The 57,671-nt window shown below is 62.0% G+C and carries 50 protein-coding genes, 1 tRNA gene and 1 pseudogene (2 of these 52 cut by a window edge); 25 read left to right on the top strand and 27 right to left on the bottom strand.

The genetic code is table 11. The annotated features are described in order from the left end of the window. Together QEZ49_RS05035 and QEZ49_RS05030 are read right to left on the bottom strand one after the other, a co-directional pair. On the bottom strand, positions 1–273 hold the 5' portion of the coding sequence (locus QEZ49_RS05035) for an adenylate kinase (protein WP_280384771.1). The gene continues 252 nt to the left of window position 1, outside the view; 273 of the gene's 525 nt are visible here — the first part of the coding sequence; it begins with the start codon at positions 271–273; its stop codon lies off the left edge, out of view. A gap of 21 nt (positions 274–294) precedes the next feature. Next, positions 295–1,050 carry a hypothetical protein gene (locus QEZ49_RS05030; protein ID WP_280384770.1) on the bottom strand — a complete coding sequence of 252 codons (756 nt, stop codon included), beginning with the start codon at positions 1,048–1,050 and terminating at the stop codon, positions 295–297. A gap of 219 nt (positions 1,051–1,269) precedes the next feature. On the opposite strand from QEZ49_RS05030, the gene mazG reads away from it, so the two are divergent. Beyond that, positions 1,270–2,127, top strand: a complete 858-nt coding sequence (gene mazG / locus QEZ49_RS05025; RefSeq protein ID WP_280384769.1) for a nucleoside triphosphate pyrophosphohydrolase — start codon at positions 1,270–1,272, stop codon at positions 2,125–2,127. A 98-nt stretch (positions 2,128–2,225) separates the two neighbouring features. On the opposite strand, the gene QEZ49_RS05020 is transcribed toward mazG, so the two are convergent. Continuing rightward, positions 2,226–3,662, bottom strand: a complete 1,437-nt coding sequence (locus tag QEZ49_RS05020; RefSeq protein WP_280384768.1) for an APC family permease — start codon at positions 3,660–3,662, stop codon at positions 2,226–2,228. Positions 3,663–3,865: 203 nt separating this feature from the next. After that, entirely contained in the window at positions 3,866–5,518 is a 1,653-nt protein-coding gene (locus QEZ49_RS05015) for a DEAD/DEAH box helicase (protein WP_348534791.1), read from the bottom strand. Between the two features lie 455 nt (positions 5,519–5,973). On the opposite strand from QEZ49_RS05015, the gene QEZ49_RS05010 reads away from it, so the two are divergent. Next, positions 5,974–6,570, top strand: coding sequence for a 2-hydroxychromene-2-carboxylate isomerase (locus QEZ49_RS05010; RefSeq protein WP_280384766.1), 597 nt, complete (start codon positions 5,974–5,976; stop codon positions 6,568–6,570). 122 nt (positions 6,571–6,692) lie between these two features. Here the strand turns inward: QEZ49_RS05010 and QEZ49_RS05005 are convergent, their stop codons facing one another. Beyond that, positions 6,693–8,246: a leucyl aminopeptidase gene (locus QEZ49_RS05005; RefSeq protein WP_280384765.1), complete on the bottom strand. Its 1,554-nt coding sequence runs from the start codon at positions 8,244–8,246 to the stop codon at positions 6,693–6,695. Between the two features lie 410 nt (positions 8,247–8,656). On the opposite strand from QEZ49_RS05005, the gene lptF reads away from it, so the two are divergent. From lptF to QEZ49_RS04985, 4 genes are all read left to right on the top strand, one after another. Further along, positions 8,657–9,868 (top strand): LPS export ABC transporter permease LptF, encoded by a 1,212-nt coding sequence (lptF, locus tag QEZ49_RS05000; protein ID WP_280384764.1) that lies wholly within the window; start codon positions 8,657–8,659, stop codon positions 9,866–9,868. Then, positions 9,865–10,968 carry an LPS export ABC transporter permease LptG gene (lptG, locus tag QEZ49_RS04995; RefSeq protein WP_280384763.1) on the top strand — a complete coding sequence of 368 codons (1,104 nt, stop codon included), beginning with the start codon at positions 9,865–9,867 and terminating at the stop codon, positions 10,966–10,968. The genes lptF and lptG overlap by 4 nt, the downstream gene beginning before the upstream one ends. A gap of 3 nt (positions 10,969–10,971) precedes the next feature. Beyond that, complete coding sequence (locus QEZ49_RS04990) at positions 10,972–13,407, top strand: LPS-assembly protein LptD (RefSeq protein ID WP_280384762.1); 2,436 nt, start codon at positions 10,972–10,974, stop codon at positions 13,405–13,407. A gap of 539 nt (positions 13,408–13,946) precedes the next feature. Next, a complete protein-coding gene (locus QEZ49_RS04985; RefSeq protein WP_280384761.1) occupies positions 13,947–14,474 on the top strand; it encodes a YqhA family protein in 528 nt (175 codons plus the stop codon). A gap of 22 nt (positions 14,475–14,496) precedes the next feature. On the opposite strand, the gene rsmA is transcribed toward QEZ49_RS04985, so the two are convergent. The 11 genes from rsmA to fabD form a co-directional block, all read right to left on the bottom strand. Next, positions 14,497–15,360 carry a 16S rRNA (adenine(1518)-N(6)/adenine(1519)-N(6))-dimethyltransferase RsmA gene (gene rsmA / locus QEZ49_RS04980; protein WP_280385086.1) on the bottom strand — a complete coding sequence of 288 codons (864 nt, stop codon included), beginning with the start codon at positions 15,358–15,360 and terminating at the stop codon, positions 14,497–14,499. 106 nt (positions 15,361–15,466) lie between these two features. Then, positions 15,467–16,543 (bottom strand): 4-hydroxythreonine-4-phosphate dehydrogenase PdxA, encoded by a 1,077-nt coding sequence (gene pdxA, locus QEZ49_RS04975; RefSeq protein ID WP_280384760.1) that lies wholly within the window; start codon positions 16,541–16,543, stop codon positions 15,467–15,469. Continuing rightward, positions 16,543–17,649 carry a SurA N-terminal domain-containing protein gene (locus QEZ49_RS04970; RefSeq protein ID WP_280384759.1) on the bottom strand — a complete coding sequence of 369 codons (1,107 nt, stop codon included), beginning with the start codon at positions 17,647–17,649 and terminating at the stop codon, positions 16,543–16,545. Before QEZ49_RS04970 ends, pdxA begins: the two co-directional genes overlap by 1 nt. A gap of 414 nt (positions 17,650–18,063) precedes the next feature. Continuing rightward, entirely contained in the window at positions 18,064–19,269 is a 1,206-nt protein-coding gene (locus tag QEZ49_RS04965; protein WP_280384758.1) for an alpha/beta fold hydrolase, read from the bottom strand. A gap of 223 nt (positions 19,270–19,492) precedes the next feature. Then, positions 19,493–20,134 carry a guanylate kinase gene (gmk, locus tag QEZ49_RS04960; RefSeq protein ID WP_280384756.1) on the bottom strand — a complete coding sequence of 214 codons (642 nt, stop codon included), beginning with the start codon at positions 20,132–20,134 and terminating at the stop codon, positions 19,493–19,495. A gap of 52 nt (positions 20,135–20,186) precedes the next feature. Continuing rightward, entirely contained in the window at positions 20,187–21,074 is an 888-nt protein-coding gene (locus QEZ49_RS04955) for a YicC/YloC family endoribonuclease (protein ID WP_280384754.1), read from the bottom strand. Between the two features lie 523 nt (positions 21,075–21,597). Then, positions 21,598–22,962: an endolytic transglycosylase MltG gene (mltG, locus tag QEZ49_RS04950; protein ID WP_280384752.1), complete on the bottom strand. Its 1,365-nt coding sequence runs from the start codon at positions 22,960–22,962 to the stop codon at positions 21,598–21,600. A gap of 235 nt (positions 22,963–23,197) precedes the next feature. Continuing rightward, on the bottom strand, positions 23,198–24,460 hold the full coding sequence (fabF, locus tag QEZ49_RS04945) for a beta-ketoacyl-ACP synthase II (protein ID WP_280384751.1): 1,263 nt from the start codon (positions 24,458–24,460) through the stop codon (positions 23,198–23,200). 156 nt (positions 24,461–24,616) lie between these two features. Next, on the bottom strand, positions 24,617–24,859 hold the full coding sequence (locus QEZ49_RS04940) for an acyl carrier protein (RefSeq protein WP_068462321.1): 243 nt from the start codon (positions 24,857–24,859) through the stop codon (positions 24,617–24,619). Positions 24,860–25,203: 344 nt separating this feature from the next. Further along, a complete protein-coding gene (gene fabG, locus QEZ49_RS04935) occupies positions 25,204–25,947 on the bottom strand; it encodes a 3-oxoacyl-[acyl-carrier-protein] reductase (RefSeq protein WP_280384749.1) in 744 nt (247 codons plus the stop codon). 11 nt (positions 25,948–25,958) lie between these two features. After that, positions 25,959–26,906 (bottom strand): ACP S-malonyltransferase, encoded by a 948-nt coding sequence (gene fabD / locus QEZ49_RS04930; RefSeq protein WP_280385085.1) that lies wholly within the window; start codon positions 26,904–26,906, stop codon positions 25,959–25,961. Between the two features lie 195 nt (positions 26,907–27,101). On the opposite strand from fabD, the gene QEZ49_RS04925 reads away from it, so the two are divergent. After that, positions 27,102–27,620: a metal-dependent hydrolase gene (locus tag QEZ49_RS04925; RefSeq protein WP_280384747.1), complete on the top strand. Its 519-nt coding sequence runs from the start codon at positions 27,102–27,104 to the stop codon at positions 27,618–27,620. Positions 27,621–27,638: 18 nt separating this feature from the next. Here QEZ49_RS04925 and QEZ49_RS04920 read toward each other — a convergent pair whose 3' ends face one another. Then, positions 27,639–28,148: a hypothetical protein gene (locus QEZ49_RS04920; RefSeq protein WP_280384745.1), complete on the bottom strand. Its 510-nt coding sequence runs from the start codon at positions 28,146–28,148 to the stop codon at positions 27,639–27,641. A gap of 789 nt (positions 28,149–28,937) precedes the next feature. On the opposite strand from QEZ49_RS04920, the gene rpsF reads away from it, so the two are divergent. The 5 genes from rpsF (at position 28,938) to QEZ49_RS04895 (ending at position 33,160) form a co-directional block, all read left to right on the top strand. Further along, entirely contained in the window at positions 28,938–29,495 is a 558-nt protein-coding gene (gene rpsF / locus QEZ49_RS04915) for a 30S ribosomal protein S6 (RefSeq protein ID WP_280384743.1), read from the top strand. A gap of 2 nt (positions 29,496–29,497) precedes the next feature. Next, positions 29,498–29,749, top strand: a complete 252-nt coding sequence (gene rpsR, locus QEZ49_RS04910; RefSeq protein WP_068462330.1) for a 30S ribosomal protein S18 — start codon at positions 29,498–29,500, stop codon at positions 29,747–29,749. Between the two features lie 153 nt (positions 29,750–29,902). Next, a complete protein-coding gene (locus QEZ49_RS04905; RefSeq protein WP_280384740.1) occupies positions 29,903–30,868 on the top strand; it encodes a DUF2232 domain-containing protein in 966 nt (321 codons plus the stop codon). A gap of 75 nt (positions 30,869–30,943) precedes the next feature. Continuing rightward, entirely contained in the window at positions 30,944–31,528 is a 585-nt protein-coding gene (gene rplI, locus QEZ49_RS04900; protein ID WP_280384738.1) for a 50S ribosomal protein L9, read from the top strand. Positions 31,529–31,642: 114 nt separating this feature from the next. After that, positions 31,643–33,160 (top strand): replicative DNA helicase, encoded by a 1,518-nt coding sequence (locus QEZ49_RS04895; RefSeq protein ID WP_280384737.1) that lies wholly within the window; start codon positions 31,643–31,645, stop codon positions 33,158–33,160. Positions 33,161–33,311: 151 nt separating this feature from the next. On the opposite strand, the gene QEZ49_RS04890 is transcribed toward QEZ49_RS04895, so the two are convergent. Further along, positions 33,312–33,860, bottom strand: a complete 549-nt coding sequence (locus QEZ49_RS04890; protein WP_280384735.1) for a hypothetical protein — start codon at positions 33,858–33,860, stop codon at positions 33,312–33,314. 258 nt (positions 33,861–34,118) lie between these two features. Here QEZ49_RS04890 and alr point away from each other — a divergent pair, with 258 nt between their 5' ends. From alr to QEZ49_RS04865, 5 genes and pseudogenes are all read left to right on the top strand, one after another. Continuing rightward, positions 34,119–35,327 carry an alanine racemase gene (gene alr, locus QEZ49_RS04885; RefSeq protein ID WP_280384734.1) on the top strand — a complete coding sequence of 403 codons (1,209 nt, stop codon included), beginning with the start codon at positions 34,119–34,121 and terminating at the stop codon, positions 35,325–35,327. Positions 35,328–35,341: 14 nt separating this feature from the next. Next, positions 35,342–36,724 (top strand): DNA repair protein RadA, encoded by a 1,383-nt coding sequence (radA, locus tag QEZ49_RS04880; protein ID WP_280384732.1) that lies wholly within the window; start codon positions 35,342–35,344, stop codon positions 36,722–36,724. A gap of 61 nt (positions 36,725–36,785) precedes the next feature. Then, positions 36,786–37,448: a CvpA family protein gene (locus QEZ49_RS04875; protein WP_280384730.1), complete on the top strand. Its 663-nt coding sequence runs from the start codon at positions 36,786–36,788 to the stop codon at positions 37,446–37,448. A 71-nt stretch (positions 37,449–37,519) separates the two neighbouring features. Beyond that, positions 37,520–39,076: pseudogene (gene purF, locus QEZ49_RS04870) on the top strand (amidophosphoribosyltransferase). 206 nt (positions 39,077–39,282) lie between these two features. Then, positions 39,283–40,029: an SDR family NAD(P)-dependent oxidoreductase gene (locus tag QEZ49_RS04865; protein ID WP_068462345.1), complete on the top strand. Its 747-nt coding sequence runs from the start codon at positions 39,283–39,285 to the stop codon at positions 40,027–40,029. A gap of 56 nt (positions 40,030–40,085) precedes the next feature. Here QEZ49_RS04865 and QEZ49_RS04860 read toward each other — a convergent pair whose 3' ends face one another. The 8 genes from QEZ49_RS04860 to QEZ49_RS04825 all read right to left on the bottom strand — a co-directional run bounded on the left by QEZ49_RS04860 (position 40,086) and on the right by QEZ49_RS04825 (position 48,763). Beyond that, on the bottom strand, positions 40,086–40,883 hold the full coding sequence (locus QEZ49_RS04860) for an MBL fold metallo-hydrolase (protein ID WP_280384727.1): 798 nt from the start codon (positions 40,881–40,883) through the stop codon (positions 40,086–40,088). Next, the gene (locus QEZ49_RS04855) at positions 40,880–41,692 is read right to left on the bottom strand and encodes a TatD family hydrolase (RefSeq protein WP_280385083.1); all 813 of its coding nucleotides are present in this window, start codon (positions 41,690–41,692) and stop codon (positions 40,880–40,882) included. Before QEZ49_RS04855 ends, QEZ49_RS04860 begins: the two co-directional genes overlap by 4 nt. A 2-nt stretch (positions 41,693–41,694) precedes the next feature. Beyond that, a complete protein-coding gene (metG, locus tag QEZ49_RS04850; protein ID WP_280384725.1) occupies positions 41,695–43,353 on the bottom strand; it encodes a methionine--tRNA ligase in 1,659 nt (552 codons plus the stop codon). 159 nt (positions 43,354–43,512) lie between these two features. Then, on the bottom strand, positions 43,513–44,646 hold the full coding sequence (locus tag QEZ49_RS04845) for a DNA polymerase III subunit delta' (RefSeq protein WP_280384723.1): 1,134 nt from the start codon (positions 44,644–44,646) through the stop codon (positions 43,513–43,515). Continuing rightward, on the bottom strand, positions 44,646–45,302 hold the full coding sequence (gene tmk / locus QEZ49_RS04840) for a dTMP kinase (protein WP_280384721.1): 657 nt from the start codon (positions 45,300–45,302) through the stop codon (positions 44,646–44,648). The genes QEZ49_RS04845 and tmk overlap by 1 nt, the downstream gene beginning before the upstream one ends. Positions 45,303–45,475: 173 nt before the next feature. After that, positions 45,476–46,108, bottom strand: a complete 633-nt coding sequence (locus tag QEZ49_RS04835) for a DUF1629 domain-containing protein (RefSeq protein WP_280384719.1) — start codon at positions 46,106–46,108, stop codon at positions 45,476–45,478. Positions 46,109–46,281: 173 nt separating this feature from the next. After that, complete coding sequence (locus tag QEZ49_RS04830) at positions 46,282–47,493, bottom strand: D-alanyl-D-alanine carboxypeptidase family protein (protein ID WP_280384718.1); 1,212 nt, start codon at positions 47,491–47,493, stop codon at positions 46,282–46,284. 79 nt (positions 47,494–47,572) lie between these two features. Beyond that, positions 47,573–48,763 (bottom strand): septal ring lytic transglycosylase RlpA family protein, encoded by a 1,191-nt coding sequence (locus tag QEZ49_RS04825; protein WP_280384716.1) that lies wholly within the window; start codon positions 48,761–48,763, stop codon positions 47,573–47,575. A 406-nt stretch (positions 48,764–49,169) separates the two neighbouring features. Here QEZ49_RS04825 and QEZ49_RS04820 point away from each other — a divergent pair. The 3 genes from QEZ49_RS04820 (at position 49,170) to QEZ49_RS04810 (ending at position 50,763) form a co-directional block, all read left to right on the top strand. Further along, positions 49,170–49,259, top strand: a tRNA-Ser gene (locus QEZ49_RS04820). 234 nt (positions 49,260–49,493) lie between these two features. After that, positions 49,494–49,997, top strand: coding sequence for a type II toxin-antitoxin system antitoxin SocA domain-containing protein (locus QEZ49_RS04815; protein WP_280384714.1), 504 nt, complete (start codon positions 49,494–49,496; stop codon positions 49,995–49,997). A 70-nt stretch (positions 49,998–50,067) separates the two neighbouring features. Further along, positions 50,068–50,763, top strand: a complete 696-nt coding sequence (locus QEZ49_RS04810) for a hypothetical protein (RefSeq protein ID WP_280384712.1) — start codon at positions 50,068–50,070, stop codon at positions 50,761–50,763. Positions 50,764–50,897: 134 nt separating this feature from the next. Here QEZ49_RS04810 and QEZ49_RS04805 read toward each other — a convergent pair whose 3' ends face one another. Further along, entirely contained in the window at positions 50,898–51,824 is a 927-nt protein-coding gene (locus QEZ49_RS04805; RefSeq protein ID WP_280384710.1) for a LysR family transcriptional regulator, read from the bottom strand. A 103-nt stretch (positions 51,825–51,927) separates the two neighbouring features. On the opposite strand from QEZ49_RS04805, the gene QEZ49_RS04800 reads away from it, so the two are divergent. The 5 genes from QEZ49_RS04800 to QEZ49_RS04780 form a co-directional block, all read left to right on the top strand. After that, a complete protein-coding gene (locus QEZ49_RS04800; protein ID WP_280384708.1) occupies positions 51,928–52,650 on the top strand; it encodes an SDR family oxidoreductase in 723 nt (240 codons plus the stop codon). Between the two features lie 59 nt (positions 52,651–52,709). Further along, positions 52,710–53,174: a DUF1330 domain-containing protein gene (locus QEZ49_RS04795; protein ID WP_280384706.1), complete on the top strand. Its 465-nt coding sequence runs from the start codon at positions 52,710–52,712 to the stop codon at positions 53,172–53,174. A 332-nt stretch (positions 53,175–53,506) separates the two neighbouring features. Then, on the top strand, positions 53,507–54,022 hold the full coding sequence (locus QEZ49_RS04790) for an RNA polymerase sigma factor (protein WP_280384704.1): 516 nt from the start codon (positions 53,507–53,509) through the stop codon (positions 54,020–54,022). A gap of 164 nt (positions 54,023–54,186) precedes the next feature. Further along, on the top strand, positions 54,187–55,137 hold the full coding sequence (locus tag QEZ49_RS04785) for a FecR domain-containing protein (protein WP_280384702.1): 951 nt from the start codon (positions 54,187–54,189) through the stop codon (positions 55,135–55,137). A gap of 120 nt (positions 55,138–55,257) precedes the next feature. Then, positions 55,258–57,671, top strand: partial view of a TonB-dependent receptor gene (locus tag QEZ49_RS04780; protein WP_280384700.1) — the 5' portion only. It continues 850 nt past the right edge of the window; the window shows 2,414 of its 3,264 coding nt (coding positions 1–2,414); the start codon lies at positions 55,258–55,260; its stop codon lies off the right edge, out of view.

Here is a 57,671-nt window from a genome sequence, read left to right as displayed (position 1 = left end):
GAGCGCCGTCGAAAAATCGAGGTGGAGCACCGTATCGGCCGACGCCAGCCGCAGGTCGAGGGTGCCGGTGTAGTTGCCGTCGATGATCCAGCGCGGCGCGGCGACAAGCTGGCGGACCTTGTCGCGCCACAGCTCCGGCGACGTCGGCTCCCAGCCAGCCTGCCAGTAATGACGGTCGAGATGCACCAGCGGCAGATCAAGCGCTTTGGCCATGCGTCGCGACGCGGTGGACTTCCCTGCTCCCGGACAGCCGATGACAAGTATGCGTTGCATGGCTGGCCGCCATAGCTCCCATCAAAGGAGGGTGTCTTCGGCCTTGCGCACCGCCGTGGCGATGAGCGCCGCGTAAAGCGCGCTGACGAATCCGGACAGCATGTTGACGCTGATGACGATGGCGACAACCCGCGCCCAGTCCACCGACATCACCTGACTGAGGCCGTGCAGTACGAACTGATCGAATGTTGCCTTGATCTGGAACAGCAACTCGCTGATCTGCGCCACGCTGGGGCGTTCCGGCGTCTCCACCAGGATCTGCCAGCCGAGTTTTGAGGCATCAACGTGCGGCAGCAATCCGAGCACGCTGGCCGCCGTCACACCCATCGAGAACAACAGCCCGAGGACCGTTGCCAAGCGAAAATAGCCCCACCGCAGCGTGTTGCCATCGGCCTTGATGGATATGAGCCGCAGCACGCTGGCGCCGACGTAGATGCAGGCGCCGAAAACCACCGCGACCCAGAACAGGCGCCCGCTATCTGTGCCCGAAAACGTCAGCAGGCAGGCAACGCCCGTCAGCAGCGCCTTGAACGCTGCCTCGATGAAGCCAACGCCGGCCGTGAGGAATGCGCTGCGTGGCACTGTGGAGCCGAAATAGAAGCCATATTCATAGCGCAGCCGCGCAACTTCCAGCCACATGCCGAACAGCAGGCTGATGGCGGCGGTGACGCCAGCGAAAATGAACGGATACCGGATCGCGAACGCGGCGATGCCGACAACGGCGGCCGCCTCGGCGACCATGATGACGGCGTTGGTGAGAATGCGCAGAATGACCATTCACGAACTGTCCGACGTTCTCGCCCGGCCGACAGACAGGCCCGACTGGCTTCAATCCGAATGCTAGATGGCTTCAACGAAACTGGAAACCCGATTTGCGCGTGGGCGCTGCTCGCTGTTCGCCGTCATACCGTGTGTGGCGCCTCTATTTGACATGCGCGCAGCGATGCGGTCGTTCTATGAAGAATTCCAGCCAGCATCATCAGATCAGCAAACGCCATGAAGCCATCCAGAGACATCACACGCCTGATTGAGATCATGGCGGCCTTGCGCGATCCGGTCACCGGCTGCCCCTGGGATCAGGAGCAGACATTCGAGACCATCGCGCCCTACACCATCGAGGAAGGCTATGAGGTGGCCGATGCCATCGCGCGCGCTGACCTCAACGACCTCAAGGATGAGCTTGGCGACCTGCTGTTTCAGGTTGTCTATCATTCTCGCATGGCGGAGGAGCAAGGCGCATTTTCGTTCGGCGATGTGGTGCAAGCCAGCACCGAGAAGATGATCCGCCGCCACCCGCATGTGTTCGGCTCCGAGGCGGAGCGCGCGGCGGGTGCGCAGTCGGGCTTCTGGGAACAGATGAAGGCGAAGGAGAAAGGTTCAGCGCCCAAGCGCACGCTCGACAACGTGCCGCTGGGTCTGCCTGCCCTCACCCGCGCCATCAAGCTGCAGAACAAGGCCGCGCGCGTAGGCTTCGACTGGCCGTCGCTGGAGCCGGTGTTCGCCAAGGTGCACGAGGAGATCGCGGAGCTTGAAGCGGCGATGGCTGCGGCGTCATGCGATGGCGAAGCCGATCCGCGCCGGGATGACTGCAAGACCGCCGATGCGCACGTTGAAGAGGAATTCGGCGACCTGATGTTTGTGATGGCGAACGTCGCGCGCCACCTGAAGATCGATCCGGAAACCGCATTGCGCGCCGCCAACGAGAAGTTCACGCGGCGCTTCCGTTTCATCGAGGACGAGTTGGCCAAGCGCGGCTCCGAGCCTGCGGATCTGACGCTCGCTGAGATGGATGAGCTTTGGAACGAAGCGAAGGCTGCGGAAAAGGTGTCATCAGCATTAGCCTCGGGCGATTAAGGCTGCTGCGATCCCGCCAGCATTACGCCGCCACTGTTGGCAGCGCTTGTGTGCATCAACGGCCGTCGCGAGTTGTATGGTGCCACATAGGGGGCGGTTCAACTGTCCGAACGGGTTTCCTCACCATTGAGGTCAGGCCCCTGCACATGCTCGCCCGTTACGCGATTGATGAGCATCGTCACCACCCACAGTGCCGCGCCGATCGCCAGCAACACCGCCGCAATCACGTATTGTTGCGGATCGCGCCCGGTCCACGGCCCGACCAGAAAACCGCAGCTCAGGACGCCCAACACAGCAACGAAGGTGGGCGTGCGAAAATGCTTGTGCTCGACGGTATCGGAACGCAACACCAGCACAGCAACGTTCACAATGGCGAACACAGCCAGCAGCAGTAGCGCTGTAGTGCCGCCGAGTGCAGGCACTTCGCCGACAAACGTGATCAGCCCGCACGCCAGCAGCGTGGTGAATAGAATTGCGATGTAGGGCGTGCGGCGACCGGCGTGCACGCGTCCGAACAACGGCGGCAGCACATGTTCGCGGCTCATGCCGTAGATCAGCCGGCTCGCCATCAGCATGTTGATCAGCGCGCTGTTCGCGACGGCAAACATGGTGATGAAGCCGAAAATGCCGACCGGAAATCCGGGTGCGCCGCGCTCCACCACTTTCAGCAATGGCGTTTCGCCCTCACCCAGTTCGTTGGGGGGCACGATGGCGACGGCGGATATGGAAACGAGCACGTAAATCACGCCGGTGATTAACAGTCCGGCCAGCAGCACCTTCGGGAAGATGCGACTGGGATCCTTGGTTTCTTCGGCCATGTTGACGGAATCTTCGAAGCCCACCATCGCGAAGAACGCCAGCGTCGTGCCGCCGATCACCGCCCACATGATGCCGCCGTCAACGTCAGTCTTGAACGTGAATGCGCGTGAGATGTCGCCGGTGCCGCCCGCTATCGCCCAGAACCCGATAGTGATGATGATCAGCAGGCCGGTGAGTTCGATGCACGTCAGCAGCACATTCAGCTTCACGCTTTCGCCAACACCGCGAAAGTTCACGATTGCGATCAGCGTCATGAAAGCAAGGCCGATCAGCGTGATGCCTGCGCCGTCGCTGAAGCTTAGCCCTACTGAATCGACAAGGTTGGCCGCAAACGCGCGCGACGCTGTGGCTGCCGACGTGATGCCGGAACTCATGACCGCAAACGTGACGATGAAGGTGAGGAAGTGCACGCCGAATGCACGGTGCACATAGAGCGCAGCGCCTGCAGCGCGCGGATATTTGGTGACGAGTTCGAGATAGCTGAATGCCGTCAGCAGCGCGACGACGAAGGCGGTCAGGAACGGCAGCCACACTGCGCCGCCGACATGGTTCGCAACCTTGCCGGTGAGCGCATAGATGCCGGTGCCAAGCACATCACCGACAATGAACAGCAACAGCAGCCATGGGCCCATCACGCGGACGAGCGAAGGCTCCTCGGATGATTTGCCCGATGAAGCCTGTTGCGGCTGATCCGTGTTGGCCTGGTTCTGTTGCATACGCCCTCCCCCGTTCTGCACGGGGAAGTTTGGACGCTCGGCAGCAGTGAGGCAACCCGCGCGGGTGTAGAAACGCAGAAGCGCCGCTCCCCTGATGGAGAGCGGCGCTTCAATCTTCTTGTCGGAAAACCGGTTCCAACTTTTCCGGAAGCACTTTAGCCGATGGCGAACGCGCCCGATCTTGCGATCAGTGATCTAAGCGTTCAATGGCGTGCGCTTGATCCGCTGCGGTCGGAGCCACGGCCTTCCATGCTGCGGCCGTTCTGACCGCGACCGCCCTGCCGGTTGCCGGACGGGCGTGCCGCTCCGCTGCGGCGCGACGGACCGCCGTCGTTACGGGCAGGCCTTGCATCCGGATTGCCGAAGCCTTCCGCGCGACGACCGTTGCCGGAGCCGCGATTTTCCTGGCGACGGCCTGCGCCGCCAGCACCGTTATTGCCACCGTTCGAAGCCCGACGGCGGTCATCACCCTGGCGTTCGCCACGCACAGCGACAGCTTCGCCTCTCGGCTTCTGCGGACGCGCTGGCGAACCGTTGCCGTTTGCTGCTCCGCTGGCGCCATGGCGCTGGGGCTTGCGTGCACCCGAACCATCGCGGCTACCGTTGCGGTCGCCATCGCCACGGCGGCCGCCGTTACGCGGTTGATTGCGATCGCCACCACGGCGGGCAGCAGCCGAAACGCTGACGGACTCAAGCGTTGTATCGCCCGTGCGGTCGGTTGCCGGAATCTGCTGCCGTGTCAGCTTTTCGATGTCACGCAGATATGCGCGCTCGTCGCCGGCACACAGCGAAATCGCGATGCCTTCCGCCCCGGCACGCGCCGTGCGGCCGATGCGGTGCACGTAGCTTTCCGGAATGTTCGGCAGCTCGTAGTTCACGACGTGAGAAACTTCGTCGATGTCGATACCGCGAGCGGCGATGTCGGTTGCGATCAGCGCCCGGATGCGGCCCTTGCGGAACTGCTCCAGTGCAACTTCACGCTGGCGCTGGCTCTTGTTGCCGTGAATGGCCGCAACCTGAACGCCAGCCGTTTCCAGATGGCGTGCCACACGGTCAGCGCCGCGCTTGGTGCGGGTGAACACAATCGTGCGCTTCATGTTCTCGTCGCGGAACAGCTCGGCAAGCAGCGACTGCTTCTTCTGCTGTTCAACGTGGATGACGCTCTGCGCAACGCGATCGGCCGTTTTGGAAACGGCTGCCACAGCAACGCGCAGCGGATCGGTCAGCATCTCGCTGGCCAGCGCGTTGATCTCTCGCGGCATGGTGGCCGAGAAGAACAGGCTCTGACGGCGCTGGGACAGCTTCGACAGAATTTTGCGGATCGGCGCGATGAAGCCCATGTCGAGCATCTGGTCGGCCTCGTCCAGCACGAGAATCTCGGTGCCGGAAAGGTTGACGGTGCGCTGATCGACATGGTCAAGCAGACGGCCCGGCGTGGCGACGAGAATGTCGACACCCTTGGACATTGCGGAGACCTGCGGACGAATCGGCATGCCGCCGAACATCACCGTAACGGTGAGACCGGTATGCTTGCCGTAGGCGCGGAAACTGTCGGCGATCTGCGTAGCCAGTTCGCGCGTCGGCGACAGGATGAGCGCACGGGCACCGCCACGCTGAGGCGCGCGGGGCTGCTCCAGCAAACGGTGCAGGATGGGTAGTGCGAACGCCGCCGTCTTGCCGGTGCCGGTCTGGGCAATGCCCATCAGGTCGCGGCCGGCCATGACGCCGGGAATCGCCTGCGATTGGATAGGTGTCGGACGCACATAGCCTTCAGCATCCAGTGCCTTCAGCAGCACAGGATTGAGGCCAAGCTCCGAGAAAGCTGGCGTCGTGGTTTCAGTGTTTTGCGTAGTCAAAATATTATCTTTCATAGGAGGCCAACGCGCGGGTTCCCCGGTGCGCGAATGAACGCGCACGGGCTTCGGCCGCGCAAATGCAGCGGTACCAAGAAAGCCCCGCGTGGCCTGGGCTATCGAATTTCAGGAGAAGTCAGAGGCGCTCTACAGGAGGACGAAAGTACCGCCGACGGCAGTTGCGCCGAGGGCCTTGAATAATCGTCCGTTCACGCGGCTGGAGCACCGATGGCCGCAGGGGAGCATCCCCTACGATGGCTGCCATATGGCACGCAGACCCGGCGATTGCAAGAAACGGTTGGCGATGGCGATGACGTGACGCGGGGCCTAAAGCTGCTGCATAGCCCATGCTGATGGCTGGCCGCGCTCGGCGTGAGCTGCGGTTAATCAGGCGCAAACCATTACAGGTCGCGTTGGTCGGGCGGATCGCCTTCGCGCTGCTGGATCGGGGAGGACCAATGGGCAAGATCGCATTCTGGTACGAGTTTGCATCCACCTATTCGTATCTCACGGCGATGCGTATCGATGCAGCAGCTCAGCGCGCAGGCGTCGAGGTTGAATGGAAGCCGTTCCTGCTCGGGCCGATTTTCAAGGCGCAGGGGTGGACGTCATCGCCGTTCAACCTGTTCCCGGCCAAGGGGCGTTACATGGTGCGCGATATCGAGCGCATTGCCGCTGAGCGGGGTTTGCGATTCCAGATGCCGGACCCCTTCCCCGCCAATGGTCTGCATGCTGCGCGCATGGCCACTGCCGGGCGCGCTGAGGGCTGGTGTGCACCGTTCACCAGAGCCGTGTTCCAGGCCCAGTTCGCCGACGGCAAAGATATATCGGATGCCGATATTATGGCGTCGTTGCTGGCGGATATCGGCGTCGACAGCGAAGCAGCCTTCGCCGCGGCGGGACTGCATGCCGCCAAAGATCAGCTTAGATTGACGACGGAAGAAGCGCAGGCCCGTGGCATCTTTGGCGCGCCAAGTTTCACCACGGAGGATGGCGAGCTGTTCTGGGGCGATGACCGTCTTGAGCAGGCACTCGCGTGGGCACAAAAGTTGTAGCGGCGCACAGCAGGCAAGGCCCGCACTGATATACAGAGACGTGCACGGGCCGGAAACAAAAACGCGCCGCGCAGTCACTGCACGGCGCGTTTGATGCTCACCGGAGCCGCAAGGCCCCGCGATTACTTCTCATTCTTTTCGTAGTTGTCGGCGACGAACCGGTCGAGCAGACGCACGCCCCAGCCAGCGCCCCAACTCGGGCTGATTTCGTTCTTCGGCGCATCCATGGCGGTGCCCGCGAGATCGATGTGGGCCCAGGGGATGTCCTTGTCGACGAAGTACTTGATGAAGGCGGCGGCGGTGCACGAACCGGCATAACGGCCGCCGATGTTCTTGATGTCGCAATTCTTCGATTCAAGCATCTTGTCGTAGGCTTTATCGAGCGGCATCCGCCACAGCTTCTCGCCGGTTTCTGCGGATGCTTCGAGCAGGTCAGCGGCCAGCTTGTCGTCGGAAGCAAAGAGGCCGGCGTATTCCTTGCCCAGCGCAACCATGATGGCGCCGGTCAGCGTTGCCAGGTCGATCATCAGGCGCGGCTTGAAGCGCTCCTGCACATAGGAGATGAGATCGGCCAGCACGAGACGGCCTTCAGCGTCGGTGTTGAGCACCTCAACCGTGTGGCCGGAGTGCGCGCGCACGATGTCGCCGGGGCGTGTCGCCGTGCCCGAAGGCATGTTTTCGACGAGGCCGATGATGCCGATGGCGTTCACGTTGGCCTTGCGTTCGGCCAGCGCCTGCATGGTGCCGACAACGGCAGCCGCACCGCCCATGTCGCCCTTCATGTCTTCCATGCCGCCGGCCGGCTTGATGGAAATGCCACCGGTGTCGAACACCACGCCCTTGCCAACGAAACAAACCGGCTTGGTGCGCTTCGACTTGGCGCCATTCCACTGCATGATGGCGACGCGTGCCGGACGCACACTGCCCTGCGCCACCGCAAGCAGCGCGCCCATCTTCAGCTCGGTAATCTGATCGTCATCGAGAATTTCGACTTCAAGACCGGAAGCTTCCAGCGCCTTGACGCGATCGGCGAACTCAACCGGACCCAGCGCGTTGGCGGGTTCGTTGACGAGATCGCGCGCAGTCACAATGCCGTTGGCCAGCGCCGCATAATGGGCGTAGGCAGCGCGCGCCTTGTCGGGGTTGGCGCAATGGACCACCAGCTTCTGCAGACCGTCCGCTTCAGCGCCGTTGCCATTGCCATTCGCGGCATCGTCATCGGAAGACTTCTTGGTGATGTACTTGCTGAATTCGTAGTTGCGCAGGCTGGCACCGAAGGCCAGCAGCGCCGCCAGGGCATCGCTCTTGATGCCTGCGCCTTCGGGCGCTTCGGCAATGATGCTCGCGCTTGCGGTCTTGCGGGCGCCGATCGCACCGGCGGCTGAACCACCTAGCAGGATCCAGTCATTCTCTTTCATGTCGCCGGCCTTGCCGGTACCCAGCAACAGAACCCGTTTCACGCTGCCCAGCTTTGCGGGCGCCAGCACTTCAACGGTCGCCTTGCGCCGGCCTTTGAACTGAGCTGCGTCGGCAGCCTTGAGGAACACGCCAGCTGCGCGCTGGTCCAGCTCCTTGCCTCGGGTCGACAGGGACGCGCCGTCGCCGGCTAGAACAACGACAGTTGGTTCAAGGTCTGCTGAAAGGGATTCGAAAACGATTTCGGGGCGCGTGGACATCGAGGTGGGGCTCCCTGTGGGTTCAGGTGTGACCACCCGCGTCGCGGAGACATCGAGGTCCAAAACGGCCGCGAGAAATCGCGGATCAGGGCCTAGGGGGAGCGATTGGCGGGAAGTCCGGTACGTCGTGATCATTCCGAGCTAGCGCCTCAGGCCCGCGCTTGCAAGCGAGCGGGCAGCTATCATGCGATCAAGCCCGCGTGTGGAAGGCGCCTGTTCGGTTTTTGTTCCGAGAAATGCGGGGATTGCGTCTATCCTGTCCTCGCCTTGTCTGGCGCAATGGCCTAGCCCTTTGGTCAGGGCCGAATTTCCGCCATGCTGGGGTGAAACGAAGCCGAAGGGATGGGCGAGCGGGCACGGCGCCGTTTCGCTCGAATTGCAGCGCTGCCATCAGCCAACACTCGGTCACGATGACGATTTTCGAAAGGTATGTCTTTCGGCAGGCCGGTTCCGCGCTGCTCATCATTCTGCTGTCGCTGTCCAGCATTGTATGGGTTGCATTGGCGCTGCGGCAGCTCAATGTCGTGACCAGCCAGGGTCAGGATGTGCTTACGCTCGTCAAGATGACCACGCTGGCGCTGCCCAACCTGATGGCCGTCATCGCGCCGTTCTCACTGCTCATTGCATCGATCCACACGCTCAACCGTCTCAATGGCGATTCGGAGCTGATCGTGCTGACGGCATCCGGCGCAACGATCTGGCGCGCGGGGCGGCCACTGCTGCTGCTGGCGCTGCTGGTCGGCATCGGCGTTTCGGTCGTCAATCACTTCGGCATGCCATGGAGCCTGCGCATGCTGCGCGACTACGTTGTCGAAGTGCGTGCCAACATCCTGACCCAGGTGATTCAGCCCGGCGCCTTCACCAGCCCGGAACAGGGTCTCACCTTTCACATTCGCGAGCGCACGCCCGACGGCGAGCTGCAGGGCCTGATCGTGCATGACACGCGCGATCCCGCACTGCATCAGTCGTATCTGGCCGAGCAAGGCGTCATCGTCGAGCGCAAGCCGTCGAACTACCTGTTCATGAACAAGGGGCACATCATCCGGCGCACCGACAAGGATGAGCCCGCACAGGTGATCGTGTTCGACAAATACGCCGTCGATCTCGATCAGTTCGAAAAGAAATTCAACGATGACGGCGATCTGAAGCCGCGCGAACGCTATCTGACCGAGCTGCTGAACCCCAAACCGGACAGCGCCGCCTATTTGAAATCTCCCGGCCAGTTTCGCGCCGAGTTGCATGAGCGATTCTCTAACCCGTTCTACCCCATCGCGTTTGTGTTCATCGCCCTCGCCGCAGTCGGTCAGGCACACTCGACGCGCCAGAACCGTGCCCAGCAGGTTGCCATCGCCTTCGTTATCGCGGCGGCGTTGCGGCTAGGGGGGCTTGCGGTCAACAACGTGGTGGTGATCACGGCGGCGGCAATCCCGCTGATGTACGGTCTGCCCGCCATCGGCATTGCCGGCTCCCTCTTTATCATGGAGCGCAATCGCCGCCGGCTGTCCGCCTCCCGTTTCCCGGGCATTCTGCTGGATCCGCTTGCCGACGGCTTCGCCTGGTTGACCGGAAACATCCGGCGGCTTGTGGGGCGAGCGCGGCCGCTGCCTGACGGTGGCGCATGATCGGCGTATTTCGAACCCGCACCCTTGGACGCTATATCGCCGGCAAATTCCTGATGGGCATCCTGGCGACGATGCTGCTGTGCTCCATCCTCATCTACCTCATAGATTTCGTTGAGCTTTTGCGCCAGTCGGGCAAGGGCGGCGACGTCCCGCTCTATATGCTGGTGGGCATCGCGCTGCTGCGGTTGCCGGCCTACGTTGAGATCCTCATTCCGTTTGCGGTTCTGGTCGGCGCCATCATGGCGCTGCTCAATCTCAGTCGTTCCAGCGAATTGACCGTCATGCGGGCCGGCGGCATGTCCGTCTGGCAGTTTCTGCGGCCGGGCATTCTGGTGGCCTTCATCGTCGGCGCGCTCACGGTGACGGTGTTCAATCCGTTGGCCGCCGCCGGCCGCGATCTGTCGGAGGATCTGTTCGCCGAAGTCTTCGGTCGCGAAACGAATCTTCTCCGCTCCCGCTCGGGCTCATCGTGGTTGCGCCAGAACGGCGCCGATGGGCAATCGGTGATGAGCGCCGCCATAGCCAAGAACCGCGGCCTGTCCCTGCTCGGGGTGTCGGTGTTCGTGTTCGACGGCGATGGACGCTTCGTCGAACGAGTCGATGGCAAGAGCGCTGACCTGCACGAAGGCTACTGGGAGGTGAAGGAAGCGTGGGTGGTTCGCCTTGGGCGCGAGCCAGAAAAATTCGATATCTACCTTGTGTCCACATACCTTACACCGGAGCGTGTAAGCGATGCGCTGGGCACGCTGTTGTCGGTGTCGTTCTGGGAGCTGCCGGCGCTGATCGAAGTGGCTGAAAAAGCGAAGCTTTCCGCCAGCCGGCTTGAGGTCCAATATGAGGCGCTGCTGTCAAGGCCATTCTTATGCGCAGCAATGGTCCTTTTAGCGGCCACTGTGTCGTTGCGGTCATTCCGCGGTGGCGGCATCCAGACTATGGTCATCACAGGACTGGTGGGGGGGTTCGGCTTCTTTCTTCTGATGGAAGTCTCCCGACAAATCGGTGTTGCTGGCTTGGCGCCCCCTTGGGCCGCCATCTGGTTGCCCGTGGTCCTAGTGATTATTGTCTCGGCTTCAGTACTGCTGCACCAGGAGGATGGCTGAGTGATGCGTGATACGCGGGCACCGCATGAGGGTTGCGGATCGTCACGCGTCACCTGTTGGCACCGTAAGGTTGCTGGCGGGGTGCGTCTGGCTGTGCTCGCTGTGTTGCTTGCCCCGCTGTTCGTTGCCCCTGACGCGTTACTTTCCCGAGCCTACGCCCAAGATCCGTCTACGCTTGCACCCGATGTCCAGAAACAGAGCTCGTTCCCGAAACAGAGCCTGGTTGGGCCGTCGCGCAATCTCGACAAGTCGCAGCCGCTTTATCTGCAGGGCGACGAGCTGATCTATGACAACGGCGGCAACCGCGTGATCGCGCGCGGCAACGTCGAAATCTATTACAACAACTACACCCTCACCGCTGACCAGGTGATCTACGATCAGTCGGCGAACACGCTGACCGCAATGGGCAACGTGATTCTGAAGGAGCCCAACGGCAACGTCGTGCGCTCCGACCGTCTGACCCTGACCGATGATTTCCGCGATGGCTTCGTCTCGCAGCTCTCAATTGTCGCTGCTGATGACACCCGCATCGCCGCCGAGCGCGCCACCCGCAAGGGCGGCAACACCACCGTTTTCACCAACGGCCGTTTCACGCCGTGTAAATCGGAAGGTGGAATGCCGCCACTGTGGTGTCTGAGCGCCGCCACCGTCACCCACGATCAGGCCGCCGCCACCATCAGCTATCAGGACGCGCGCTTCGAACTGTTCGGCGTGCCGATCCTTTACATGCCCTATTTCGAGCACGCCGACCCGTCGGTGAAGCGCAAGTCCGGCTTCCTGATGCCGCAGCCGGGCAGCTCGACCACGCTCGGTTACACGACGACGATCCCTTATTACTTCGCGCTTGCGCCGAATTACGACTTCACCTTCTACCCGATGTATTCCAGCCGTCAGGGCGTGCTCTGGCAGGGTGAATGGCGCCACCGCACCGAAAACGGCCAGTACTTCATCCGTGGTGCGGGCATCGATCAGGACTGGGCCGATCTGCCGTCCGCCATCGTCGATCGCGAGCAGTACAACGGCTGGCGCGGCAGCCTCGAAACGCGCGGCCTGTTCTCGCTGTCGAGCTGGTGGAAATTCGGCTGGGATGTCACCGTTGAGAGCGATGATGAATTCCGCCGCTTCTACAAACTCGACAACATGCTGCTGACGGATCGCGTCAACAGCGTGTTCCTGCAGGGCATCGGTGACCGTAACTACTTCAGCCTCGCGGCCTACCAGTTCAACAGCCTGCAGTATGCCACGACGCCGCAAACCGGCGCGCAGTCGTTCGCGTACCCGATCCTCGACTACAACTATGTGTTCGCCGATCCTGTCCTCGGCGGCGAGCTGACGTGGAATACCAACGCACTGGCATTCTCCAGCGACCAGACCAATGCCGTATTCCCTAACATCTACGGCAACGAGCAGATGAACCGCGTGGTCACTGAGGTGAACTGGCGGCGCCGGATGACAGACGCAATCGGCATCACCTACACGCCGTTCGCGCACCTGCGCGGCGATCTCTATCAGCTCAGCAATTATGTCGATCCGCAGGCTCCCAACGGCGTGAATGACACATCGGTGGCCCGTGGCCTCGCGGCCGGTGGTGTTACCGTCGCCTATCCGTGGGTTGCGAATTCAGGCCGTGGTTCGCACGTCATCGAGCCGATTGGTCAGATCATCGCGCGCCAAGCCTACATTGAGCAGGACAACCTGCCGAACGAAGACGCCATGAGCCTTGTCTTCGACGATACCAATCTGTTCGAGCTGTCAAAGTTCTCCGGCTATGACCGCATCGAAACCGGCACGCGCGCCAACGTCGGCGTCCAGTATACGTTCCAGGCCAACGAGGGCGGATACGCGCGCATCCTCGCCGGTCAGAGCTATCAGCTTGCCGGCTTCAATCCGTATGCCAAGCCCGGCGTTGACGCTTCCGGCGATCCGACCTTCACGCCGTACAGCGGTCTGGAAACCTCGCGGTCCGACTACGTGCTGGGTGCCTACGTTGCGCCGTGGTCGTTCCTGCAGCTCATCTCGCAGTCGCGGTTCGATCAGGAAGGCTTTGCACTGGCCAGCCAGAACGCCGGAGCGCAGGTTTCGCTTGGCCCGCTCGTCGCCAACGCCATCTACTCCTACCTGAACACCGATCCGACCAATGGCATCGTTGCTTCGCAGGAAGACATTTACGCCAGCCTCAACCTGCGCCTCACCGACCGCTGGAGCGTCGCGGCTGCGATGCGTTACGATCTCGACGCCGACCAGCTTGCCTCGGACATGTTCCAGGTGCAGTACGCCGACGAATGCTTCGTGCTCACCGCGACCTACACCGACAACTACTATCACAACCCCAATCTGGTCGACGGTCAGACGCTCATGCTGCGGTTTGAACTCAAGCATCTTGGCGAGTTCGGATACTCAACCGATGCCCTCAGCGGCAATTACGGCAAGCAGCAGTAACGCCGGTTGGGTGTGAGTTGCATCAACTGTGCCATCCTGTTTGGTCGGGGAACTCTCCCCGCCAGTCCATCGCTGCTATTGAATGTGGCTGCTTGGAAAGCTGTGACTTAGCCCGTGCGATCAATTCAAGGCTAAGCAAAGCGCCCGCGGGCTACAGCTTCACCGCCGAAAAAGGGGTTCGCCGCTGCACAGCCGTTGAAGCCGCTTTTGCAGGCAAGCCGGTGGACAATCGCTCTGCTCCCCTCCGAGGCCGGCAGGTCGACGCTCCCGGCCGCGCGTGGGTTGCCAGCGCTATGGCCGCTGCGGCAGCCAGACCATCATCCTGCATCGAATGATCCTGCCATCGGCATGCAGCAGCCCAATGGGCTTGGGCGCCATCCGGGCAGACCTTCCCTGCTCAGGCAATCGTAACCGGCGCTGTGCCAGAGTGCTTCCGGAATACCGGTTCCGATTTCCCCAAGCACTTCAGGCCGGCCGCTCCGCATTCGGAACGCAGACGGGCTTCGTGTTGCCAATGTCAGCTAGCAGGTTCTCGCCCAATGCCGCTATTGCGCTATCTGGTTTCGTTGCGCTTCGTGCTGCTGATCGCCGCCATCGGCACAGCGGTCGGCGCCATCATCATGTTTCTGCAGGCCAGCCTGCAGATGATCGGCGCTGCGATAGATCTGTTGAAGGGCGAAGAACCGAAGATCGTCACCGCGATGGTGATGGGAGCGACCGACACTTATCTGTTCGGCATCGTGCTGGTCATTTTCTCGTACGCGATAGCCTTCGGCTTCGTGTTCTACTCCGGCGCCGAACGGTTGAAACTGCCGTCCTGGATGCGCCCTACCGGGATGGACGAGTTGAAGATGACACTCATCAGCGTCATCATCGTCTACCTTGTCGTCGATTTCGCAACCGACTGGGCCGAGAAGGGCAGCGCCATGGGTTGGGAGACGCTGGTAAAGCCGATCTCGATTCTGCTGCTGGCGGCCTCGCTGCGGCTGTTCACCGGCCACGGGGCTTCAACGGCGGACGACAGAACGGCCGGAGATGCTGCATCCGGCAAGCGAGACGAGGCTTGAAGTAACGGCGCGCCGCCGCGCATCAGGCCCGGCGCAGAAAAGCGCGTTCATACACCATCGCCAGCCGCGCAAAGTCCTTCACCGACAGGTCTTCAGCCCGCAGGTTGCCGGCAATACCAGCCGCTTCCAGCAATGCTTCCGGTTCGGCCTGAAGTTGCTTCAGGCTGGCGCGCAGCATCTTGCGGCGCTGACCGAACGCAGCCGCCGTCACCTGCGCCAGAATCTTCGGATTGCACGGCGGCGACGGGTCGGCATGCGGAATAAGATCCACGACGGCCGATGCCACCTTGGGCGGCGGCGTAAAGGCTTCTGGCGGCAGGTTGAGCACGATCCGCGCCGAAGCGCGCCACTGCGCCAACACCGAAACGCGGCCATAGGCCTTGCAACCCGGCTGGGCCACGATGCGCTCGGCCACCTCTTTCTGGAACATCAGCACCATGCGGCTGTACCACGGCGGCCATGGCTCGGCGGAAAGCCAGCCGGTCAGCAGCAGCGTAGCAACGCCGTAGGGCAGATTGGCAACGATGATCGCCCGGCCCGTTTGTGCGCCCAGCAGTGACGGCCAGTTGGCCTCCAGCGCATCGCCGAAATGGATCTTGAGCCGCTCGGGATAGCGCGCTGCAATCATATCCAGCGCACCGCGCGTGCGCTCATCGCGCTCCACTGCGATGACGCGCTCAGCGCCTTCCATGAACAGCGCACGCGTCAGGCCGCCCGGCCCCGGCCCGACCTCAACGACCGTGCGCCCTTCCAGCGGCCCCGCCGCGCGGGCGATGCGTCGCGTGAGGTTGAGATCGAGGATGAAGTTCTGGCCCAGGCTTTTCTTCGCCCGCAGTTCGAACGTCTTGATGATGTCGCGCAGCGGCGGCAAGCCATCGGACGCCATCTGCGCACCGTTGCCCGGCGTATCTGTGTTGCGCGGATCGGTTGTCATGCGCGTGGTCGCCCGGCGTTGGTCGAGAATGATATGCGGATGGAGCGGAGAGGATTTCTCATTGCGGTGTGGTGGCCGCCCGCTCCGCAGCGATGGTGGAGGCCATGCGCATCGCTTCGATAAGGCTTGTCGCGGAAGCGCGTCCCGCCGCTGCGATGTCGAACGCCGTGCCGTGATCCGGAGATGTACGCACAAACGGCAGACCCAGGGTGACGTTGACACCCTCATCGAAGCCGATGGTCTTGAGCGGGATCAGCGCTTGATCGTGATACATCGCGATCACCGCATCATAGCTGCGCCGCGCGGCGGCATGGAAAAGCGTGTCGGCCGAATGGGGTCCCGTAACCAGCAGTCCTTCGGCGCGCAGATCAGCGATGGCGGGGCCGATGATGTCGATTTCCTCGCGCCCCATCGTGCCCTCCTCGCCCGCATGGGGGTTCAGCCCCGCGATGGCGATGCGCGGCGTGGCAATGCCGAAATCGCGCTTTAGTGCGTTGTAGGTGATGCGCACGGTTTCAAAAATCAGCGGCCGGGTGATCATCTTCGGCACCTCGGCCAATGCACAATGCACGGTAAGCGGCACCACGCGGAGCTGCTTTGACGCCAGCATCATCACCGGTCGGAAGTGCCGTCCCTTGTAGCGTTCAGCCAGCGCGGCCAGAAACTCCGTGTGGCCCGGAAACGGAAAATCAGCGCTTTTCACCACGTGCTTGGCGATCGGATTGGTAACGACGGCCGTGGCCTCGCCCCGCAGCACGGCATCGGTTGCAGCGCCGATGGCACTGACGATCGCGGCGGCGTTGGCGCCATCGGGCACGCCGGGCCGGGCGCGTACCGGCAGCGGCCGATGCATCACGGGCAGCGCCTTGGCAAACACGCTTGCTGCGTCCTGCAAGGAAGAAATTGCCTGCACCGGCACGTTCAGCGCCAAATGGCGCGCGCGCTCGGTGAATGTTTCCGCATCGCCAAATACCGCGAACGGCGCCAGCCCACATTCGCTGCGGTCGGCCCAGGCGCGCAGTGTGATCTCGGGTCCGATACCGGCCGGATCACCCATCGATACGGCAAGCGGCCGCCGCGATTTAGTCTCCGGCCGCGCCTGCTCGTGTCCGATACTGCCAGTCGCCGTTGCCATCAGCGGAACTCTATGTGTGCGTCGGTGCGCAGATCCTTGAGATGCTTGCGCGAGAGAATTTCAAATTCCTTCTGGCGCAGTTCGTTCTGTGCCGTCTCGCGCTTGGTCTCGGAAGCTTTGATAACCTTGCGCCCGCAAACCGCCCAAAGCTCAACCCCGCCCTCGCCGATGGTTGCGGGCAGCAACTCACCCTCATGGGCATTCAGCAGTAGGCTGCGCGTCGGCTCCGGCAAACTGCTCGGACGGCGATCACCCAGACTGTCGAAGCGTGTGCCGGGAATACCGCGGGCCATCGTTTCCATGCTCTTGCAGTCGGTGAAGCGCGCCCGCAGAGTTTCCGCTTCGCCCAGCCGCTGGGCAAGCCGTTTCTGGTCGTTGGCCGGCACTGTCAGCAGAATGCGGTGGATGCGCAGCTCGACATCGTCCTGACCTTCCGTCGTCGCCACCATCCGGTCGACTTCCCGGCTGGTGACGGTGATCTGATGGCCGAACTTGCGGCGGATCACATCCGACCATGACAGCGAGGCGCGAATACGCTCGCGCATCACAGTGATGTTGGAGCCCATCTTGGCCACATGGTCGCCGAACTGATCGATGGTCATCTTGTTGCGCTCGGCCATGCCGGCAAGAATGCGATTCACATCGTCATCCGATGTAACGATCGCAAGCTTCTTGGCCTCCTGCAACTTCAGGCGCTCCTCGATGAGTTCATCGATGGCGGCCTGGCGGGCGGACGGCCGATATTCACGCTCGACCTGGCGCTTGAGGCTTTCAACGAATTCGCCCTGGAGCTGGCGCACGCGGGCCTGCTGTTCTTCCTCGCTTTTGGGCGGGTTGGCCTGCAGTCGTTTTATCGCGAAGGCCTTGAACTGCTCGTTCATCGACGATGATTTGAGCTTCGCCTGCAGCTTCTTCTGAACCTCAGGCGCGCCCAGCATGGCCAGCGCCACACGCTGCTCAACCTCATAGCCGGTGATCGGTTCGTCGTTGACGAGTGCAACGATCGATTGCACCGGGCGATCATCGCCCTTGGCCATGGCAACGGGCGCAACCAGCATGGCCGACGCAGTCAGGGCCAGCGCCAGACCGGAAAGCGTGAAGCGCACGGCCGATTTCCGCGCGGCTTGCCCATCCGTGGAATGTTGCGGCTGGAGGCTGTGGATCTTGGGCATGCGTCTCGTGTTCCAGTTTGCAGGGTCAGGGTGATGTCCGCCGGATGCGAAAAGCCGGATTGGATTTCAGCCGCCCCGTGATCGCAACCATCCCGGCGGAGCTTCAAGGCCCCAGGATCGTTCTGAGCATAAATTCGAGGCTCAAGGCGGTAACACACCCATTATATTGATACAAACATTGGCGCTGCCGTGGCGGCCCAACGCCTGCTCCGAGGCCCGGCACAGGGGCCACCAAGGGCAACAAAAGCCTGTGCCAAATCCGGACCAAGCCTGCCGCGAAGCTTGACTGGGGCGAAAATCGGTCGCCGCCGCTACGCGCTTCACATGCCCCCAAGAAGCCGCCGTTAATCAATGGCGCGGGCAGTCGTTTTCGACGGGCTTGCCGGCAGATCGGCGATCCATCCATTGCACGGCCGCGTAGGCGGTTTTTTCAGCGATAAAGCTGTGGCTCACGCCCTTGAGTATCTTGCTGGTCACTGGTGTTCCCCGGGCGCACAGCGCTTTGGCGTACCGCGTGGTCAGCCCCCAGTTCACGGTCCGGTCGCCCGTACCCTGCGAAATGAACACCGGTACCTTGATGGCGCCATGGCCGGGCGAATTGCGCTCCATCAGCGCGCGCCACTCCGGCATCTCTACCGGGTCGACCTTGAGAAAATTCTGCTTCAGCGGCTGAGCCAGTTTCAGCGTCTGCAGCATCTGCGAAATTGACTGGATGCAGTTTTCCGCCACCTGTTCAAAGCGCTCGCGCACGCCCCGCATCAGCAGCTTGTCCAGCGGTATGTTGTAGGTGCGCGACCATGACAGCAACGCCATGGCGATCAGGCTGTCGCCGGTGATCGTGTTCTTCTGGGAGCGGAACAGATCGACGAGGTTGGTAGCGGGCGCCGCCGCGGCAATGCCGACGAGTTGCAGCTCCGGCGCGTAGCTGGGCGCCAGCTCGCCGCTGAACAATGCCGCGTGACCACCTTGCGAATGGCCCCACACGGCGAAGCGTCGGCTTGCGTGTGCGCCGCTCAGGTGACGGGCTGCACGCACCGAATCCAGCACCGCCTGCGCCTCGCTGTTGCCGACCAGATAGGCATGCACCCCGGCAACCCCCAGCCCTTCGTAGTCGGTGGCAACGACGACATAGCCCCGGTCCAGCATCGTCTCCAGTCCCGGGATGGTGCCGGAAAGGTTCGGCAGCAGCGTCGGCGCGCAGCGGGATGAAACGCCGGTCGTGTAATGGGCCCAGGCGATGACATCCCGCCGCCCGGCCGGGGCCGGTGCGTTCGGATAAATCACCGTGCCTGAAACCGCGATCGGTTCACCCGCCGCTCCGGTCGAGCGATAGATGATGCGAAATGCCTTGGCATTTTCGGGGGCGCCGCCGATCTGCGGATAGATGTGAAACACATCGCCTGGCTTGGCGCGTTTCAACTCTGCATCGGATATCTTGCGCAGGTGAGGCGCGGCGGCCTGCGCCGCCTGCTGCGGTAGCACCTGCAGCGCCAGCAACGTCATCAAGACGGCGCCGGCGCCCTTGCGGATCAAAGTGCGAAGCAATGACGGCATGGGCATCATGTGGCTATCCGCAGGCTGATGTTCCGGCAGGCTAGTACGCTGGCACCAACGATCCGTCCGGTGTGCCAGTCGTCACCGGAGCAGGCATACTGAATGCTTTTCATGACCGCTGATGCGCACTGCAAACGGTGGCGACAAGACGGCACCGCCCCTTTTTGCATTCCGTTGCGGCGCGACGCCCCAGCGCTTGCTTAATGCCTTAATACGCGACGGCTCAAAGCTCGCGCTGCAAATCCCGCACAAACGACGTCAAACCATTCAGCCGCTCACGCCGCAGCCGTTCGGCAGTCAGGATGGCGCTGAGCCCTTCCATCGACGTCTGCAAATCGGAATTGACGATCACATAGTCATATTCGGGCCAGTGGCTGATCTCGGCCGCCGCCGCATCCATCCGCTTGCGCACGACCTCTTCCGGGTCCTGCGCCCGCGCACGCAAGCGCTGCTCCAGCGACTTCGCCGATGGCGGTAGAATGAACACGCGCACTACGTCGTGCTTCATCTTTTCAGAAAGCTGCTGGGCACCCTGCCAATCGATGTCGAACAGCACGTCGCGTCCGCCGCTGATCGCAGCTTCAACCGGCGCATGCGGGGTGCCGTAGTAGTTGCCGAACACGTTCGCCCATTCCAGCAACTCGTTGCCGTCCGCCATCGCCTTGAAGCGGTCTTCGTCGAGGAAAATGTAATCCTTGCCGTCGATTTCGCCGGGGCGCGGACGCCGCGTCGTCACTGAAACCGACATCGAGATGGCGGTGTCCGTCGCCATCAGGTGGCGTGCCAGCGTCGTCTTGCCTGCACCCGAGGGCGAGGAGAGCACGAGCAAAAGCCCACGGCGATCGATGGTCGAGGTGTCCGACATATCTCAGCTTTCAGTGCACCGAGCAGCGCAGGCTTGGCCCGCCGCCCAAGCGTTATTCGATGTTTTGCACCTGTTCGCGCAGTTGGTCGATAACCGACTTCAGCGCCAATCCGGCCCGGGTGATTTCAATGTCGTTGGCCTTCGAGCACAGCGTGTTGGCCTCGCGGTTGAATTCCTGCGTAAGGAAATCGAGCTTGCGGCCAACCGGAGCATCCTCCGCCAGCAATTCACGCGCCGCGCTGATATGCGAGGTCAGGCGTTCCAGCTCTTCCTCAACGTCGGCCTTCGCAGCCAGCAGTACAGCTTCCTGATGCAGGCGCTGCGGGTCAAACCCCGTGCCGACTTCCATGATGCGCCCGATCTGCTCCTTGAGCCGTGCGGCGATAGCTTCCGGCGTGCGGGCGGGTGAAGCGCGCACGATAGCAACCTGACGCTCGATCTCGTCGATCTGGCCATTGAGTGCATTCGCCAGCCGATTGCCCTCCGAAGCGCGAGCACCGACAAGCGCGGCGAGCGCCTCGTCAAGCGTGGCAAGCATTGCCTGACCGCGCGCGATGGTTTCGGCCTCGTCCTCCTCCGGCTCGACGATATCGAGAACGCCGCGAATGGCGATCAGCCCGTCGACACGCGGTGGCACCGCGTCAGTCAACGCGCGAATGCGATCGGCGGCCTTCATCACCTGCGCCAGTGCGCGCTCATTGAGGCGCAGTTCGTGCGTATCGGTGGTGCCGCTTGCGACCAGGTTGGCGGTTACGCTGCCCCGGCTGAGGTGACGCCCGATCGCCTCGCGCGCCTTCGGCTCCAACTGCTCCAGACCGGACGGCAGCCTTAGACGCACATCCAGACCACGGCCATTCACGGTCCGTAGTTCCCAGTGCCATGCAAAGCCCGCGGCGTTGCCCTCTGCACGCGCAAAGCCGGTCATGCTCTTGATTGCCATTGCGGCTCCGTTCGTGTGTGGCGCAGATCGAACCGCTCCGGGCGATCGCGCAAGAATCATTGCTGAGGCGGTGTGATCCGGGCCGACGGGTTCCAGAATGGTCTAGTGCGTTTCGAGAAAAACCAGAACCGCCTTATCCGACAAGACGAGCCGGGAGGCAAATGGCGGTGCGTTGGCCTTGGATTATGCTGCCGTCCCCGCCGCCGCTAATGGTGATGGGCATCGCACGCTGGGTGGTACAGGTTCGCGTCGCGCTCTCGACTATCCGAGGGCCCTGTTCGGCTAGCGCTGCTCCGGCGGCCGTGCTGGCCAGAGCTCCAGACCGCCGACTGGTGCTCCACCCACGCCAGCGACCGTGCACACACCCGATGCCACGGGCGCTTCCCTCAACGTCATCCCGACGGAGGTCGGGAACGACGCACGGTGGGGCAGCACTTCGGGCATCGCCGCATGGCGGGCAGTTATCTCGCCAAACGTCCACCGCCAGCGGCCGTCATCTACCGGCGCTGAACGTACCGGAAACCTAGGGCGCAGGTTTTCTGACCGGCAACGGCACCGAAACGGCTGTGGTCGTGCTTGCTGCGGCAGGCGTGGCGCCCTCGGCTCCGTTCGTCGTAGCCGGAGTTTCCGGCGCGTTCAGCAGGCGCAGGCTGTCGGTGCTGTTAGTCGAAGGCACCGGGATTTCATTGTCTGCGGCCGCAGCTTCCGGTTCGCCAGCATCGTCGCTCGAACCCGCCGCCGCATCCTGTTTGCGATCGCGCTCAACCTTGCGCCAGACCTTCACCGCCGCGTTATGGTCCTTCAGCGTCTCCGAGAACGTATGCCCGCCGGTGCCATCGGCCACGAAATAAAGGTCGGTGGTCTCAGGCGGATTGAGCGTTGCCTCAATGGAGTCCCGGCCAGGGTTGCATATCGGCGTCGGTGGCAGGCCGCTGATCTGGTAGGTATTGTAATCGTTCTTCTGGTCCAGATCCGCTCGCGTAATCGATCGGCCCAGGCTGCCCTGGCCGCCGACGACGCCGTAAATCACCGTCGGGTCCGACTGCAGGCGCATGTTCTTGCGCATACGGTTCGTGAACACCGCAGCCACACGGCCACGCTCGTCTGCGCGTCCGGTTTCCTTCTCGACGATCGACGCAAACACCAGCGCCTCCTCCGGCGTGGTGATCGGCAGATTCGGCTGGCGCTTTTCCCACTGAGCAGCCAGGAACCGCTGCATTTCCTTCTGCATCCGGTCGAGCAGCTCACTCCGGTCCATGCCGCGCGAATAGCGATAGGTGTCCGGCATCAGCGAACCTTCGGGCGGAATGTCTTCGATGTCGCCCACCAGATCCGGCTCATCGCGCAGACGCTGCACGATCTGCAGGCTCGTCAACCCTTCCGGAATCGTGACCTTCGACAGCACGCCGCGGCCGAGCGCCAGCGTTTCCAGAATTTGCGCCATGCTGGCGCCGGGCTGGATCTCGTAATCGCCGGCCTTCAACTCCATCGGCTTGGGCGATACGGCGTTGCGCAGCAGATAGTTGACCATGAACGACCAGCGGTGAGCGATGGCGCCCTCACGCTCTAGCCGGTTGGCGATATCAATGCGGCCCTCACCACGCGGCACGGTGATGACGCGCGCTTCCTTCAGTGGGCCGGGCGATTCAAATTGGTGATAGAGCAGAGCGAGCAGGCCACCGGCGGCCACCATCGACACCAGCAGCAGCGTGAAAAGACCGCTCAGGATGCGCATGGTGGTGGAACCGCGCTTGGGCGCGTGCGGCGCGGTTGCGCCCCGGGGCGGCCCCGGTGGACGCGACGGTTCCAGGATTTCGGACGGCGACCGTGGACGGATCGCACCCCGACGGAAGGTCGGGTCCGGTCTGTTTGGCGGATAGGTGCTCACCGGTTCGCTCCCAACGGCCCTGCGCCTCAGCAGATGCCGCAGTTCAGTTCGCCATGACCCTAAAGGGGATTATGGCAAAAGCACGAGGGGAAAACGCCCTCCCTGATCGGCGGCCACAGATCCGTGGCCATCCTACCTCAGGCGTGAACTATTACGCTTGGGATTTGCGGTGTACGCATGACGTTCACAAGGCCAAAAACCAGCGGTGGGGCCGCTTGGCCCCACCCGGCTTGTGCTATTCGACGCGCCGCAAAATCAGAGACGCATTCGTGCCGCCGAACCCGAACGAGTTGGAAAGCACGGTGTTGACCTGACGCGCCTTGGCCTTGTGCGGCACAAGATCAATCGCCGTATCGACCGACGGATTGTCGAGATTAAGCGTCGGCGGAACGATGTTGTCGCGGATGGCCAGCGTCGAGAAAATCGCTTCGATGGCGCCGGCCGCACCCAGCAGATGGCCGGTCGCGGACTTGGTCGACGACATCGCCAGCTTGCCCGCCGCGTTGCCGAACAGACGCTCAACGGCGCCCAGTTCGATCTCGTCGCCCATCGGCGTCGATGTGCCGTGCGCGTTGACATAATCGATGTCGCTGACATCGATATTGGCCCGCTTCATTGCGGCCCGCATGCAGCGGTAGGCACCATCGCCGCTCTCTGCCGGTGCGGTGATGTGATAGGCGTCGCCCGACATGCCGTAGCCGATGACTTCGGCATAAATCTTCGCGCCGCGAGCCTTGGCGTGCTCAAGTTCCTCAAGCACCACGATGCCGGCGCCCTCACCCATCACGAAGCCATCGCGGTCCTTGTCGTAGGGGCGCGATGCCGCCGTCGGGTTGTCGTTGAAGCCGGTTGAGAGCGCACGGCAGGCCGCGAAGCCCGCCATCGCGATACGGCAGATGGGTGATTCTGTGCCGCCCGCCACCATGATGTCAGCATCGCCCATGGCCACGATGCGGCTTGCATCGCCGATGGCGTGCGAACCGGTCGAGCAGGCGGTCACCACAGCGTGGTTCGGCCCGCGCAGCTTGTGGCGGATGGAAACATAGCCTGAAGCCAGATTGATAAGGCGCCCGGGAATGAAGAACGGGGAAACGCGGCGCGGCCTCTTTTCCTTCAGCAGGATCGACGTATCGGCGATGCCCGAGAGGCCGCCGATGCCCGATCCGATCAGAACGCCTGCGCGCTCCTGCTTGTCCTCGGTGTCGGCCACATAGCCAGAATCCTGGATAGCCTGTTCGGCAGCAGCCATCGCATAGACGATGAAATCATCGACCTTGCGCTGCTCCTTCGGCTCCATCCAGTCGTCTGGATTGAATTTGCCGTCTTCTTTTGCGCCGCGCGGAATGAAGCATGCGATCTGGCACGCCAGATCATCAATCTCGAATTCCTCGATACGGCGGGCGCCGCTGGTGCCAGCAAGAAGGGCTTGCCACGATGCTTCAACCCCGCATCCGACGGGGGAAACAATTCCTAGTCCTGTAATAACGACGCGACGCATCCTGATCCTTCGAAGCGGAAGTAAATGGCCGGCGCCTTAACTCAAGGGTCCGGTCACATCCTCGAAGCCAAGCCTCGAGGTGCTTGGTACGCTCGCGCAAACACCGCGTGTGCTGCTCCCGCGCCATCTTTGAAGACAGCACGGGAGCCAGCAATATCACGCGGCTGAGGCGTTCTTCTCAAGAAATTTGACCGCGTCACCCACGGTCAGGATGTGCTCGGCGGCGTCGTCGGGGATTTCGCAGCCGAACTCCTCCTCGAAAGCCATCACAAGCTCAACCGTATCTAGACTGTCGGCGCCGAGATCATCGATGAAGCTGGCGTTCTCGGTGACCTTCTCGGCCTCCACACCCAGGTGCTCCACGACAATCTTCTTCACGCGCTCCGCGACATCGCTCATCGTCTTCCCTCGCGTCGGTTTGCTCTTGGCAGTTCTTAAATTCAGTTTTCTAGACTTGCCCGTTTTCCCGGCTTCGGGCCCCTAGTCTGTATAGAGGCGCCAGCTACCGGCGGGTATCGAAACGACGCGGCTATCCCACATGATCGCACTGCGTGCGCCGGTCGAACTTCGGCCACTCCGTTTACCCGTAAGGGCGCTGAAGAGGCCGAAAAACCGTTGGGCTCGTTAACACACTTCCCTGGCCTTGGCCAGCGGTGCGAGGGTCGGTTCGACGCTTGACGTTGCGACCAAAATTCGCCTGCTGCACCCAGTGTTAAAGCCCACGCCGCAGCGTTTACCATGGGTTAGACCATCGCCATCCCGCCATTAACGTGCAACGTCTGCCCGGTGATGTACCCGGCTTCGTTGCTGGCGAGATAGACGACGCCTGCCGCAATTTCCTCCGGCGCGCCGAAACGCTGCTGGGGGATCATTTTCGCAATTTCCTCGGTCTGCTTATCGTTCAACGCCGCCGTCATGGGCGTTGAGATGAAACCGGGAGCGATGCAATTGGCTGTGATACCGCGCGGTGCAACCTCGCGGGCCAGCGATTTCGTCATGCCGATCATGCCGGCCTTCGAAGCCGCATAATTGCCCTGTCCGGGGTTGCCGAACACACCCGAAACCGACGCGATATTGATGATGCGGCCAAAGTTCGGCTTGGCGCGCAGCATCGCGCGGGCGGCGGCGCGGCACAGCATGAATGTGGACGTCAGATTGACGTTGATAACTTCGTCCCACTGCTCATCCTTCATCACCATGAAGAGATTGTCGCGCGTGAGACCAGCGTTGTTGACGAGAATGTCGAGGCGACCCAGCGCGCCGACAGCCTGCTCGATCAGCTTGCCAACCTGCTCGCGATTGCCGAGGTCGCAGGGCAGCACGTGCACCCGCTCGCCCAGTTCGGCGGCCAGCGCTTCAAGCTTGTCGGCCTGACGGCCCGAGATGGCAACGGTTGCGCCCTGCGCATGCAGCGCCTTGGCGGTTGCGCCGCCGATGCCGCCGGTGGCGCCGGTGACAAGCGCGGTCTTGCCGGTAAGATCGAACATCGTGGGCTCCTTCAGGCGTTGAGACGTGCAAGCGCGGCATCGATGTCAGCTGGTGTGCTGACATTGCTCGCGTTAAGCGCTGCGTCGATGCGCTTGGCAAGACCGGCGAGCACTTTGCCTGCGCCGATTTCGTAAATGTCAGTGATGCCGTTGGCGGCCATGTAGCCGACGCATTCGCGCCAGCGCACGGTGCCGGTCACCTGCTCGACAAGACGCTTCTTGATTTCTTCCGGATCGGTGATCGGAGCAGCCAGCACGTTCGCAATAACGGGAACGACAGGCGCTTTCACTTCAACCTTCGCCAGCGCTTCTGCCATCGCATCGGCAGCGGGCTGCATCAGTGCGCAATGGAAAGGCGCCGATACCGGTAGCGGCACCGCGCGGCGCACGCCATACGCCTTGCCGATTTCCGGCACGCGATCAATCGCCGTCTTGGCGCCGGAAAGCACAACCTGCGTTGGCTCGTTGTCGTTTGCGATCTGGCAGACTTCGCCCTGCGCTGCTTCTTCAGCAACCTTCTGCGCAACGTCGATGCCAACGCCGAGCAGTGCCGACATGGCGCCCTGCCCGACCGGAACGGCGGCCTGCATCGCCTGACCGCGCAGCTTCAGCAAACGTGCAGCATCGGAAAGCGAGAATGCACCCGCAGCGGCGAGCGCTGAATATTCGCCCAGCGAATGACCGGCGACGAACTTCACGTGATCTGCAAGCTTGAACCCGTGCTCGCGCTCCAGCACGCGCATCACGGCCATCGATACGGCCATCAGCGCCGGCTGCGCGTTCTCGGTCAGCGTCAGCGTTTCCTTGGGGCCTTCCCACATGATCTGCGAGAGGTTCTGTCCGAGAGCCGAGTCGACTTCCTCGAAAACCTCACGGGCACAGGCAAACTGTTCCGCCAGTTCGCGGCCCATGCCAACGTCCTGGCTGCCCTGGCCGGGAAAAACAAATGCGATAGCCATATCGGTAAAAGCGCTCATTTGTAGAGTTCGCAGCGCAAGAACACGCTAGAAAGCTTGCTGTCAAGCGAACCGGTGGCGCGTCCTGGGGAAGGATCGCTGAGTACCCCCCGTGATTGCATCGCCCGACCCAGCTTGCAAGGTTCAGGCTGCAACCGGAACAAGCAACCGGAACAATCTGGCCGCCAGTGAGGACCAATGTTCATTGCCCATCTGCCCGCGGGCTACCTGCTGTCCGACCGCCTGAGCCAGAACCGGCTGAACCGCCGCAGCCTGATGGCCGTAGGCCTATTTGCTTCCGCGCTGCCGGATTTTGATCTGCTCTGGTTTTATTTCGTCGACGGCAGAAAGACACCGCATCACGCTTTTGTCTTTCACTGGCCGTTGTTCTGGATCGGCCTCGCTGCAGCAGCGTGGCTATTGGCCCGCCTGCTGCGCTGGCGTGTCGCTGAGCCATATATATTCGTGGCCCTGGCGTGCTTGCTGCTCCACATGGTTCTGGACAGCGTGGCCGCCGAAATCCATTGGCTCAAGCCCTTCTCAGATTTGCAGCTGAATCTGGTCAAGGTGCCCGCCCGTTATGACTGGTGGGTGTGGAATTTCATCCTGCACTGGACGTTCCTCGTCGAGCTGGCAATCGTCTTCGCGGCAGCCTGGATGCTGTGGCGAAACCTCGCCCGGCAACGTATCGCCGCCCCCACGGCTCCCACGCACTGAAGAGGCCTTCCCGCCTGCCTATCCGCGACGTTTGGCCCTGCTCCGTACAGCGGCCTTCCCGTCCGTTGCCTCGGCGGCACCAGGCGCGGTGCCGCCCTTGGTTGTATTCCTGCGTGATGGCTTCTGTGGCGCGGCAGTTTTGCCGGGGCCGTCACCGCCGTCCTTCGCGGGATTAGCCTTTGCATCTGCCTTGCCGCCGTCGCTTCCCGATACGCCCGCCCAGAAGGCCGCGTTTTGCGCCAGCAGCACCCGGGTCGGTGTCCACGCCAGCAGCGCGCCGACGTAATCGAGTTGCCGATCCAATAACGAATATTCCAGATCCGCCGCAGTATTACGCGACGGGGCGACGCGTTCCCGACGTACCGGCTCACGGATGCCCAGCGCCTTGGTGTGGACCTTGCCGGAGCTTTCACCTGCAGCGGCGCGAGTCCGCGTTTTGCCGGCTGATGCAGCTGCCGCTGCGCCGGGCTTCCGCGCCTTTTCCGGCGCGGCCGATCGCCGTTGTCTGGCTTTTGAACGCGGCGGCATGCTGGTCTCCCCTGTCCGAAAGGGCGACCTCAAGCACTGCGGCTGCTGGGTTCAAGGCCCAAGCCGCCCACGGGTAAACAATGTCTTGCCCAGTTACCCGAGCGGCCACCCCCGCAAATCACGACGCCGATCAGGCGAGTGTGCTCAGACGGCCTCAATAACAGGACAGCGTGCAGCCAACGCGAGCTGATCCTGTGCGACCATGGAACGCCAGCGTCCCCTTGCCGTTGAAGGTTCGCAACCACGGGTGACGGAATGGCAAACGAGCGACAGCGGGATGCCCTGGATACAATTGGCAGGCATCTCCGGATGGAACTGGAGCGAAAGCCGCTCACCTCCAAACCGTCGATCGACCGCGCCTTGCGTCGCCTGCTGGAAAGAGACATTGACGACCGCTTGCGGCGCGCACGCAGCCGCGACAGTGGCAGGCGCCACGGTGATAGCGGATCATAACCGCCCGTTGTTCGAGTTTTGCCGGAGTGATTCCAAGCTCTGGCACCCGCCTAGGTTGCAAACAGAGTGCCGCCCGAGGCAAAATTTGTCGCCGCACAGCCTTGTCGCCGCGCGAATATCGGCTATAAAGCGCACCTTGCTCGCTTCGGCTGGAGGCTGAACGGGGAGCCGCGCTTTGGATTTGCCTGATGTTTCATTGGGTTGTCTTTGGCGGCAGGATCGCAAGCGATCCGGTTCCCGGTGTCTTCGCTCTCATGGGTGACCTGTCTTGGGCCTTTCCAGGTCCATAAGGGGCTTTGCGCCGGAGCAGCACCATAGAAACGAAAGGCTGACAGCATGCCGCTTTATGAGCATGTCTTCCTGGCCCGCCAGGACGTCTCGAACGCACAGGTCGAGACGATGACCAAGGAATTCACGGATCTGATCGAACAGGGTGGCGGCAAGGTCACCAAGTCCGAGTACTGGGGCGTGAAGTCTCTCGCCTACAAGATCAAAAAGAACCGCAAGGCGCATTTCTCGCTCCTGAACATCGAAGCCCCGTCTGAAGCCGTGGCCGAGATGGAGCGCCGCATGGGCCTGTCGACGGAAATCCTGCGCTTCCTGACCATCAAGGTCGAAGAGCACGAGACCGATCCTTCCGTCATGATGCGCAAGGGCGACCGTGACGACCGCGATCGCGGCAGCTTCGGCGGCCGTGGCGGCGGTGGCGGTGGTGGCTTCCGCGGCGGTGACCGTGGTGGCGAACGCCGTGGTGGCGGCGGTGGTGGTTTCCGCGGCGGTGATCGCGGTGGCGACCGTGAAGGCGGCTCGTCTTTCCGTCCCCGTCCCCCGCGCGATGGCGACCGCCCCCGTGCACCCCGTGACGACGCTGCTGCTACCGGTTCGGAGGAATAATCATGGCTGAGGCTGCATCTTCTGGCGCCCCGCGCCGCCCGTTCCATCGCCGCCGCAAGACCTGCCCCTTCTCCGGGCAGCACGCGCCGAAGATCGACTACAAGGACGTGCGCCTGCTGGGTCGTTACGTCTCCGAGCGCGGCAAGATCGTGCCGAGCCGCATCACGGCCGTGTCGGCCAAGAAGCAGCGTGAGCTGGCCCGTGCCATCAAGCGCGCGCGCTTCCTTGGCCTGCTGCCGTACGTGCTGAAGTAATCAAGATGTCCGGTGCCGGCTTCGGTCGGCACCGGATTTTCACGACGACGACACGAAATCATTGAAGTGCCTCGCCACGGTGGCCGGCACGAGGTTGGGACGGGTGAGCCGCTTGCGGCACGTCTCTAACCGCGAATCCGCGGGACAGCTGCTTTGCTAGACTATCGCCTGCTCATAGCGCTGGGTGCCGGCCTCGTAGCCGCAGTTGTGTTCGCTTCGGCGACCGCTGGCCCGTTGCTGATCCGCATGGTCCTGTTCTCGCTCACCGCGTTACCGCTGTTCCTGGCGGGGCTGGGGCTTGGAACGACTGCTGCGCTGGTTGCAGGTGTTTCCGCCACCGCCCTGGTGTTTTTTGCTGGAAGCCCGGTTGGCGCGCTCATATTCGCCATTGGGCAGGCCGGGCCCGTATTCATCCTCGTTTATCTGGCCAGCCTCAATCGCACCGATTCGCAGGGTGCCGTTGAATGGTATCCGGTCGGTCGTCTCATCGTTGCCGCCGCCCTGATGTCGGGCGCCTTTGCAGCGATCACGCTGCTGCTGCTGGGTGGCGATCTGGAAGCGCTGCGTGCCGGCGTACGCGCGGCGCTGCAAGGCTTCCTCGACGCCGAACTTGGAAACATACCCGACGGGCAGAAGCTCGGCCCTGAAGAACTCGACGAAGCGGCATCTTACTTCATGGCCTTTCTGCCGGTGGCATCGGGCATCACGACGATGGGCTGTCTGCTGTTCAACTTCTGGCTGGCTGGCCGCATCACGCGTGCTTCCGGTCGTCTGCAGCGGCCCTGGCCCGACCTCGGCGCCATGACGTTCCCGCCCTCGGCGCCGCTATTGCTTGCGGGTGCCACGGCGGCCTCGTTCCTGAGCGACCTGCCCGGCCTCATCGCCCGCAGCTTCTCCGGGCCGCTGTTCCTCGCCTACGTCCTGCTCGGCCTGGCCGTGGTCCATTACGTCACGCGCGGCAAGCCGTTGCGTCCGATCATTCTTTGGGTGCTGTACGCGCTCCTGTTCGTCACCAATTCGCTTGCCGCACTGGTCATCGCGCTCATGGGGCTCACCGAAAGCATCTGGCCAATGCGGCAGATGCCACCCCCTTCCGACGATCCGCGTCCGCCGGACTGAGGCAGGCCAATTCACACCTACACTTGCAAACACCTCAACACATCGAAATCGAAACCAAACGAAGGAGTATCCAACATGCAGGTCATTCTGCTCGAACGTATCGGCCGCCTCGGCCAGATGGGCGATGTCGTCACCGTCAAGGACGGCTTCGCACGCAACTTCCTGCTGCCGCAGAAGAAGGCTCTGCGCGCCACGGAAGCCAACCGCGCGCAGTTCGAATCCCAGCGCGCCCAGCTCGAAGCCAACAACCTCGATCTGAAGCGCGAAGCTGAAGCTGTCGCCGAAAAGCTCGACGGCCAGATCTTCGTTTCGATTCGCTCCGCCGGTGACACCGGTCAGCTCTATGGCTCGGTTGCCACGCGCGACATCGCTGAAGTCGTCACCGCGAACGGCTTCACCATCGATCGCCGCCAGGTTGTACTTGAGCGTCCGATCAAGAACCTCGGCCTGCATCCGATTACGATCGCGCTGCATCCGGAAGTATCGGTGACCGTGCAGCTCAACGTTGCCCGTTCGGAAGACGAAGCCGAGCGCCAGTCGCGCGGTGAAGACGTCACCGTCGTCAAGGATGAGAAGATCGAGCTCGAAACCTTCGATCCGGACGCCGAATTCGAGGGCGGTTCGGAGCAGGGTTCCGACGAAGAGAATCAGGGCGAATAACGCACCTACTGATTCGCGCCACTCGCAAGCTAATTCCCGTCCCCGTGTTGATAACGGGGACGGGAGTTGACACCACCTCGACGCCGGGCCGTTTGAATCGGATACCGTCGAGCCATGGCACAGAACGCTCTCCAGATTTCCGATCGGCTCGCTTCCCTTGGTGAGGCCGACGATTCGCTCCCCTTCCGTCAGGCGCCTCACAACCTTGAGGCCGAGCAGGCGCTACTTGGCGCGATCCTCGTCAACAACGAGGCGATGGACCGTGTGTCCTCGTTCCTCGATCCGCAGCACTTCTATGATCCGCTGCACCAGCAGATCTATGAAACGGCTGCCAAGCTGATTCACGCGGGCAAGCACGCAACGCCGATCACGCTGCGCACGTTCTTCGAGAACGCTCCGCCGATTGCGCCGACGCTGACCGTGCCGCAGTATCTCGGCACCCTCGCCGCCAACGCGACGACGATCATCAACGCCGAAGATTACGGCCGCACCGTCTATGACCTCGCCACGCGCCGCGCGCTGATCATCATCGGCGAGGACATGGTCAACAACGCCTATGAAGGCTCTATCGATCAGCCGCCGCAGAAGCAGATCGAAGAATCGGAATCGCGTCTTTACGATCTCGCCGAGCAGCGCAAATACGGCTCGGGCTTCGTGTCCTTTGCCAACGCACTGACAACCGCCATCGACATGGCCGGTGCTGCCTACCAGCGCGCCGGGCATCTGTCGGGCATTTCCACCGGCCTGTCCGATCTCGACAACAGGCTCGGCGGTCTGCAGTCGTCCGACCTCCTCATTCTCGCCGGTCGTCCGTCGATGGGTAAAACGGCGCTGGCGACAAACATCGCTTACAACGTCGCCAAAGCCTACAAGTCCGAGCAGCAGCCTGATGGCTCGCTGAAGACCGTCAACGGCGGCATCGTCGGCTTTTTCTCGCTCGAAATGTCGGCCGAACAGCTGGCAACGCGTATTCTCTCAGAGCAGGCCGAAGTGGGCTCTGAGAAGATCCGACGCGGCATGATCAACGAGGATGAATTCCGCAAGCTGGTGGAAGTCAGCCGCGTGATGAGCGAAAGCCCGCTCTATATCGACCAGACCGGCGGCATCTCCATTGCTCAGCTCGCAGCCCGCGCACGTAAGCTGAAGCGCCAGAAGGGCCTCGATCTGCTGATCGTCGACTACTTGCAGCTGCTCTCCGGTTCATCGAAGCGTGGCGACAACCGCGTGCAGGAAATCACCGAGATCACCACCGGCCTGAAGGCGCTGGCGAAAGAGCTCGCGGTTCCGATCATTGCGCTGTCACAGCTGTCGCGTCAGGTGGAACAGCGTGAAGATAAACGCCCGCAGCTTTCGGATCTGCGTGAATCGGGCTCGATCGAGCAGGACGCCGACGTCGTGATGTTCGTGTTCCGCGAAGAATACTATGTCGAGCGCACCAAGCCGTCCGAAGGCACATCCGAGTTTGTCGAATGGCAGCAGAAGATGATGGGCGTTTCCGGCAAGGCGGAAGTCATCATCGGCAAGCAGCGTCACGGTCCGGTGGGCACGGTTGAACTCGCGTTCGAAGGCCAGTTCACGCGCTTCGGCAATCTGGCGCGCGAATATCAGTCGGCCGGATTCGACCGCGAATAGGGATTGGCATCAGGCGAATGCGTCTTCGACGCCCTGGTCTGTACCTTCGACGCGCAACGCACTTTCAAATTTCCCGTCGTCTCAGCACTTCAAAAGGTGGCCTCCGTGCCACCTTTCTTTTTTCTGGCCCGCCGACCATTGGCGTGTGCAATCAATCGGCCCGCAGTCCGCTTGCGGTCTCTGCATAGGCTTCGCGTGCGAGCGAACTCAAACCGGCCGCAGATGTCATCAGGAACACGTTCGCAATTCGGGACATGGCGTCGATCCTTGCGAGACTGTCGTGTGGTGCTTCACGCAGCGTCGTCTTCACCTTGTGCACGAATGCGTAGTCGCTTGAGCCGTCCAGAGCCGGAATAAAAGACGTGATGGAGGCCCCGTCGGGCATCTGTGTATGAATTGCGAATTCGCCCGGCGGGAAAGCACTACGGTTCGCGTAGATAACTTCAACCATCGCAAGATGGCGTGAGTTTTCATCAAAGGTCGGGCGGAATGCCTGGCTGATAACCCTCTGGTACGCAGCCTCATATTGCGACCGCAGATCGCCGCGGCTGTTGATGGTGTCGGTGATGGCGTTGGAAATTTCCGCATCGCCCGCCAGCGCCGTCATCGGCGGTAAAGGCGTGACCTGTTCAACCTTCGTTGGGCGCGGATCGGCCCGCAACAAAGCCAGAGCGGTGTTGATCGAATTGATGGTGCTCATGCGCGGCTGCTCTGCATGCATGCGCCTGCGGGCCACCCATCGGCCGTGCGACATCTGAAACCGCGACTTCATGCCGGGTACGGCTGCAAGCATTCCTGAATGGCGTAAACAATTAATTAACCACAGGCGATGGGGCCGAATTCTCGCCTCGTCATGGGCCGGCAGCCCATGCGCGCGTTAAGATGCCTCGTTTGCATCGGGATTCGACTTCACAAATATGCAGATGAGCGGCCGCCTTCGGCCTTTGGGGGAATCCATTTGTCCGACCGGAACGTGCTTTCCGTCCCCGTCACGCGCAACGCTTTGCACGGCTCTGCCGTGCGCGAGGTGGCGTTCGCGCCATCTGCGGCCATTCCAGCATCAGCTACCGGCGTCATCACTATCGATCTGGCGCAGTTGCGCGCCAACTGGCGGGCGCTTGCCATGCATGTCGCGCCGGCCGGCTGCGCTGCTGTTGTTAAGGCCGACGCCTACGGTCTGGGTGCAGCGCGCATCGTACCGGCGCTCTATCAGGCCGGGTGCCGCAATTTCTTCGTCGCCACGTTCGATGAGGCTGTAGCGGCGCTGAAATATGCGCCCGGCGCCACGGTCTACATCCTTGATGGCATCATGCCCGGAGCCGCGCGCGACATCGCAGCCCTTGGCGCACGCCCCGTACTGACCAGCCTTGGCGAGATCGATGCGTGGGCGTCGCCAGCTGCGCAGGATGAAGTTGCTCCGCCCGCCGCACTGCATGTCGATACCGGGTTGCATCGGCTCGGCATGGCTGAAGATGAACTTGAAACGCTGGTCGCCGACGACGCACTGATGGCGCGGCTCGACTTCGCCGTCGTGATGAGCCATCTCGCCTGCGCCGATGAAGCCAGCCACGCGATGAACCGGCAGCAGCTGGAAACCTTCAAGCGGCTGCGCGCGAAGCTGCCGAAGGCGCGCGCCAGCCTCGCCGCCTCCGATGGCCTGATGCTGGGCCGCCCATTCCATTTCGATCTCGTGCGTCCGGGCTATGCGCTCTACGGCGGCCAGGCCAACGCCGAACTGAAAACCCCGGTATCGCCGGTGGTGCAGGTTTCAGCGCGTATCCTGCAGGTTCAGGATGTGCCGGCCGGCGGTGCCATTGGCTATTCCGCCACCTATCGCGCCGCCACGCCAAGGCGCATCGCAACCGTTGCCGCCGGTTATGCCGATGGTGTGTTCCGTCACGCCAGCGCCGCCAATGGCGAAGCCGGTGGCGCCGTCATCGTGCGCGGTCAGAAGGCGCCAATCGTCGGCCGCGTCTCGATGGATCTCATCACCGTCGACATCACCGACATTGACGGCTCACCGCCTGTGCGCGGCGATTATGTCGATCTGGTCGGCCCTCGCCTGCCGCTCGAAGCTGTTGGTGCGGGCGCACAGACCATCGGCTATGAAGTGTTGACGCGGCTGGGACATCGCTTCCACCGTCATTACGTCGACAACGGCGAATGATTGGCGATTGATCCATGGCCAAGGCTAACAAGACCATCTTCGTATGCCAGAGCTGCGGGGCCACGTCGCCGCGCTGGCAGGGCAAATGCCCATCCTGCTCCGAATGGAACACCCTCACCGAGGAATCGGACGCCGCCGGACCGCCCGGCACCGGGCTGATGCGTCGTGGCGCCTCGTCCGGCCGCGTCATTACGCTGGAGGGCTTGAGGGGCTCGACACAGGAAGCCCCGCGCTTTTCCACCGGACTGGCCGAACTCGACCGCGTCACCGGCGGCGGCATCGTTCCCGGCTCGGCGTTGCTGATCGGCGGCGAGCCGGGCATCGGCAAATCGACGCTGCTGCTGCAGCTTACCGCCTCACTCGCCCGCGCAGGCAAGCGCACAGTCTACTTCTCCGGAGAAGAAGCAGCGGCACAGGTGCGCCTGCGTGCGGTCCGGCTGGGACTGGACGATGCTCCAGTTGCGCTCGCCTGCGAGACATCTCTCGCCCACATTCTCGCAACGCTGGAAGCCGGGCCGCCGCCCGATCTCATCGTCGTCGATTCGATCCAGACGCTGTGGGCCGAAGCCATTGAGGCCGCGCCCGGCACTGTCAGTCAGGTGCGCGCCTCCGCCCAGGCGCTGATCCGCCACGCCAAGACGGCGGGCAGCGCGCTGCTGCTGGTGGGTCACGTCACCAAGGATGGCCAGATCGCCGGTCCGAAGGTGATCGAGCACATGGTCGATACGGTGTTGTACTTCGAAGGCGATCGCGGCCACGCCTATCGCATCCTGCGCGCGGTGAAGAACCGCTTCGGCGCCACGGACGAGATCGGCGTATTCGAGATGGCCAGTTACGGCCTGCGCGAGATTTCCAACCCGTCGGAGCTGTTTCTGGGCGACCGGGATGCATCCAGCCCCGGCGCTGCGGTGTTTGCCGGTGTCGAAGGCACGCGGCCAATCCTGGTCGAAATTCAGGCCCTGGTGGCGCCCTCCTCGCTTGGAACGCCGCGTCGCGCCGTGGTCGGTTGGGATACCGCGCGCCTGTCGATGCTGCTGGCTGTGCTGGAGGCGCGGGCCGGGCTCTCGTTCGCGGGCAAAGACGTCTACCTCAACGTCGCCGGCGGCCTGCGCATCAACGAACCCGCTGCCGATCTGGCCGCCGCCGCCGCGCTGGTCTCGTCCCTTTCCGGCGTGCCAATTCCCCGCGACCGGGTCCACTTCGGCGAGGTCTCGCTTTCCGGCGCCATCAACGCCACCCCGCTGATGGGACCGCGCCTCAAGGAAGCCCAGAAGCTTGGCTTCCGTGAAGCCTTGGTTCCAGCCCAGGGCGAATTAGACGCAGCCGGACTAAAACTGCGGACTATGCGGCTTTCGCATTTGAGGGAACTTGCCGACGAGGCGCCATCATGCGACTGACAGCCAGCCGTGATGGCTTGGCCGTCACCCCCATATTGTATGTCTAACGGAGCTTAAGCTCATGCTCGGTCCGATCACCTACCTCGATGCGGCGGTGCTGGCCATTTGCTTCATTTCTGGCCTGCTGGCCATGTATCGCGGTTTCTCGCGCGAGATGCTCTCGATCATCTCGTGGGCCGTGGCCGCAGCGGCGGTGCTTTATTTCGTTCTCTTCCATAAGCCGTTTGCGCAGGACATGGCTGCCCAGATGGGCACGCCGGTGGCTGTGGCTCAGATCGTCGTTGGCGCAGTCATCTTCCTGATCGTGCTGATCGTGGTGCATCTGCTCACCGCAAGGCTGTCCGATACGATTCTCGACAGCCGAGTCGGTATGGTTGACCGCGTCTTAGGATTTCTGTTCGGGGTCGCGCGCGGCTTTATCCTGATCGTTATCCCCTACATGTTTTATGAGGCGTTCTTCCCCGATCGGGAACAGCATTTCCCGTGGGTCAAGGAGGCTGTCACGCTTCCCTATATCCAGAGCACGGGCAATTCGATCCGCTATGTCCTTGAGGCATATATGCCCTCGTCGCTGACCAATCCGGGCGGAGATCAGCCGCAGGATGAACAGCCCACGCAGCTTCAGCAGCAGGGTTCATTACAAATTCGGCAAAGCGACGAAATGGCGCTTGAAGCGGGGGGGAGATATCATATTTCTGTCACCTGGACGGTGCGCGCAAGTTAACCCGGACAGCACACTGGCCTTAATCGCGTTCATAAATTCGCCGCGGCGGGCGACACCAGTGGGAGGTGGCCATGACTCAACGGCTCGATGACACCGATTGCAGTTCGGATGACGACGCAAGCGAGTGTGCGAAACTCCAAGGCCCCGGTTATCTACGCTACGGCGACGACAGACTCCGCGAAGAATGTGGAGTCTTCGGCATTTTTGGGCACCCCGATGCCGCCGCGGCTAATCGTCGCGCTGGGTCTGCATGCGCTCCAGCATCGCGGCCAGGAGGCCTGCCGGCATCGTCTGCTACGACGGACAGCCAGTTCCACGTCCGAGCGCCGCATGTCGGCCTGATCGGCGACCACTTCTCGCGCGCCAGCGTCATCGAGCGCCTCAAGGGCCACACTGCGCCATCGGCCACACCCGCTACGCCACGACGGGCGGCGATCCGGTACGTCCGCAACATCCAGCCTTTCTTCGCCGAACTCGCCGATGGCGGCTTCGCTGTCGCGCATAACGGCAACCTGACCAATGCGATGACGGTGCAGCGCGCGCTGCAGAAGCAGCGGCTCGATCTTCTCAGTCGACCTCCGACACCGAAACCATCCTGCATCTGCTGTCGCCACCTCGAAGGAACGCGACCTCAATGCGCGCTTCATCGATGCGGTGCGCCAGGTCGAGGGTGCGTTTTCGCTGGTCGCGCTGTCGTCGAAGAAGATGATCGGCTGCCGCGATCCGCTCGGCATCCGCCCGCTGGTGCTCGGCGATCTCGACGGCGCCTGGATCCTCGCCTCCGAGACCTGCGCGCTCGACATCATCGGCGCGCGTTTCGTGCGCGACCTCAAGCCCGGCGAGATGGTGATCGTCACCACCGAGGGCATCGAGAGCATCTTCCCGTTCGAGCCGCAGAAGCCCGCGCGTCCGTGCGTCTTCGAATATGTCTATTTCGCCCGTCCCGATAGCGTCATCGGCGGGCCGCAACGTCTATGACGTGCGCAAGCAGCATCGGCGCCGAGCTGGCGCTCGAAAGCCCCGTCGACGCCGACATCGTCGTGCCGGTGCCGGACTCTGGCGTACCCGGCAGCCATCGGCTTCTCGCAAGCCGCCGGCCTTCCGTTCGAGCTCGGCATCATCCGCAACCACTATGTCGGCCGCACCTTCATCGCCGCCGGGCGAGTCGCATCCGCCATCATGGGCGTCAAGCTGAAGCACAATCGGCCAACCGCCAGCATGATTCGACGGCAAGCGCATCGTGCTGGTCGACGATCCGCATCGTCCGCGGCACCACCTCGAAAAAGATCGCCAAGCTGATGTACGAAAGCGGCGCGCGCGAAGTGCACATGCGCATTTCATCGCCGCCAATCACGCACCCGGATTATTATGGCATCGATACGCCGGACAGCACTTCGCTGCTGGCGGCGACGATGGACCTTGAGGGCATGCGCGAATTCCTCGGCGTCGACAGCCTCGCGTTCCTCTCCGTCGATGGCATCTATCGCGCTGTTGGCTTTGAAGGCCGTGATGCGCGCAGCCCGCAGTTCACCGACCATTGCTTCACCGGCGAATATCCAACACCGCTCACAGACCAGAGCGGCGTTGCCATTCCCCGTCAGCTCTCGTGGCTGGCTGAGGTGGGCTGATCGCCGTTTGGCTTTTGACTGCGTTACCGGCGCCGGGCCATGTGTCCGGCGCTGTTCGTTTGGGCTTCGGCGCAGGTATGTGCGGCCACCGCACGGCGGCGTTTTGCCTTCCCCGGTGGTGCCCGGCGCCGCGTTCAGGCTATAGATGCTCCGGGCGTATTCCCGCTGTCGCCGATGCCACAATCAACCCGTGAGAGCACAAACCCATGAAGCATAAAAAGCCGCTCAAGGATCGTTTGGCCCTCGTCACGGGCGCCTCGCGCGGCATCGGCCGTGCAGCCGCACTGGCACTGGCTGAGGCGGGCGCGCATGTCATTCTTGTTGCGCGCACCATCGGCGCGCTGGAGGAACTGGACGACGAGATCCGCCGCGTCGGCAGCAAGGCGACACTGCTGCAGCTCGATCTGACGAAGGGCGACCGGATCGATCAGCTCGGGCCGACCATCTATCAGCGCTGGGGCAAGCTCGACATTCTCGTCGGCAACGCTGGCATCCTCGGCCCGCTATCACCGCTGCCGCACGTAACAGAAGACGCATGGAGCCAGGTGATCGACATCAACCTGTCGGCCAACTGGCGTCTGCTGCGCACACTCGATCCGCTGCTGAAGCGCTCCGACGCCGGCCGCGTGATCTTCGTCACGTCGGGCGCCGCCACCGGCAAGTATGCCTACTGGGGGCCGTATGCCGTATCGAAGGCGGGCCTTGAAGCGCTGGCGAAAACCTACGGCAACGAGGTGAAGTCGTCCGACATTCACGTCAACCTCGTCAATCCGGGGCCGGTGCGCACGGTGATGCGCGCGAAAGCCTTTCCCGGCGAAAATCCCGAAACGCTGCCCGCTCCGCAGGAACTGGCGCCGCTGTTCGTCGAGCTCGCATCGCCGTCGTGCGACTTCTCCGGCCGCATCATCAATTTCGCTGACTGGAAGAAAGAACACACCGAAAGCGAAAGCTGATCATCCGCCCGCGCACGATTGAGATCGGCGCGTCATTTGACGGCAACGCGCGTCGATCAGTCGAAGTTGATGACCATGCCGTCATAGGCCGGTTCTACATTCTCCGGCAGCTCGCGGCGCAGCGCCTCGTAATCGAGATCGGTCGTCATGTGCGTGAGGATCGCGCGCTTGGGCTGCAGCCGCTTGATCCATTCCAGCGCCTGTTTGACGCTGAAATGGCTGGGATGCGGAATGAAGCGCAGCGCATCGACGATCCACACATCAAGTCCCTGCAGCATCGCCGCCGACGCATCGCAGATGTCACTCACGTCGGGCGAATAGGCCAGCTTGCCGATGCGGAATCCCAGCGTCGGGATATCGCCATGCACCTGCTCGAATGGCACCAGTTCGATTGCGCCGGATGGGCCGTCAATGCGTACCGGCTGCGGCGGCGCGATGGTATGTGCGGTTAAAATGGGCGGATAGCTGGAGCCTGCGGGCTTCTCGAAGCAATAGGCAAAACGCGCCGTAAGGCTTGCACGCGTCGCATCGTCAGCCCACACATCCAGCCGCTTTTTCATCGCGTAGGCGACCATGCGCAAATCATCGATGCCGTGCGTGTGGTCGGCATGATCGTGCGTGTAAAGCACGCCGTCCAGCGCATCGCAGCGCACGCTGAGAAGCTGCTCACGCACATCGGGCGAGGAATCGATCAGCGCCGTCGTGTTGCGCGGTTTGCCCAGCCGCTCCACCAGCATGCTGCAACGCAGACGTCGGTTCTTCGCGTTGGTCGGATCGCATGCACCCCACATGGTGCCGATGCGCGGCACGCCCCCCGATGAGCCACAGCCCAGAATGGTGGCGCGATAGCTCATGCGCTGGCGCTTTCCGATGTGTCGGGCCGCTTCACCTTTGTGAACAGCCGGAAGAAGTTGTCGGTGGTGATGCGTGCTATATCGTCCTGCGATACACCCTTCACCTTGGCCAGCGTCGCGGCGGTGTGCGCCACATAGGACGGCTCGTTGGTCTTGCCGCGGTACGGCTCCGGCGCCAGATACGGCGCATCGGTTTCAACCAGCAGCCGATCCAGCGGTACAGCGCGCGCAATCTCGCGCAGCGCGTCGTTCTTCTTAAACGTCAGCACACCGGTGAACGAAACATAGAGCCCAAGTTCCACCGCGCGCGCGGCCAGTTCCGGCCCGCCGGTATAGCAATGCAGAATGGCCGGGAACGGCCCGCCGGAAGCATGCGCTTCCTCCAGAATCGCGATGGTGTCCTGATCGGCGTCGCGGGTATGGATTTCCAGCGGCAGACCGGTGCGGCGCGCCGCTTCGATATGCGTGCGGAAGCCTTCCGCCTGCCCCTCCGGCGAAGCTTTTTTGTAGAAGTAGTCGAGCCCCGCTTCACCGATCGCGACAACCTTCGGATGCGCGGCGAGGCGCACGATTTCATCGGCGGAAATGCCGCGCTCGTCGGGCTCGTCGGCGTTGTGCGGATGGGTGCCAACCGAGCAGTATATGTTGTCATGCGCTTCGCAGATCGCCAGCAGCTTCGGCAGCTGATGCACGCGCGTTGCAATCGTCACCATCACGCCGACGTTCGCAGCTTTCGCCCGCCGCAGAATGCCTGCCCGGTCAGCTTCGAGCTGCGGAAAATCGAGATGGCAATGGTGATCGACAAGCATGGTCACGCGGCCGGGCCTTTCGGCGGTTTTGGCTCCTTCGGTGCCTTCTTCGGCTTTTCTGCTGAGTCAGGATCTTCGTCGCCACCTTCCACTTCCGGTGCAACATAGCGCGGGAACACACCGGCAGGCGCTGGCAGTTCCGCGCCGGGCTTCAGACGTCCAGCCTCTCCCAGCGCCGCGAACCCGCGCGCCTCGTCATCCTGCGCCAGATAATCCAGCAGTTTGCCCGCAGCATCCGGCGTCACCGGCAGCGCCAGAATGGCAATCTGGCGCACCACCTCCGCCGTCACATAGAGAATGGTCTCCATGCGCTTGGGATCGGTCTTTTTCTTCGCCCACGGCTCTTCGCCCGCAAAGTAGCGGTTAGCTTCGGCAACGACGTACCACACGGCGTCGAGGTAACGCGTCACCGCCTGGCGATCCATCGCCTCACGAGCCTTCGCGTACATGCCATCGGCGGCGGCAAGAATAGCCTTGTCGGCGTCGGTGAACTCACCGGGCTGGGGCACGCGTGCGTCGCAGTTCTTGTTGATCATCGACAGCGAACGCTGGGCAAGGTTGCCCAGATCATTCGCGAGATCGGCATTGATGCGATTGGCGATGGCTTCCGGGCTGTAGTTGCCGTCCTGGCCGAAGTTCACCTCGCGCAGGAAGAAGTAACGCACCTGCTCGCGGCCATACGCCTTCACCAGATCGAATGGATCGACAACGTTGCCGACCGACTTCGACATCTTCTCGCCCTTGGAGAGCACGAAGCCGTGGCTGAACACGCGCTTCGGAATCTCCAGACCCGCCGACATCAGGAACGCGGGCCAGTAGACGGTGTGGAAACGCAGAATATCCTTGCCGATCACGTGCACGTTTGCCGGCCACAAACGCCACAGCGGATTGAGCTGATCGGGATAGCCCAGCGCGGTGATGTAATTCGTGAGCGCGTCGACCCACACGTACATCACATGTTGTGCGCCATTGCCGGACTGCTCGCGCGTGGTCGATTCCGGCACCGGCACGCCCCAGTCCAGCGTCGTGCGCGAAATCGAAAGATCCTCAAGACCGCCACGCACGAAGCTCGTCACCTCGTTGCGGCGTTCCAGCGGCAGAATGAAATCCGGGTTGGCGTCGTAGTGCGCCAGCAGCCGATCCTGATAGGCGGACAGGCGGAAGAAATAGGTTTCCTCTTCCGTCCACTCCACCGGCGTGCCCTGCGGCCCGCGTCGCACGCCGTCGTCGCCGAGCGTGGTCTCGCTCTCGTTGTAAAACGCCTCGTCGCGCACCGAATACCAGCCGGCATAGGCCTTCAGGAAGATGTCGCCGTTGGCTTCCATCCGGCGCCAGATTTCCTGCGCGGCCTCATAGTGGCGCGGCTCGGTGGTGCGGATGAAATCGTCGTTCGACAGGCCCAGCGTGCCAGCCATCTCGCGGAAGCGCTTGGCGTTGCGATCCGCCAGCTCACGCGGTGTCAGCCCTTCCCGCGCGGCGGTCTGCTTCATCTTCAGGCCATGCTCGTCGGTGCCGGTCAGGAAGTAAACGTCCTTGCCGTCGAGCCGCTCAAAGCGCGCAATGGTATCGGTCGCGATCGCCTCATAGGCGTGTCCGATATGCGGCGAGCCATTGGGATAGGAAATGGCCGTGGTGATGTAAAACTTTTGACGCCCGCTCATGGACCTTTTGTCCTCGGAATTGTGATGTCGATGATGATGCCTGAAAAGAATCGACGCTGCCGATGGACAGCGCGGCGACGCTTCACATTCGGGCGCAGGGCGCGGCGAAGATCGCATATGGGAGCATGGCTGACATATCGCAGACGGCTTCCGTTCTTCTCAAGCGGACCTGTTATCCTGAGCGGCAGCGGCCAGATTGGCCGCAGTATCAAGGATCAGCCCCTTGCGGTCGAGGTTAAGCCCAACAGTCTGGGCCTTTTCGCGGGCTATTCTTTCCCACAGCGCAGCGAACGACGCAAGCCGCGCCTCCCCCATGATCCGCGAAGCCCGCTGCCGCTCCGCGTCGGTTCCCTCGCCCGTTACAGCGAGGCGGATCAGGCGCGCCAGCGTTTCCAGCAGCAGCTCATAAAACAACTCAAAACGCTCATTAGCGGCTGTAGGTTGTAGCTCGTCTCCAAGCCGGTGCACGGCGTTCCAGTCCACCCGCGGCAGCGTCTCGATCAGGCGATCGACATGTCCCTGCAGCTCGATGCCGCCGCCGCCTAAAAGCCCCAGCAGCCGCCCGGTGCTGCCGCCCGCCAGAGCGATCAGCGCGCTCCATTCTGATTCGTCCGGCGCCTTCAGTTCCGCAACCGCCAGCGCCTGTTCCGCCGCAGCACGCAGGTCTTTGTCGGACAGCGCCGGCAGCACCAGATCGCGACAGCGCGAACGTATGGTCGGCACCAGTTGCCCCGGCGCCGACGATATCAGCAGAAACACCGTGCGCTCCGGCGGCTCCTCCAGCGACTTCAGCAGCGCGTTGGCGGCATTCACGTTCAGGTCGTCGGCCTGATCGACGATCACCACGCGCCAGCCATCCCCAGCCGCGCGATGCGACAGGAACGAGCGCAGCCGCCGCACCTCGTCCACCGGAATGGAGGTCGTGAAGCGCTTGGCCTTGGTGTCGTACGGCCGGCGGATCAGCAGCAGTCCGGGATGCGAAAGCGCCCGCACCTGACGCGCGGCGATGCTGTTCTCCGGCACTGAAAGGCTGGTCCCCGAAGGATCGCGCTCATCAGGGGATGCCAGCGCGGCGCGTGCGAAACGATACGCCAGCGTTGCCTTGCCGATGCCCTGCGGGCCGGAAAGCAGCCACGCATGGTGCGTTCGCCCTTCCGCCAGCGCCTCCGCCAGCATCGCCTCGCCTGCTTCCAGACCGAACAGACGTGCTGTATCGCGCGGATGCGGGAAGTCACCCAGCCGATCAGCTTCGGGCAGAGCTTCAACCTGTTGTGCGGCGGGCGTGCGGGCCATCAGGCCACCGCTGCCAGCAACCGGCTTTCCACCGCGCGCCACACCTCGGTGAACACCTCCCGCTCGTCCTGCGCGGCGTCTATCAGCACACAGCGATCCGGCTCAGCGGCTGCAATGGCCTGGAACGCTCCGCGCAGCCGCCAGTGGAATTCAAGGTCGCGCCGTTCGTAGGCGTCGGCTTCGGTATCGGGATTTATGCGGTCAACGCGGCGCGCGTAGGCGCGGCCCAGCCCAAGCTCGGCCGGCAGATCGAGTATGATGGTCAGGTCCGGCAGCGTCGGGCTGACGATCATCTCGTTCAACGTATCGATCACCTCGCCGGGCAGCCCGCCTGCCACGCCCTGATAAACGCGGGTGGAATCGATAAAGCGGTCGCAGATCACCCACACGCCATCGTTCAGCGCCGGACGCACAACATGATCGAGGTGATCGGCGCGGGCGGCATAGAACAGCAGCGCTTCCGACAGCGGCGAATGGGGCGGCGTCGCGGGATCGAGGATCACATGCCGCATCGCCTCGGCAAACGGAGAACCGCCCGGCTCGCGCGTCATCGCGGTGGCGATGTTCCGGGCCGCCAGAGCATCGGCGAGCAGGCGCGCCTGGGTCGACTTGCCCGAGCCTTCGCCGCCTTCAAAGGTGATGAATTTGCCCAGCACGGCCACTTCCCCTGTCGCTGCCAGCCGCTGCGGCAGGCGTCCCAAGTCGGTAACATGCAGGGCCGCTACCGGCTAGACCAGGAGGCGCGTGCTCTGACAGGACACCGAGCTGGCTGGCACCGCACCAATGCCCAACGCAACAACGGCAAAAAAATAAATCGCAAAATCGCCGCCTAATGCCTTTTCGAGTTCCACTCAATAAGAGGCGCGATTTCCGCTTCAGTCCATGGATCATCGAGCTCTTCGCGGTGCCTCCCCCGGAGGCCGCGTATCTTGTTATGCTTCACTGCGGAATAGAAAGCATCAGAAACAAATAGCGACCTCGGGGCCACGGTCTCACCGCACCAGATATGGTGCTCCCCTATCGCCGGGCAGCTCAGCTCGAACTTTTCCAGCATCCCCGCGAAGAGCGTGGGAGGATCGAATTCATACGTTTGCCATACGGGCTGATGTTTTCGGAAAATGATCGCATCGACGCCCACGGCGCAATTGAAGATGTATAGTTTCTCATCAATCAGCGTGCCATCGCGATGCTCAATCATGAAGGGAAAAAACTGATGCATACCGGGCTCAAATTGTTCGACTAGGTTTTTGAAGCGCTCACTTACAGCGTTCAATCCTGGCATAGGAAATACGTCCACAAATGGTTTTTCCCATGGCTCCTCCAATCTTCCCGACGTCGGCACAGCCCCGGGATTTACAGGAAACCCAACGCTCATGCCGAGAACAAAATAGTTATCCGGCGGATTTATAAACTCGATCGAAGGCGTTGCGAATTCAGAGGAGAAATCAAGCTGCCAAGCCATTGCCGGCTCCTATTAAATTACACATCGCCTGCAACCCGACATCGCTAGGACGCGCGCAGATGCGGCCAGCATTGGCGGATACGGTATCCGGGCTGGACCACCTTCCAGGAAATCCGTGTGACGCTCTCGCGAAGCCGCTGCGACTAGCCCTAACGTGCAGTCCCTGCCCCGGCCTAGTCCTCGGCCTTCAGTGACGGAATGAGCCCCAGCGCCAAATAGGCCAGCGAATCGAGGCCACGCCGCACCAGTCCGCCCTCTTCCACATCCTTCGCCGCATAGAGCGGCACTTCATTGACGGAATTGTTCTGCGTGATAACGCGCAACACCGCCACCTTATCGCCCTGCCGCACCGGCGGCTTCAGCGGCCCGTTGTAGACAATCTCGGCCTTGAGCCGCGGATTCTCCGGCACGCGGGGCAAGATCACCCGCACCGCGCCAGCGCCGGTCAACGGCACGAACAGGCTCTCGCCGCCCCATACCCGCGCCGAGCCCACGGTTTCGCCGGCCTCAAACAGCGTGAACGGCGCAAAGCTGCGATAGCCCCAGTCCAGCAGACGCCGCGCCTCGGAAGTGCGCTCCGCCTCGGTGGCAAGGCCCATCACGACCACGATCAGCCGCTTGCCACCCTGCACCGTCGAGCCCACGAGATTGTAGCCGGATTCCCTGACGAACCCCGTCTTCAGACCATCGGCGCCGATGTCCAGTGCCAGCAGCGGATTGCGGTTGAAGAACTTGAACTTGCTGTACTCGAACAGCCGCTGCGAAAAGATCGGGTAGTATTCGGGATATTCGCGGATCAGGTAGCGGGCCAACAGCGCAATTTCGCGCGCCGTCATCTGCTGATCGGCGTGATAGAGTCCGCTCGGATTGGCGAATGTCGATTTCGTCAAGCCGATGCGCTTGGCTTCCTCGGCCATGCTTTTGGCGAACTGCGCTTCACTGCCGCTCAGGCCTTCCGCCAGACAGATCGCAGCGTCGTTGCCCGACTGGATGATCAGGCCTTTCAGCAGATCATCGACGGTCGCGGTCGTGTTGATCGGCACAAACATCGACGATGTTCGCGAGGGTGCACCGCCCGTGCGCCAGGCATGCTCGCTCATCCTGAATTCGTCGGTGAGCTTTATCCGCCCTTCCTTCAGCGCGCGAAACACCACCGCCGCCGTCACCAGCTTCGAAATAGAGGCTGGCGGCATCAATTCATCGGCGTTGTGCTGGAAATAAACCGCGCCCGTATCGGCATCCAGCAGCAACGCTGCCTTGGCCTTCGTTTTGAAGCCGCCCTGCGCCATCGCAAGCTGGGGCGCGAGGATGGCAAACAGCGCCGCCAGCACTGCCAGCGTCCTTATCAGGCAGTCCCGAAGTCCGCGACGGTGGAGAAAAAGCATTTGAATATCGGACCTTGTCGGCTGATTGCATCCGGATCGAACTATCCCGTCTGCCTACGGTCCATGTCAACGCCACGCGCTATTTATCTAGCGGCGCCCATTCACTTGTCCCCTCAAGGTTTGCGCTTGCCTGTGGCGCAAATCCAGCTTCCGCGATGCGTGCCATGGCGGCTGCGGCCCCGGGATCGTCATAGGGCCCCATGCGCACTGAAAACTGCTCGGCGCCATCGGCACCCATCACATCCACCTGGCTGGCGTCGCTGCCGCCAAGCATGCGCCGCAGTCGCTCAGCTTCCGCGTGGGATGTGAACGGGCCAACGCGCACATATACCGGTTCAGGCAGTTCGGCGCCCAACGCCGAGCGCGAAGACCCCTTCAGCCGCAGCCGGTGCTCCCGGTATGTCCACGCCATCACCGACGTTGCAGCCATAGCCACCGCCGTGCGTCCCAACGCGCTGTTGGAACTGGCCGGTCCGCCAAGCGATGCTGTCGTAATCGAGCCCGCCGTTTCTGACTGCGCCATGTTGATGCCGCCCGACCAGTTCTGCGCCATCAGAAACTGCCGTTCCGTCGTGTCATCGCCGTTCAGCGGCGCGCGGCCAGCATAGCGCACGCGCACCTTCGCCAGCCCCTTCTGCTTGAAGCCCAGCGCTTCGGCGGAGCGCATCGACATATCGATCATGCGGTCTTTGGCGTACGGTCCGCGATCGTTGATGCGCACCAGAATCGTGCGGTTGTTCTGCAGATTGGTCACATACGCATAGGACGGCATCGGCAGCGTCGGATGCCCGGCCGTCAGCGCATGCATGTCATAGATTTCGCCGTTCGACGTCTTGCGACCATGGAACGGCGACCCATACCAGGAAGCGGTGCCGGAGCGATCATAATTGGGCTCTTCCTTGGGGTAGTACCACCGGCCGGCGACCTGATACGGCTTGCCAACCTTGTATACACCCCCGCCCTTCGGAACGGCACCGGAATGGACCAGGCGCGGACTGGCGGCAACGCCAAGCTCGCTTTCGGTCGATCCCACTTTGCCGGAGCCCAGGCTTCCGGTTGTGACAGGAGAAACCCCGCTGCTGCCGGAGCACGCGGCCAGCGCGGCCGCACAAACGGTAACGGAAAGGCGCAGCACGTTACGGACGATCAAAGGTGTGGAGCGACCGCGGCCGCCTGTCGCGTCCATTGCCGACGGGCCAACAACGCGGCGCAAATCATGCTTTGCCACTGTTCGCGGCCCTATCGCCGTCTCGCCCGCCAACCTACGCATCGCACACTTTCCCACCTATCCCGGTTGTAGGGATCGGCCATCTGTCCATCGCCCTGACGTCTCGTGCACGTGCACGGGGCCCGTCTCCGGCTGTTATTGAGGCGCCGTGCTTTCCCACCGGAAGGGCCTGCGGAAGCACGTTCAAAGCTCGTTGGCCAGCTTGCGATGCCGTTGCACCGTCTGACCGGAACGAAGGCCGGCTTAGCGGTCTTTCAACCGCCTCTCCCCTCCATTGGGGCCAGATCCTCGGAATCCTCAGATCCTCACCGACAGGGCGCGGCGCAACGGCGCGCCCCTGTGAGAAGCATGGCAATACGTGCTTGAGATTGGGTAAAGGGAGAAACCGGCTTGAGGCAGCCGCCGCAGGGCCCTATAGGTTCGCGGCGCATCGGCTCGCCGGTATGCAGGAGGGGTGGCCGAGTGGTTTAAGGCAGCGGTCTTGAAAACCGCCGTGCGGGGAACCGTACCGTGGGTTCGAATCCCACCCCCTCCGCCATATCAGCCCTGAGTGGGCTCGGTGAAAGTCACTCGGAACGACGATCTACGCTAAAGCCGATAGGATAAAGTCGCCCGGCTCCGAACAGATCGTTGCCGGTATTGTTACTGCTAATGACGGATAGGATACATGATGACGCTGTTGTTCCAATGACAGCCAGTCTTGCATGTCGCGAAAGAATTGACGTAGCCCGCGCCGTTATGGGGCTGCCTTCGACTCTGGTACGCTACGGCGATGTATGAAGCGCGGAAGATCTGTAACCTGGTGCTGTCGAAGTTCGACGCTGTCGAGTTCGATCTCACGAATTTGCGCATAAACAAGTTGCTGTTTTTCATTCACGCAGAGTCGTTGCGGCTGAGGCCCGAGGGATTGATTCGCAATCACTTCGAGGCTTGGCAATTCGGTCCCGTCATTCGCCCGGTGTTCGACGCATTCAAGGCCTACAAAGAAGCTCCAATTGCTGCGCCTGCACAATTCCTCGACTACGCGACTGGGCAACGCGGTCCAATACCGTTTGATGATGTGCGAGCAGAGGACGTTCAGATTATCGTTGCTGAATTTAAGAACTATAGCCGTTTCACTACAAGCCAACTTGTGTCGCTGTCGCATATTCCTGGTGGACCTTGGGACATCGTCTACCGCGCCACCCTTACAGATCCTACAAGCAGTCCTCGGATTCCAAATGAGCTGATCAGCGACTTTTTCGGCGGCGGGGCGCGATCCACGGTTCGACACTGACCTCGTTGGCAGATTCATGTGAATCAATTATTAATTGGAGATTCTGCACCTTTGATAGCGGGAGTCCTTGATGTCGAGGCGCGCTAAGTTATTCGAGTTGCTTGACTTCCCCAAGTTTGCGATGCCCACCGTGGTTCGTATGGATCCGGTCCAGACGTCCTTCAACCTGCGCGACCGGTTAGGCAACGCAAGCTTCATGTCCTACGGTTCGATTTGGAATCGGATGGAGTTTATCGTTAGTGGGTTGGCGTCTGACGGCTACATTCAGAGCCAATTCAATCAATACGACACTGATTGGAAGAATAACTCGATTCAAGATGTGGTGCGGCTGCTGCGACAGCACTTCAGCGGGCGGGGAAGGTGGTATGCGCTGCCACAGAAGCCGGTCAAGGTACTGGGGTTCTGGTTCAAGCCAAGCATCAAAGGCTTCTGGTATGTTGATGGGCAATCTTATGCGGTTGTGATCAACGCGCGAAAGTTGCAGCCTCTTGTGCTTGAACACATCCGCTTCTTGGCTCGCGGAGTTCATGAACTTCACTGCGTTGATGATCCGAACGACCCGATCCCCTTGATCCTGGACGTGAGTGAGCATAGCAAGAGCAAAGGGCGCGTTCTGCGACCCCACATAGTTCCGGTAGAGCAAGCTATATCTCTAGACGAGTTTGAAGCTGCCGTTCGCACGTTTTTGAAGGCCCTCGAATTGGCGGGTATTGCTGTTCCACCGGACTCCAGCGAGAACGTCCTCGACCTTTTCAAGAAGAAATAGACGGCAATCGACGCTGCGAACGCTGCAATGTGGGCCCGTCGCACCGCTTGATGCAGCATGACTTTGCCAATCCTGTTGTCGTGCTCAATCTACTGAGACGCGATCCGTCTCGAAGGATGGACGCTAAACGTTTGCTAGCCCTCTGGCATCGTTGTCGGCGGACTGATGCGTTGCCGCCATCGTCCGACATGATCGATCAGAGCGCGCAGCTTTGGCGCCATGTTGCGGCGCTGAGGAAAATATAGAAAGAAGCCCGGAAACGGCGGCAGGAAATCCTCCAGCAGGGACGTGAGTTTCCCGGTTTCGACAAACGGCCTGAGCGTCTCTTCGGGTGCGAAGGTTATGCCGCCCCCGGCAAGGGCAGTCCTCAACATCAAGCGCAGATCGTTGGTCGTGATCTGCGGCTCTACGGCCACGTCGAATGGCAGGCCGTTCTCCTCGAATTCCCAGCGATAAGGCGCAACGTCGGGCGATGGTCGCCAACCGATGCAGCGATGCCGGACAAGATCACGGGGATGCGCTGGCGCGCCATGAACAGCGAGGTAGTCTGGAGATGCGGCTACCATTTCCCGCTGGTCACCGGTCAGAGGGATGGCGATCATATCCTGCTCGATGACTTCGCCTAGCCTTACGCCCGCATCAAATCCTGCAGCCACGATATCGAACTCGCCGTCTGTCACTGTGATATCGATCGTCACACCGGGATTGGCCACTGCAAACGACGCGATTAGCGGACCCGACAGGAATTGTTCCGCGATGGAGGTGGCGGCGATCCGCAGCAGTCCGCGCGGTGCGCTCTCAGCTGCGGCCACGCCTTCGAGTGCAGCTCCGATATCTGACAGGGGTTGCGACAGGGCTTCGCGCAACCGCTCGCCCGCTTCCGTCATACGCACCGAACGCGTCGTACGCATCACAAGCGCAGTTCCGAAAGCGTCCTCAAGTCGCCGTATCCCTTGGCTGACGGCTGATCGGGTCACACCCAGGCGGTCGGCCGCGGCGCGGAAGTTGTGTTCCTCTGCGATGGCGAGGAACAACGGCAGCAGGTTCAGATCGATCTTCATTGTAAATCACCACTAACCAGCCAGTCGAGCAATTGGCGAGTACCAGAACCAATCACAGGGGCCCACCTTTCTTCCCGAACGAACGCAATCAAGGGAGACCACTGTGGAAAAGGTTGTTCTGATTACCGGAGCCTCCAGCGGCATTGGCGAAGGTATCGCGAGAGAACTCGGCGATGCGGGTGCGAAGGTATTGCTGGGTGCCCGTCGGCTGGACCGTGTCGAAGCCATTGCAGCTGAAATCCGCAACGTGGGCGGTGTTGCGCAGGCCCGCGTGCTTGACGTCACCAACCGCCTATCTATGTCCGCCTTCGCGCAGGCTGCGGTCGATACCTGGGGGCGCATCGACGTCCTGGTCAATAACGCTGGCATTATGCCGTTGTCGCCGCTGTCCGCAGGTAAGCAGGACGAATGGGACCGTATGGTCGATGTCAATATCAAGGGCGTGCTCTGGGGCATCGGCGCGGTACTGCCGGTGATGCAAGCGCAGGGCAGCGGCCAGATCATCAATATCGGCTCTATCGGTGCGCTACAGGTCGTTCCCACCGCCGCAGTCTATTGCGCGACGAAATTCGCGGTCCGGGCTATCTCTGACGGGTTGCGTCAGGAGATGACGAACATCCGTGTCACCTGCGTCAATCCCGGCGTTGTCGAGAGCGAACTTGCATCGACCATAACCCATGCGGAAACCATGGCGGTGATGGACTCTTATCGGGCTATCGCGCTTCAACCTGCTGACATTGCCCGCGCCATTCGTCAGATTGTCGAAGCGCCCTCAAGCGTGGACACGACGGAGATAACCATACGGCCGACCGCGTCGTTCAATTGACGCCAGCACTGCTGATCAAAGACGACCAAATCCATCACCGCCAGTCAACGGGGGCCACCATGAGCAGCACTAACACCACGTCCTATCTTGAACCGACGCAGGAGGCAGGTCGCCAGTTCATGCAGCGCGACTTTGCCGGTCCTGTTGTCATGCTCAATCTGCTGAGGTTCAGGGACGTTGCCGATTACTCCAGCCACCCTGAACTGGCGCCGGCCATGCCGATCAGCGGTGCGCAGGCCTACGAGCGCTACATTGAGCACACGCTGCCATTCCTGCGGGCGAGCGGCGGTGAGATCCTGTTTCTCGGTGAGGCTGGCCACTTCCTGATTGGCCCCGCCGACGAACGGTGGGATCTGGTAATGCTGGTCCGGCAGGCCAGCGCTGGGGCCTTTCTCTCCTTCGTCAGTGATACGGGGTATCTCGCCGGACTTGGCCATCGCTCGGCGGCGGTGGAGGATTCTCGCCTGCTCCCGTTATCGGAATTGCCGTTCTCCGCCGCTATGGCCGACACCGCGCGGCTGTGAAGCCAGACGAGACGGGATCGCCTCGGCATCGAACCGGCCTTCACCGATGCCGGGGTGCCCCATCACTCGGAGCGATGCGCCCGCTGCAATGTGGCCCGGTCGCAACGCTAAAGAAGGCGAATTGATCCGCCACCGATTGCCATCAGGCACAGGCGCCAACGTCGACCCCGCAAATTCTGCCGCGCAAACAATACCTTGGCGGTAAGGAATTGAGCCGCAGCGGCGTGCCTACCCTTAGACAGCCTCTAAACTACTGGCATTGCAGCGCAATCTAAAGACAGCTAGGCAGGATCAATGGTCTGTGTGTGGCTCTCGACGCGTTGGAATAAGTAGTGACCTGGGATTTCCACAAGCTGTTTCAGCGCCATGCGAAAGAGCTGGTTCGCTCGCTGACGCGGCGCGGGCACAGCTCCGACACTGCAGCCGATATCACGCAGGATGCGTTCGTGCGGCTGCTGACGACGCAGCCGAGCCGCGTTGGCTTTGACGCCAATCCGCGCGCCTATCTTTTCGCCATCACGCGCAACCTCAGCATCGATCTGGTCCGGCGCAACAGGCTGGTGCCGAAGGTCGAGCTTACCGCCGACATGGCAGAATGGATTGTCGATCCAAACCCGCTGCAGGACGCAATTGTCTATGATCGCCAGCGCCTCGCGGCGACCGAGCGCGCCATCGCCGAATTGCCCGCGCGCACGCGGCGCGCGTTCGAGTTGCATCGGATGGACGAACTGACCATCGCCGAGATTGCCGATCGCATCGAACTCTCGACGTCGCGCACATGGTCGCTGATCCGCGACGCCTACAAGCACATCCGTTTGCGGCTTGGCGCCATCGACGCTACGCCCTAGACCATGATCGCTTCGGACCTCTATCAGTCTGAAGCGTGAATCATCGGTCTTGAGAAACTTCTCATGATCGCTTCGGACCCGATCAGTCCGAAACGTGCATCAGGTGAAAAATTGGCCAACCCGTTCGTTCTAGGAGTGGGCGCAGCGGCGCAAACGGGGATGCCATGACCGAGCAGGATCGCCTATTCGAAGAGGCGACGGATCTGATTATCCGGCTGAGAAACGATCCGGCGAGCCCCGTTGCTCTGGAGATGATCAGCCAGTGGCGTGCGCGCAGCCTGGACCATGAAGCTGCCTGGTTTGAGGCCAGCGAGATTTTTGGGCTGGCGGGCGGTGCGCTGAAACGCTCCCGCGCCGATGCCAAGCGTCGTTCCGGCCCCAGTCGGCGCAGTGTTCTCATCGGGTTTGGTGTTGGCGCGGCGGCATTTGCTGTCGGGCGGGAAGCGCTGCCGTGGGCGATCATTCAGGCGCGTGCGGATTACGTCACCGGGACCGCCGAAATCACGCACCATACGTTGCCCGATGGCAGCCGCATGACGCTCGGTCCCGACAGCGCGGTGGCGTTGTCGTTCTCGCCGACGCAACGGCGCGTCGATCTGTTGGCCGGCATGTCGTATTTCGATGTTGTTGCCAGCAACGCCGCCGCGCCGTTGCTGATTGAAGCGCAAAATGTTGCCGCCACATGCGGTGATGGCAGTTTCGACATCAGCATCGATGGCCCAACCGTCAGCCTGGGCGTTGATCGCGGTGTGATCCATGTCGGCGTGCCGCAATCGCCGACGCGCTTTGCTGACGAACTGGCCGCTGGCCGTTGGATGGCTCTAACAAACGGCGCCGACGCCATCGCACAGGGCGTGCGCGATACCAGCGAAATAGCAGCCTGGCGCGACGGTCGTATCGTTGCCGATCAGGAAACCGTGGCTGCGGTCGTCACCCGCATTGCGCGGTGGCTGCCCGGCCGCGTTGTTCTCGCCGATCCCATGATCGCGGATCGGCGCGTCAACGGTGTGTTCGATCTCACCCAGCCGCTGACGGCACTTGAAGCGGTTGTGCATCCGTTCGGCGGCAAGGTGCGCCAGATCTCACCCTTCCTCACCGTAATTACGCCGATCTGAATTTTCTTTCGGCCTGCGGGCAGAAAATTCCAACAGCCCGTTCGTTACAGGTGAAGGGGGCTGCAGATACCTGCCGGCACAGCATGCTCCCTGCGTATGAGTTGAGTGGAGTGTTTTGTAATGCGTTGTGGGGGAAATGGCCGCCGGGCTGAGGCCTGTCGCGCCGGTGTGGCCGCGTCATGGCTGGCGATCTGTGCGTGTGTCGGTGCTATCGGTGTTGCGCCGGAATTGGCGTTCGCGCAGACGGCCCAGAAAAAATCGTTCAACATCCCGGCAGGATCGTTAGCGCAGGCCCTCGCCGCCTTCGGCAAGCAGGCTGGCTTACAGGTGAGCTATCCGTCCGAGCTGACAGCGGGCAAAACGTCAGCGGGCGTATCCGGCAGCCTCACCGCGTCCGAAGCGTTGAGCGCCATTCTTGCTGGCTCCGGCCTTTCCTACAGCTTCGCCAACGCGTCGACGGTTTCGATCAGTGGCGCTGACAGCGGCGCCGGCGCAACGGTCGATGGCGCGATAGCTCTTGATACGATTGATGTCAGTGGCGGCGGGGGCAGTGCTTCGGCAGCGGCGGATGAACCGTATCAAACGCCTGGATCGTCGGCTCATATTTCTGCCGATCAGATTCAACAGGTGCGGCCTTCTCGCGCCGGCGACGTCTTCAACGGCACGCCCGGCGTCATTGCTGCGAGCAAAAACACCGGCGGCGGCGTCGACGTGAACATTCGCGGCATGCAGGGCATGGGCCGCGTGAAGGTCATGGTGGACGGCACGCAGCAGGATAGCAACACGTATCGCGGCTACTATGGCGCGGATAACCGCAGCTATTTCGATCCCGATCTGATCGGCGGCGTCGATATCGAAAAAGGACCGAGCGACGGCCCTTATGGTTCTGGCGCGATGGGCGGCGTAGTCAATTTCAAAACGCTGAACGCCGATGACATTTTGAAGCCCGGCAGTTCGTATGGCGCGCGCATTCGCGGAGGCATCGGCGGCAACACGATTGCGCCCAGTCTCAATCCGTTCATGGCACGGCCTGAAAGCGAAGAGCCAGAACTGTTCAGTTTCGACAACAAGTTCGGCAGCGTCGCAATCGCCACGCGTTCAGAGCATCTCGACGTGGTTGGTGCCGTCGTAAAACGTCAGCACGGCAATTACTTCGCGGGCAAGTACGGACCTGAGACCGTTACATACGCCGGCGACCAGTGGAATCCGAGCATTACGACCCGCTATGCATATAACAACCTGCAGGAAGAAGTTCCCAACACGTCTGAGAGCACGACTTCGACGCTCCTCAAGGGCACGTTGAAATACGGCGATCACGCACTGGAGCTGGGCCATTCCAGCTACGATTCAGAGAACGGTTACGTCTATCCGTTGTGGGCGGGACAGGCGCAGCGTCAGCAATTCCTGCTCAGCCAGACGACCTCCAATCGCTACACAGCCAAATACAAGTTCACACCCGCTGATAACGACCTGCTCGATGTGCGGTTCAACGTTTGGCGAAGCGATCTTGAGAGCAAGGATCCGTACCAGCGTCAGGCCGGATGGTGGCACAATATTCTGGAAACGGAGGCATGGGGCGTCGACGCGTGGAATAGATCGCGTTTCGATACACTCGTCGGTTCCGCGTCATTGCAATACGGCCTTGAATATTCATCGTCCGAATTCTCCGCATCGGAGCAGTATCCGAACGCGGCGCCGTTTGCGAAGGTGAGCGGGACACGTGAGCTGGGTGGAGCGTTTCTGCGTGGGTCACTGGATTTGACCAGTTGGTTGGCCGTGAACGGCGGCCTGCGCTACGACGCCTACCGTACGGAAGCTACGCCGCGGAATTCTGCATCGATCAGCAATGAAGGTAACGCGTTGCTGCCGTCGGCCGGCATCACGGTTACGCCCTGGTCCGGTATCCAGCTGTTCGGCAAATATGCCGAGGGCTATCGGCCGCCCACGGTGCGCGAAATTGCTGGCACATCAGGAGATGGCAGCGGATGGGCCGGTCCCAATCCCAATCTGCGTCCTGAGCAATCCGAGAGCTGGGAAGTCGGCGTAAATGCGCTTGGCAACGATCTCCTGCGCCAGGACGATCAGTATCGACTGAAAGTTGCATATTTTGATAGCAGCTATGCGGACTACATCACGCTGGGTAGCGCAACGCATTGCGGGTTGTGCTTCATGAACGTGAAGCAGGCGACGTTCAAAGGCATTGAGGCAACGGCGCAATACGATGCCGGGGTATTCTTCGCCAGCGGCATGCTCAACTACTACACGCACGTCGATCTTGGAAGCGACCCGTACGGACTGATGTATGAACATGGCATGGGCTATGTGCCACCGAAGTTCACGACGTCAGCAACCGTCGGCGTCCGGCTGTTCGATCAGCGTCTGACGCTGGGAACACGCGTCGCCTACCATGGTCAGCGTGCGTCGCCGTATTTGTTCCTGCCTCCGTACAGCACCGTGCGCTTCACGCCGCATCTCACGACCGCCGATGTGTTCGGTCACTATAATCTGAACGATCATACGAAGATCGAATTCAG

The organism is Hyphomicrobium sp. D-2 (assembly GCF_029872155.1).
GTDB lineage: Bacteria > Pseudomonadota > Alphaproteobacteria > Rhizobiales > Hyphomicrobiaceae > Hyphomicrobium_A.
This window is presented reverse-complemented; position numbering and strand designations above follow the sequence as displayed.

Excerpts from the sequence above, each read along its gene's own strand:
- lptG (WP_280384763.1), top strand. The coding sequence starts at position 9,865 with ATGATCGGCGTATTTCGAACCCGCACCCTTGGACGCTATATCGCCGGC.
- QEZ49_RS04805 (WP_280384710.1), bottom strand. The coding sequence starts at position 51,824 with ATGAAGATCGATCTGAACCTGCTGCCGTTGTTCCTCGCCATCGCAGAG.
- QEZ49_RS05010 (WP_280384766.1), top strand. The coding sequence starts at position 5,974 with ATGGGCAAGATCGCATTCTGGTACGAGTTTGCATCCACCTATTCGTAT.
- QEZ49_RS04845 (WP_280384723.1), bottom strand. The coding sequence starts at position 44,646 with ATGGCCCGCACGCCCGCCGCACAACAGGTTGAAGCTCTGCCCGAAGCT.
- QEZ49_RS04855 (WP_280385083.1), bottom strand. The coding sequence starts at position 41,692 with ATGCTTGTCGATCACCATTGCCATCTCGATTTTCCGCAGCTCGAAGCT.
- QEZ49_RS04785 (WP_280384702.1), top strand. The coding sequence starts at position 54,187 with ATGACCGAGCAGGATCGCCTATTCGAAGAGGCGACGGATCTGATTATC.
- QEZ49_RS04860 (WP_280384727.1), bottom strand. The coding sequence starts at position 40,883 with ATGAGCTATCGCGCCACCATTCTGGGCTGTGGCTCATCGGGGGGCGTG.
- fabF (WP_280384751.1), bottom strand. The coding sequence starts at position 24,460 with ATGCGTCGCGTCGTTATTACAGGACTAGGAATTGTTTCCCCCGTCGGA.
- rpsF (WP_280384743.1), top strand. The coding sequence starts at position 28,938 with ATGCCGCTTTATGAGCATGTCTTCCTGGCCCGCCAGGACGTCTCGAAC.
- QEZ49_RS04895 (WP_280384737.1), top strand. The coding sequence starts at position 31,643 with ATGGCACAGAACGCTCTCCAGATTTCCGATCGGCTCGCTTCCCTTGGT.
- metG (WP_280384725.1), bottom strand. The coding sequence starts at position 43,353 with ATGAGCGGGCGTCAAAAGTTTTACATCACCACGGCCATTTCCTATCCC.
- fabD (WP_280385085.1), bottom strand. The coding sequence starts at position 26,906 with ATGGCTATCGCATTTGTTTTTCCCGGCCAGGGCAGCCAGGACGTTGGC.
- QEZ49_RS04865 (WP_068462345.1), top strand. The coding sequence starts at position 39,283 with ATGAAGCATAAAAAGCCGCTCAAGGATCGTTTGGCCCTCGTCACGGGC.
- QEZ49_RS04890 (WP_280384735.1), bottom strand. The coding sequence starts at position 33,860 with ATGAGCACCATCAATTCGATCAACACCGCTCTGGCTTTGTTGCGGGCC.
- QEZ49_RS05005 (WP_280384765.1), bottom strand. The coding sequence starts at position 8,246 with ATGTCCACGCGCCCCGAAATCGTTTTCGAATCCCTTTCAGCAGACCTT.
- QEZ49_RS04965 (WP_280384758.1), bottom strand. The coding sequence starts at position 19,269 with ATGCCGTCATTGCTTCGCACTTTGATCCGCAAGGGCGCCGGCGCCGTC.
- QEZ49_RS04990 (WP_280384762.1), top strand. The coding sequence starts at position 10,972 with ATGCGTGATACGCGGGCACCGCATGAGGGTTGCGGATCGTCACGCGTC.
- QEZ49_RS04810 (WP_280384712.1), top strand. The coding sequence starts at position 50,068 with ATGTCGAGGCGCGCTAAGTTATTCGAGTTGCTTGACTTCCCCAAGTTT.
- QEZ49_RS05030 (WP_280384770.1), bottom strand. The coding sequence starts at position 1,050 with ATGGTCATTCTGCGCATTCTCACCAACGCCGTCATCATGGTCGCCGAG.
- lptF (WP_280384764.1), top strand. The coding sequence starts at position 8,657 with ATGACGATTTTCGAAAGGTATGTCTTTCGGCAGGCCGGTTCCGCGCTG.
- QEZ49_RS04835 (WP_280384719.1), bottom strand. The coding sequence starts at position 46,108 with ATGGCTTGGCAGCTTGATTTCTCCTCTGAATTCGCAACGCCTTCGATC.
- QEZ49_RS04985 (WP_280384761.1), top strand. The coding sequence starts at position 13,947 with ATGCCGCTATTGCGCTATCTGGTTTCGTTGCGCTTCGTGCTGCTGATC.
- QEZ49_RS04815 (WP_280384714.1), top strand. The coding sequence starts at position 49,494 with ATGTATGAAGCGCGGAAGATCTGTAACCTGGTGCTGTCGAAGTTCGAC.
- QEZ49_RS05020 (WP_280384768.1), bottom strand. The coding sequence starts at position 3,662 with ATGCAACAGAACCAGGCCAACACGGATCAGCCGCAACAGGCTTCATCG.
- rsmA (WP_280385086.1), bottom strand. The coding sequence starts at position 15,360 with ATGGCGTCCGATGGCTTGCCGCCGCTGCGCGACATCATCAAGACGTTC.
- QEZ49_RS04830 (WP_280384718.1), bottom strand. The coding sequence starts at position 47,493 with ATGCTTTTTCTCCACCGTCGCGGACTTCGGGACTGCCTGATAAGGACG.
- QEZ49_RS04825 (WP_280384716.1), bottom strand. The coding sequence starts at position 48,763 with ATGCGTAGGTTGGCGGGCGAGACGGCGATAGGGCCGCGAACAGTGGCA.
- QEZ49_RS04795 (WP_280384706.1), top strand. The coding sequence starts at position 52,710 with ATGAGCAGCACTAACACCACGTCCTATCTTGAACCGACGCAGGAGGCA.
- rplI (WP_280384738.1), top strand. The coding sequence starts at position 30,944 with ATGCAGGTCATTCTGCTCGAACGTATCGGCCGCCTCGGCCAGATGGGC.
- QEZ49_RS04955 (WP_280384754.1), bottom strand. The coding sequence starts at position 21,074 with ATGGCAATCAAGAGCATGACCGGCTTTGCGCGTGCAGAGGGCAACGCC.
- QEZ49_RS04920 (WP_280384745.1), bottom strand. The coding sequence starts at position 28,148 with ATGCCGCCGCGTTCAAAAGCCAGACAACGGCGATCGGCCGCGCCGGAA.
- QEZ49_RS04875 (WP_280384730.1), top strand. The coding sequence starts at position 36,786 with ATGCTCGGTCCGATCACCTACCTCGATGCGGCGGTGCTGGCCATTTGC.
- mazG (WP_280384769.1), top strand. The coding sequence starts at position 1,270 with ATGAAGCCATCCAGAGACATCACACGCCTGATTGAGATCATGGCGGCC.
- radA (WP_280384732.1), top strand. The coding sequence starts at position 35,342 with ATGGCCAAGGCTAACAAGACCATCTTCGTATGCCAGAGCTGCGGGGCC.
- QEZ49_RS04925 (WP_280384747.1), top strand. The coding sequence starts at position 27,102 with ATGTTCATTGCCCATCTGCCCGCGGGCTACCTGCTGTCCGACCGCCTG.
- gmk (WP_280384756.1), bottom strand. The coding sequence starts at position 20,134 with ATGTCGGACACCTCGACCATCGATCGCCGTGGGCTTTTGCTCGTGCTC.
- QEZ49_RS04940 (WP_068462321.1), bottom strand. The coding sequence starts at position 24,859 with ATGAGCGATGTCGCGGAGCGCGTGAAGAAGATTGTCGTGGAGCACCTG.
- fabG (WP_280384749.1), bottom strand. The coding sequence starts at position 25,947 with ATGTTCGATCTTACCGGCAAGACCGCGCTTGTCACCGGCGCCACCGGC.
- rpsR (WP_068462330.1), top strand. The coding sequence starts at position 29,498 with ATGGCTGAGGCTGCATCTTCTGGCGCCCCGCGCCGCCCGTTCCATCGC.
- pdxA (WP_280384760.1), bottom strand. The coding sequence starts at position 16,543 with ATGGCAACGGCGACTGGCAGTATCGGACACGAGCAGGCGCGGCCGGAG.